The following is a 57193-nucleotide window of genomic DNA, read 5'->3' on the forward strand; positions in this document are numbered from 1 at the left end:
GGCGACCTCGGCTCGCATCTCCTCCGGCACCTCGTAGCACCGGCCGCACACAGCCGGGCCCAAACGGGCGACGATCCGCTCCGGACGGGCACCCAGTTTCGTCATGGCCTCCACCGTCGCGCCCGTCACCCCCGCCAGCACTCCGGGCCGCCCGGCATGCGCGGCGCCGGCGACGCCCGCGACCGGATCGGCCAGCAGCACCGGGGTGCAGTCGGCGGTGAGCACGGCGAGCGCGAGCCCGCGCCGCGCCGTGACCACCCCGTCCACCGCGGGTGCGTCGGCACCGAACGGAGCGTCCACGACGGCGACATCGCGCCCGTGGACCTGGTGCATCCACACCACCTCGTCGGGTGACAGCCCGAGCGCGTGCGCGCTGCGCTCCCGGTTGATCCGTACGGCCCCCGGGTCGTCGCCCACGGCCCCGCCCAGGTTCAGCTCCTCATACGGAGCGGCGCTCACCCCGCCCCACCTGTCGGTGAAGGCGAAGTGCGCGCCGCTGACCGTCTCTTGCCTCGCTATCACGTCGAAGGGCCCGGCATCACTTCAGGAAGTCCGGCACGTCCAGCTCCTCCGCCTGGCTGTCCGTGTAGGGGCGGGCCGGCGGCGGGACCTGCGGCGTGGTGGGCTGCGAGGGCACCTCGCCGACCGGCGAGGGCTCCGGGCGCAGCGGCTGGTCCTCCTCGCGGGGGGTGAGCGAACCCAGGCCGCCGAAGGAGGGCCGCTCGGGCTCCGGCTCGGCGGGCTCGTCCTTGTACGAGGAGGAAGCGGAGGGCGAGGTCGAACCGAGTGCCTTCTCGCCCTTCTTGGACGGCGGCTGCCCGCCGTCGAAGCCGGCGGCGATGACGGTGACCCGCACCTCGTCACCGAGTGCGTCGTCGATCACCGCGCCGAAGATGATGTTCGCCTCGGGGTGTGCGGCCTCGCTCACGAGCTGGGCGGCCTCGTTGATCTCGAACAGGCCGAGGTCCGAGCCGCCGGAGATGGACAACAGCACGCCGCGGGCCCCGTCGATGGACGCCTCCAGCAGCGGGGAGGAGATGGCCATCTCGGCCGCCGCCACCGCGCGGTCGTCGCCCCGGGCCGAGCCGATACCCATGAGCGCGGAGCCCGCCTCGGACATCACGGACTTGACGTCGGCGAAGTCGAGGTTGATGAGACCGGGGGTGGTGATGAGGTCGGTGATGCCCTGGACACCGGAGAGGAGCACCTGGTCCGCCGACTTGAACGCGTCGAGCACGCTCACCTGACGGTCCGAGATGGACAGCAGCCTGTCGTTCGGAATGACGATCAGGGTGTCGACCTCGTCGCGCAGGCCGGCGATGCCGTCCTCGGCCTGGTTGGCGCGGCGCCGCCCCTCGAAGGTGAACGGGCGGGTGACGACGCCGATCGTCAGGGCGCCGAGCGAGCGGGCGATGTTCGCCACGACCGGGGCGCCGCCGGTGCCGGTGCCGCCGCCCTCGCCTGCGGTCACGAAGACCATGTCGGCCCCCTTGAGGACCTCCTCGATCTCCTCGCGGTGATCCTCGGCGGCCTTGCGGCCGACATCCGGGTTCGCGCCGGCGCCGAGGCCGCGAGTCAGCTCGCGGCCCACATCGAGCTTGACGTCGGCGTCGCTCATCAACAGGGCTTGCGCGTCAGTGTTGATCGCGATGAACTCGACGCCCTTGAGACCGACCTCGATCATCCTGTTGATGGCATTCACGCCACCGCCGCCGATACCGACGACCTTGATGACTGCGAGGTAGTTCTGCGGTGCTGCCACGTCGAAGGCCTCTCGCCTCGAGTTACGTATCCCTGTGGGGCGGTTCGAACGCCGACCCGAACCCTAAGTCCGAAGTTTAGGGTTACCAGTGCCTGTCTTACTTGGACTCTTCGGAACGGACACTAAGTCGACAAGTGGTGGGTGTTCAACGAACACGCCGAACCTCCCGTTTTTCTTTTCACCCTATGTGATCAGGCCAAGCAGTAGCCATCCAGGGTGCTCACCAGCACGTATGCGCGTCAACTGACGCGGCCCGGCCAAATGGTGAGAGCACCCCAACGCCGGGCGCGGGGCCGCGGCGCGCGGCTGACCTCCGCCGGAAGTCAGCCGGAAGACGCGCGGTCAACTGTCCGACGCGGCCGGGGCGCTGGGGACGCTCACGTCGAAGTGCTCGGCGTCCTCGGCCGCTTTCATCAAGGCGGTGAGGCTCTTGGCCTTCGCCTTGCCTCGCTCCGCACTCCCCCATCGCACCTCGCGCTCCCCGGTCAGCTCCATCGTGATGTTGTCATAGGAACGGACCCGGACGGTGCGGGTGTCCCGGCGTACGGAATGCGGGAGCGCCGCCGTCGCGCGTACGGCTTCTCTGCGAAGCCGGGCCGGGGAGAAGTGTGCCGCCGCGTCCGGGCCGCCCTGTTCCAGCACCAGAAGCGGAACCGTCTTCGGGAGCTTCGCGACCGTGGCGAACCGCACGCCCTCCGAGTCCAGTTCGAGGTATTTTCCGGCGCTCTCCATGGCGAGTTGTGGGCGCCTTTCGGTCACATTGAGCGCGATTTCGTGCGGCCAGGAGCGTTCCGCCCGCACCTCGCGCACGCGCGGCAGCGCGGCGCGCACGCGGCGTTCCGCTTCCGCCGTGTCCACCGTCACAAGCGGAGCGCCCTCGGGGACGGCGGCGGCGCGCACGATCTCCCTCTTGTGCAGCACGCGGTTGCCCTCGACCCCGACCTGCTCCACCCGCAGCCAGGGTGAGCCGTACAGCGCCCAGGTGCCGAAGCCGCCGAGGAGGGCGGCCAGGACGAGGACGAGCAGCACGGCGAGCCGGCGCGGCAGCCGGGGGCGGCGCACCTCCTGGCCGTCGCCGGGCGGCGGGTCACCGGGCCCGCTGCGGGCGTTCGGGCGCCCGCCCCGGCCGGTGGTGCGCTGCGGTCCCGCGGCTCCGTCCATCTCGGCCGCCTCGGCCGCCTCGGCCCTGCCAGCAGCTTTGACGCCTCTTGCCACGGGACCACCCTGCTCTCTCTCCGCCGCCGCTGCGCGCCCGCGCCGGGTCAGCCCTGGCGGCGTGCGGCGATCGCCTCGTACACCATGCCGACCAGCAGCTCGTCGGCGTCCGGGCGGCCGAACTCGGCTGCCGCTCGCGACATGCCCATCAGCCGCTGCGGGTCGGCGAGGACCGGGAGCACGTTGCTCTGGATCCACTCCGGCGTCAGCTCCGCGTCATCGACGAGCAGTCCGCCGCCCGCCTTGACGACCGGCTGGGCGTTCAGCCGCTGTTCGCCGTTGCCGATGGGCAGCGGGACGTAGGCGGCGGGCAGCCCGACGGCCGACAGCTCCGCGACGGTCATCGCGCCCGCACGGCAGAGCATCATGTCGGCCGCGGCGTACGCGAGGTCCATCCGGTCCACATAAGGTACCGGCACATACGGTGGCATTCCGGGCATGTGGTCCACGTGGGGGAGTTCGTTCTTGGGACCGACGGCGTGCAGGATCTGGATCCCGGCGCGCTGGAGGTGCGGAACGGACTGCTGGACGACCTCGTTGAGCCGCCGCGCCCCCTGCGAGCCGCCCGAGACGAGCAGCGTCGGCAGGTTCGGGGAGAGCCCGAACGTGGCGCGCGCCTCGGGGCGTACGGCACCGCGGTTGAGCGTCGCGATGGCGCGGCGCAGCGGGATGCCGATGTAACGGGCGCCGCGCAGCTTGCTGTCGGGGGTGGAGACCGCCACGGTGTCCGCGTAGCGGGAGCCGATCTTGTTGGCGAGGCCGGGGCGGGCGTTGGCCTCGTGGATCACGATGGGCACCCCCACGCGCTTGGCCGCCAGGTAGGCGGGCAGCGCCACGTAGCCGCCGAAGCCGACCACGACGTCCGCCTTGGTGCGCTCCAGTACCTGCTCGGCCGCTTTGATGGTGCCGCGCAGCCGACCGGGCACGGTGATCAGCTCGGGTGTGGGCTTACGGGGCAGTGGGACTGCTGGGATCAGCTCCAGTTCGTAGCCGCGCTCCGGCACGAGTCGCGTCTCCAGTCCGCGCTCCGTACCGAGCGCCGTGATCCCCACGGTCGGGTCCTGCCTGCGCAGGGCGTCCGCGAGGGCGAGCGCGGGCTCGATATGGCCGGCGGTCCCCCCACCGGCGAGTACGACGTGCACGCTGATTCACCGCTCTCCGGACGGCGGCCGTGAAGCGCGCCGTCTCATCGTCTTCTCTCTCTTCCGGCGGGGGGTGCCCCCCGGGATTCGCAGCACCCCTGCCAGCCCTCCCCGTGACGTGCGCTGCCGCAGGGCGGGCTGCCGCACGGCCAGTGCAGCGCGCGCCGCCGGGTCGCTGCGCGCGAAGGCGATCAGCAGTCCGACAGCGAACATCGTCGGCAGCAGGGCGGATCCTCCGTAGGAGAACAGCGGGAGCGGGACCCCGGCGATCGGCAGCAGGCCGAGCACCGCACCTACGTTGATCACTGCCTGGGCAATGATCCAGGTGGTCACGCCTCCCGCGGCATACCTCACGAAGGGGTCCTCCGTGCGTCCGGCCACGCGGATACCCGCATAGCCTAGAGCCGCGAAGAGAGTGAGCACCGACAGAGTCCCCGCCAGACCGAGTTCCTCCCCGGTCACGGCGAAGATGAAGTCGGTATGCGGTTCGGGGAGTTGGCCCCATTTTTCCACACTCGCGCCGAGCCCGGAACCGAACCAGCCTCCCGAGGCCAGCGCGTAGATGCCGTGCACGGCCTGCCAGCACTGGTCGTCGGGGCCGGGGTCGGTGGCACCGATGCAGCCGAGGCGGGCCATCCGGTTCGGGTTGGATGTGACGAGAAACGCACCCACGGTCAACGCCACCGCGAGCACGCCGGTGAACAGCCGGGTGGGCGCGCCCGCCAGCCACAGCAGTCCGAAGAGGACGGCCGTGAGGATGATGGCGGTGCCCATGTCACCGCCCAGCATGATCAGCCCGAGCAGCAGGAGCGCCATGGGCACCAGCGGCACCAGCATGTGCTTCCACTGCGTGAGCATCCTCTTGTCGCTCTTGCGGGCGAGCAGGTCGGCGCCCCACAGGACGAGCGCGAGCTTGGCGAACTCGCTGGGCTGGAGCTGGAAGGGGCCGCCCAAGTAGATCCAGTTCCGGTTGCCGTTCACCTCCTGCCCCAGACCGGGGACCTGGACCAGGCACATCAGGAAGATGGAGACGATCAGCAGCGGATAGGCCAGCGCCCGGTGCAGCCGTACGGGCATCCGTGCGGCGGCGAACAGCAAGGCGGTACCCAAGACGGCGGCCACCAGCTGTTTGCGGAAGAAGTAGGTGGAGGCCAGGCCCGACTGGAGGGCCTGGATCTGCGAGGCGGAGAAGACCATCACCAGGCCGAGCACGGTGATGAGCAGACTGCCGCCGAGAATCAGGTAATAGGCCGTCAGCGGGCGGTCCCAGGTGCGCCGGGCGCGCTCGAAGAAGAGCCGCGGTCCGGAGGGGCCCCGAGGCGTACTGGGGCGCCGGGGCGGACGCACGGGCGCGGGCTGGGCGCCCGCGCGCCGTGCTGTGGGCGGTTTGGCGGAACGCGCCGTCATCCGTTTCCCCTCCGTCTCACCCGCGTCCTCGGTCGGCGGGGACTGCGGGGCTACTCCTCGCTGTGGCCTTCGGCGGACGCGAGTGCCCGGACCGCCTCGGCGAACGCGTCGCCCCGCGCGTTGTAGTTGACGAACATGTCCATCGAGGCGCACGCGGGGGCAAGCAGTACGGTATCTCCCGGACGCGCCAGGGATTTCGCCGCGCGGACGGCCTCCGCCATCGCCCCAGTGTCCGTGCGCTCCAGGTCGGTCACCGGCACATCGGGGGCGTGTCGCGCCAGCGCTTCCCTGATCAGGTGCCGGTCGGCGCCCATCAGTACGGCGCCGCGCAGCCGCGGGGCCGAGGCGGCGACCAGTTCGTCGAAGGCCGCGCCCTTGGCGAGGCCGCCCGCGATCCACACGATCGGGTCGTAGGCGGCGAGGGAGGCTTCGGCCGCGTGGGTGTTGGTGGCCTTGGAGTCGTCCACCCACGCGATGCCGCCGGTGTCGGCGACGTGGGTGATGCGGTGGGCGTCCGGGGTGAAGGCCCGCAGCCCGTCGCGTACGGCCGTGGCCGGGACGCCGAAGGCGCGGGCGAGGGCCGCCGCCGCCAGGGCGTTGGCGATGTTGTGCGGGGCCGCCGGGTGGATGTCGCCGGTCTCGGCCAGCTCCTGGGCCTGCTGGTGCCGGTTGGGCACGAAGGCGCGGTCCACCAGTACGCCCTCCACCACGCCGAGTTGGGAGGGGGCGGGGGCGCCGAGGGTGAAGCCGATGGCGCGGGCGCCCTCGGCGACGTCGGCCGCGCGTACCAGGTCCTCGGTGCGCGGACCGGCGCCCGCCTGGGACGGGGACTCGTCCGCGTTGTAGACGCAGGCGACCTGGTTGCCCTCGTAGATGCGGCCCTTGTCGGCGGCGTACGCCTCCATGGAGCCGTGCCAGTCGAGGTGGTCGGGGGCGAGGTTGAGCACGACCGCGGAGTGGGGGCGCAGGCTGGGGGCCCAGTGCAGCTGGTAGCTGGACAGCTCGACGGCGAGCACGTCGAGCCCGTCATAGGGCTCCTGCTCCAGGACGACATCGATGAGGGAGACGCCGATGTTGCCGACGGCCGCCGTGCGCAATCCGGCCGCGCGCAGGATGCTCGCGAGCATCTGGACGGTGGTGGTCTTGCCGTTGGTGCCGGTCACCGCGAGCCAGGGCGGGCTGTCGGGGCCGCGCAGCCGCCACGCCAGCTCGACATCGCCCCACACGGGCACGCCCGCACGCCCGGCCGCCTCGAACAGGGGGCTGCCGGGCTTGAAGCCGGGGGTGGTGACGACCAGCTCGGTGCCCTCGGGCAGGGTGCGGTCGTCGCCGAGGCGCACCGTGATCCCCAGGGCTTCCAGCTCGGCTGCCTGGCGGCGCGGGCCCTCGCCGTCACCGCCGTTGACGACCGTGACGCGGGCGCCGAGGCCGTGCAGCGCCCTGGCCGCCGGCATCCCGCTGACACCGAGCCCGGCGACGGTCACCCGGCGGCCGGCGAGACCCTTGGCCGCCTCGGCGGCGTTCCGGAAGTCGGTGGCGTCCGCGGGGCTCAATTGCTCGCCGCCCAGCCCGCGTAGAAGATGCCGACGCCGACGATGGCGCACATGCCCTGGATGATCCAGAAGCGGACCACGACGAGGACTTCGGACCACCCCTTGAGTTCGAAGTGGTGCTGGAGCGGCGCCATCTTGAAGACGCGCTTCCCGGTGAGCCGGAAGGAGCCCACCTGGATGACGACGGACATGGTGATCAGGACGAAGAGGCCGCCGAGGACGGCCAGCAGCAGCTCGGTGCGCGAGCAGATCGCCAGGCCCGCGAGGGCGCCGCCCAGGGCGAGGGAGCCGGTGTCGCCCATGAAGATCTTGGCGGGCGAGGTGTTCCACCACAGGAAGCCGAAACAGGCGCCCATCAGGGCCGCGGCGACCACGGCCAGGTCGAGTGGATCTCGTACCTCATAGCATCCCGGGCCCGCGGTGGCGATGTGGGCGCAGGATTCCTGGTACTCCCACACGCAGATGAAGACGTACGCGCCGAAGACCATCACCGAGGCTCCGGTGGCCAGTCCGTCCAGGCCGTCCGTCAGGTTCACGCCGTTGGACATCGCCAGGATCATGAACAGCGCCCAGACCACGAAGATGACCGGGGGCAGTGCCCAGCCGAAGTCCTGGGTGAAGGAGAGCTTGGAGGAGGCAGGGGTCAGCTTGCGGGCGTCCTCGAAGCTGAGCGCGAGCACCGCGAAGGCGACGCCGACGATGAGCTGGCCCGACATCTTCGCCTTCGCGCGCAGGCCGAGGCTGCGCTGCTTGACGATCTTGATGTAGTCGTCCAGGAAGCCGACCAGGCCCATACCGGCGAACAGGAAGAGCACCAGCACACCGGAGAAGGAGGGCGGCTCACCGGTGACCAGCTTGGTGAGCGCATAGGCGATCAGGGTCGCCAGGATGAAGGCGATACCGCCCATGGTGGGGGTGCCGCGCTTGCTGTGGTGGTTCTGCGGGCCGTCGTCGCGGATGAACTGGCCGTAGCCCCTGGACGCCAGCAGCTTGATCAGCAGCGGGGTCCCGATCAGGGACAGGAACAGTCCGATGACCCCGGAGATAAGGATCTGCCTCATCGGGCGGCGCCCCCGTCGCCGGAGTTCGCGCTCTCGTCCAGGAGAGCGACCGCCACCTTCTCCAGCCCGACCAAACGGGAAGCCTTCACCAGTACGACATCCCCCGCGCGCAGTTCCCCGCGCAACAGGTCGACGGCCGCCTCAGCGTCGGACACGTGCACCGACTCCTCACCCCACGAACCCTCGTTCTTGGCGCCCATGTCGAGCCAGGCGGCCTCCCGGCCACCGACTGCCACGAGCTTGCTGACGTTGAGCCGGACGGCGAGCCGCCCGATCGCGTCGTGCTCGGCGAAAGCGTCGTCGCCCAGCTCGGCCATCTCGCCCAGCACCGCCCAGGTACGGCCCCCCCTGGCCTTCGCCGTCTCTCCCATCGAGGAGAGCGCGCGCAGTGCGGCCCGTACGGAGTCGGGATTGGCGTTGTAGGCGTCGTTGACGACCGTGACACCGTCGGCGCGCTCGGTGACCTCCATCCGCCAACGCGACAGGCTGCCGGCTGAGGAGAGCGCCTCGGCGATGTCCCCGGCGGGCATGCCGAGTTGGTGGGCGACGGCCGCCGCGGCGAGCGCGTTCGACACGTGGTGCTCACCGTACAGCCGCATGGTCACGTCACCGCACCCGGTGGGGGTGTGGAGGCGGAATGCGGGGGTACCGCGCTCCGAGAGCCGCACGTTTTCGGCTCGTACGTCCGCTTCGGGATCTTCGCCGAAGCGGAGGACGGTCGCGTCGGTGCGCGCGGCCATGGCGCGGACGAACGGGTCGTCGGCGTTCAGTACCGCGACCCCGCCGGACCCGTCGTCCCGCGCCGCGGGCAGGGTCTCCACCATCTCGCCCTTGGCCTTGGCGATCTGCTCCCGGCCGCCGAACTCTCCCAGGTGCGCGGTGCCCACGTTCAGCACCACGCCGATCCGGGGCGGGGTCAGCTCGGTGAGGTAGCGGATGTGACCGATGCCCCGGGCGCCCATCTCCAGCACGAGGTGCCGGGTGCTCTCGTCCGCGCGCAGCGCGGTCAGGGGCAGCCCGATCTCGTTGTTGAGGGAGCCCGGCGTGAAGACCGTCGGCCCCAGCCGCTCCAGGAGCTGCGCTGTCAGGTCCTTGGTGCTCGTCTTGCCGCTGGAGCCGGTCAGCGCGATGACCTGGGTACCGAGCGCGCGGACGGAGTGGCGGGCGAGGGCACCGAGGGCGCGGGTCACGTCGTCCACGACGATCGCGGGGACGCCGACGGGCCGGGTGGCGAGTACGGCGACCGCGCCGGCGGCGACGGCGGCCTCGGCGAAGTCGTGGCCATCGACGCGTTCACCGTCGAAGGCCGCGAAGAGCGCGCCGGGGCCCGCCTCCCGGGAGTCGATCACCACGGGTCCGGTGATCCGCGCTTCCGGGTCCGTTATGTCGTGTTGCCGTCCGCCGGTGATGGCGGCGATCTCTGCGAGGGAGAGAGGGATCATCGGTTCTGGTTGTCTGCCTGGTCTGGTGTCTCGGCTGTCCCGGCCTTCTCGGCCGCGGCGGAGGTGCGGTCGTGCGGTGCGGAGGGCACGGAGTGGGCGGTGGGGGCGGACGGTGCGGCGAAGGCCCCGTCCGCCGTGCGCTCCTGGATGGCCCTGCGCAGCACGTCCTTGTCGTCGAAGGGGCGGACCACGCCCGCGATGTTCTGGCCCTGCTCGTGGCCCTTGCCGAGCACCAGGAGGGAGTCGCCCGGCCGGGCGCGGGCCACGGCCGCGGCGATGGCGGCGGCCCTGTCCTCCTCGACCAGCACGGTGCCGCGCTCGTAGGCGGGGACCTCGGCGGCCCCGGCGAGCATGGTGGCGAGGATCGCGAGGGGGTCCTCGGAGCGGGGGTTGTCGGAGGTGAGGACCGCCGTGTCGGAGAGGCGGGCGAGGGCCGCGCCCATGGCCAGGCGCTTGTGCGGGTCACGGTCGCCGCCGCAGCCCAGCACCGCGTGGACCTGGCCCTCGGTGACCTTGCGGATGGCGTAGAGGACGGACTCGACGGCGTCGGGCTTGTGCGCGTAGTCCACGATCGCGAGATAGTCCTGGCCCGCGTCCACCCGCTCCAGGCGCCCGGGGACGCCGGGTACGGCGCCGATGCCCTCGGCGGCGGTGTACGGGTCGATCCCGGCGGCCACCAGCGCGGTCAGCGCGGCGAGCGCGTTGGCGACGTTGAACGGACCGGCCAGGGGCGCGCTCGCCGGCACGGTCTGCCCCTGGGGGCCGACGGCGGTGAACGTCGAGCCGAGCGGGCCGATCTCCACATCCTGCGCCCGCCAGTCGGCGTCGGGGTGGCCCTCGGCGGAGAAGGAGGTGGCCGGGCGGCCCTCCTCCGTCAGCTCGCCCAGCAGCCGGAAGCCGTACTCGTCGTCGAAGTTGACCACGGCGGCGCGGGAGCGTGCCGGGGTGAACAGCTGCCGCTTGGCCTGGAAGTAGTCCTCCATGTCCGGGTGGAAGTCGAGGTGTTCGGGGCTGAGGTTGTTGAACACCGCGATGTCGAAGACGCAGCCGTCCACCCGGCCGAGGACCAGCGCGTGGCTGGAGACCTCCATGGCGACCGAGCGGACGCCGCGCTCGCGCATCACCGCGAACAGCGCCTGGAGGTCGGTGGCTTCGGGGGTGGTGCGCTCGGACTTGATGCGCTCGTCACCGATCCGGGACTCGACGGTGCCGATCAGCCCGGTCAGCGCCTTGCCCGCGTTCGCGGCATCCTTCTCGGCCGCTTTCCGCAGCCCGCCGTCGATGAGGTAGGCGGTGGTCGTCTTGCCGGACGTGCCGGTGATGCCGATCTGGAGCAGATCGCGGCCCGGCTCCCCGTAGATCGCCACGGCGAGTTCGCCCATCCGGCCGCGCGGGTCGGGCACCGTCAGCACCGGAAGGCCGGTGGCGGCGGCGCGCTCGGTGCCGCCCGGGTCGGTGAGGACGGCGACGGCGCCCAGGCTCTGGGCCTGCGCCACGAAGTCCGCGCCGTGCAGCCGGGCTCCGGGCAGCGCCGCGTAGATGTCGCCGGGGCGTACCGCGCGGGAGTCGTGGGTGATGCCGGTGGCGGACGCCTCGGCGGCGGCGCCGCTCAGCACGGCGCCGGGGTCGTCGGCATCCAGCCGTCGGGCCAGCTCCGCGAGCGGGACGGGCGCGACCCGCGCGGGGCGGGGCGGCCCAGGGAAGGACTCGGGGGAGGTCTGATCAGCTTGTGGCACGGCGGTGAGCGTACCGGGCGGGGCGCCCGTGCCGCGAAGCGAGGGGCGCGGCCGGCCCTGGCCGGGCTGCGGGTTGCACTCGTTCTCAGTGATCGTTCTCACGTGGCGCACGGGTCAGCCGTTCCGCTTGTGTCCCGCGAGAACCGGGAGCCGTGCGGGGCCGGCCCCGGTCGGCGGGATCTGGAGGGTCTTGAGGGCGAACTTCATGACCTTCTTGTAGACGGGTCCGCACACGTCGCTGCCGAAGTAGCTGCCCTTCTTCGGGTTCTGCACCGCGCAGTAGACGGTGAGCCGGGGCTTGTCGGCGGGCGCGAACCCGGCGAAGGAGGAGGTGTAGCCGTGGTAGCGGCCGGTCTTCGGGTCCACCCGGTTGGCCGTACCCGTCTTGCCCGCGACGCGGTAGCCGGGGATCTTGGCGGTGGTGCCGGTGCCCTCCATGTCGTCCACGACCGACTCCAGCATGCGCGAGAGGGTCCTGGCGGTCCGCTCGCTCACCACCCGGCGCCGGTCGGGCTGCTTCGCCGCCTTGTAGCGGCCGTCGGGGCCGGTGGTGCCGCGCACGAGGCTGGGGGCGATCCGCTCGCCGCCGTTGGCGATGGTGGAGTAGATGGAGGCGGCCTGTACGGCGTTGAGGGACAGGCCCTGGCCGAAGGGGATCGTGTACTGCTGGGCGTCGTTCCACTTCCCGGGCTTCTCCAGCAGGCCGTCGGTCTCGCCGGGGAAGCCGAGCCCGGTGGGGCGGCCGATGCCGAAGTTGTGCAGATAGCTGTAGAGCACCTTGTTGGCCTCGCTCTGGGTGCGGCCGAGCTGCTCGGTGGCGAGGATGGTGCCGATGTTGCTGGACTTGGCCAGCACGCCGTTGAGCGTGAGGTGCCAGGTCTCGTGATCTACGTCGTCGGCGAAGGCGCGGTCGGCGCGCTTGAGCCGGTTCGGCACGGTCACGGCGGTGGTGGGGGTGGCCTTCTTCTCCTCCAGGACGGCGGCCATGGACATGAGCTTGCTGGTGGAGCCGGGCTCGTAGGCGTCCTGGAGGGCCGCGTTGCCGAAGGATTCCGTCTTCGCGCGGGAGATGTCGTTGGGGTCGTAGGCGGGCGCGTTCGCCATGCCCAGCAGCTGCCCGGTCCTGGTGTCCTGGACGATGAGGTAGCCGCTGTCGGCGTGGGACTTCTCGACCTGGTCGGCGATCGCCCGCTGGGCCGACCACTGGATGTCCCGGTCGAGGGTCAGCTCTATGTCGGAGCCCGGCCTGGCCGCCTGTTCGCGCACACCCGCCGTGGGGACCTGACGGCCCCCGGACTGGGCGTAGGTGATCTTGCCGTCCTCGCCCGCGAGGTCCTTGTCGAGCAGGGCCTCGACGCCGGCGCCGCCCTTGCCCTCGGAGTTGACGAAGCCGAGGACGGAGGAGGCCAGTTCCTTGTTGGGGTAGACGCGCTTGGCGTGCTTCTCCTGGTAGACACCGGCGAGCACGTTGGACGCCCCGCCCCCGGACGCGCCGGTGGCCTTTTCCGCCAGCCGGGCCTTGAGCTTCTTGATCTGACGCCAGGTCTTGGGGGTCTGCTGGCGGGCGAGCAGCACATAGCGGGTCTCGCGCCGGGAGAGTTTTTCGGCCACTTCGGAGCGCTTCTGCCCGATGAGCGGCGCGAGGATCTTCGCCGCCCGCTCCGGAGCGTCGTCGGTCTTGGTCTGCTTCGGGGTGAAGAGGTAGGGGTCGGCCGTGATGTCGTAGGCATCGACCGTGGTCGCCAGCGCCGATCCGTCGCGCGCCTCGATGGTGCCGCGCTCCGCTGCCAGCGGGACGGTCATATAGCGGTTGACGGCGGCCTTCTCGGCGTACGCGTCCGCGTCCACGGCTTGTACCTGGAGCAGCCGCACCGTGAAGGCCAGCATCACCAGCGTCAGCCCGACCGCGACCAGCCGCAGCCGGGGGCGCGGGCTGGCCAGCCGCAGCGCGGCACCGCCGCCCTGCGGGGGCCTGCCGCCACGGCCGCCGCCGCGGGAGGCGCGGGGCGCGCGCGCCGGCGCGGATCTGGCGGGGCGGGGCACCCGGCGCGGGTCGCGGGAGCGCCCGGCGGGCTGCCGTCCGCCCCGGGGGCTCTTGCCCGCGCTGTCGCCGGTGCTCTTCCCGGTGCTTTGACGGGCGGCGCCGCGGCCCGGGTCGCGGGGACGCTCACTCACGGGCCCACCTGCTCGCTGTCGGGCTTGCCGCGGACGGTGCCGTCGGGGTTGAGGAAGACGGGGTTGCCACCGGGCACCAGGCCCAGCCGGCGGGCACGTTTCTCCAGCTCGGCCGGGGACGAGTAGCCATCGACCTGCTGCTGGAGCTCCTGTTGCCGGTCCGTCAGCTCCTCGGTCCGCTTCTCCAGCCGGCTCAGCTTGAAGGACCCGTTGTTGAGCGAGGCGTTCAGCAGCAGCAGGGCCAGCAGGCCGGTGCCGAGCAGCAGGACCACCAGCAGGACGAAGGGGGTGCGCGCGGCGGTCGAGTTCCCGGCGGGAACCAGCCTGGCCAGGCGCGCGAGGCGCTGCTGTGCGGCCATACGGATCAGCTCGCCTCCCTGATGCGCTGGACCGCGCGCAGCCGGGCGGGCGCGGCCCGGCGGTTCTCGGCGACCTCCTCGTCGGAGGGCAGTTCGGCGCCGCGCGTCAGCAGCCGCAGCCGGGGCTGGTACTGCTCGGGGACGACGGGCAGTCCCGGGGGCGCCGAATTGGTGGAGCCGGTCGCGAACACCTGTTTGACCAGCCGGTCCTCCAGCGAGTGGTAGGAGAGGACGGCCATCCTGCCGCCGACGGCGATCGCCTCCAGCGCGGCGGGCAGCGCCCGCTCCAAGGCGGCCAGCTCGCCGTTGACCTCGATGCGCAGCGCCTGGAAGGTGCGCTTGGCGGGGTTGCCGCCGGTGCGCTTGGCGGCCTGCGGCAGCGCGTCGCGGATCAGCTCGACCAGCCGTGCGCTGTTGCTGAACGGCTCCTTGGCGCGCTCCTTGACGACCATCTCGACGATCCGCTTGGCCTGCTTCTCCTCGCCGTAGGCGCGCAGGATGCGCACCAGGTCACCGGGTGCGTAGGTGTTGAGGACCTCGGCCGCGCTCAGGCCCGTGGTCTGGTCCATGCGCATGTCCAGCGGGGCGTCCTGCGCGTAGGCGAAGCCCCGTTCGGCCTCGTCGAGCTGGAGGGAGGAGACGCCGAGGTCGAAGAGGACGCCTTGGACGCGGGGCACGGCCAGGCGCTCCAGCACCTCGGGGAGTTCGTCGTAGACCGCGTGGACGAGCGTGGCGCGGTCGCCGTAGGGGGCCAGGCGCTCCCCCGCCAGCTCCAGCGCGGCCGGGTCGCGGTCCAGGCCGATGAGCCGCGCCGCGGGAAAGGTGGACAGCAGGGCCTCACTGTGGCCGCCGAGGCCGAGGGTGCAGTCGACAACGGTGGCGCCGGGCTCGGCGAGGGCGGGTGCGAGCAGGTCCAGGGTGCGCCGGAGCATGACCGGGCTGTGGAGTTCGCCGATGGGCCGCTCGTTGGTGGTCATGTGCCCTCTCAGATCTGGCGGGCACTGGTGCACATGCTCCTTGGTCCCCGCCCGCTCGAAGGGGAGTGGCCCGCCGCCGCCGGGATGCGGCGCCGGGGGGCCGGGAGCGGGAGGAGGCCGAGCCGCACGTGCGCGCCCGCGCACGCGAGGGGAATCGGGGGTCCTCGGGGAGAGTTGCGCCTCCCACTTCGCGTCACTTTAGTCCACTCGTCCCCTCGGTCAACTACGGGAGGAGGCGCGTCACGGCACGCGTCACGGCGGGGGCCGGTATCCGGGTCACGAGGGGTGTGTCCGCCGGATGGGGGATGCCCGTGTAGTCCTTGTGGGTTACCTCACATCGGCTCGGTCTGACCGTTTTCACCGATCTCTGAACAGGCTCTCTACCTCGTGGGCGTCTACCGTCGTACACATGTCGATATCCGCACCTCAGCCGAAGCCCGCCCAGCCCGGGAACGGCTCCCGTCCGGACCAGGACGACTCCGCCACCGCCGTCATCGATCAGCTCGTCGCCGCGAACGAGCGCTACGCCGAGGAATTCACCGACCCGGGCATGGACGCCCGCCCTGTCCGGCACGTCGCCATCGTCGCGTGCATGGACGCGCGCTTGGACCTGCACGAGGCACTCGGCCTGGAGCTGGGTGACTGTCACACCATCCGCAACGCCGGAGGCGTCGTCACCGACGACATCATCCGCTCCCTCACCATCAGCCAGCGCGCCCTCGGCACCCGTTCGGTGGTGCTCATCCACCACACCGGCTGCGGGCTGCTCAACCTCACCGAGGAATTCCGGCACGAGCTGGAACTGGAGGTGGGCCAGCGGCCGTCCTGGGCCGTCGAGTCCTTCAAGGATCTGGACCAGGATGTGCGCCAGTCGATGGCGCGCGTACGCACCTCGCCCTTCCTCCCGCACCGGGACGATGTGCGCGGCTTCGTCTTCGATGTGACGACGGGTCTGCTGCGGGAAGTCGATCCGGCGTAGGGCAGGCGCTCCGCCGCTCCCTGCCGCTTCCCGTCCGCGCGGCGGGGAGCGGCGGAGCGGCGTAACGTCCCCGTGCGAGCGTCCTCGTGCCGTCAGGCCCGTGGGACGCGGGCCGGCAGGGCCGGGTGTGCCCCGGGGAGAGTGACGAACGGCCCTGTCGCCGTGAAGAATGCGCGGCAGCACACACAGCACAACTCGCGGAAGCGGAACAGCGACAGCGGGTACGTACAGCGGGGATGGGGCCGAGGAGGGCCGGTGACGACCTATGACGAGCGGGCGAACCTTAGCGAGCTGAGCACCACAGCGGGTGAGGTACGCCGCTCCATCGAGTCGGTGATCGAGGGGAAACCCGAGGCTGTCCGGCTCTCGCTCACCGTCCTTCTGGCGGAGGGCCATCTGCTGATCGAGGACGTGCCCGGCGTCGGCAAGACCATGCTCGCCAAGGCGCTGGCCCGCTCCATCGACTGCTCGGTGCGGCGCATCCAGTTCACTCCCGACCTGCTGCCCTCCGACATCACCGGGGTCAGCGTCTACGACCAGCAGCGCAAGGACTTCGAGTTCAAGCCCGGCGCCGTCTTCGCGCAGATCGTGATCGGCGACGAGATCAACCGCGCCTCGCCCAAGACGCAGTCGGCGCTGCTGGAATCCATGGAGGAGCGGCAGGTCTCCATCGACGGGCAGACCCACGAGCTGCCCGGCCCCTTCATGGTCGTCGCCACCCAGAATCCGGTGGAGATGGAGGGCACCTACCCGCTGCCCGAGGCGCAGCGGGACCGCTTCATGGCGCGGATCTCCATCGGATACCCCAGCCCGGCCGCCGAGCTGGAAATGCTCGGCGTCCACGGCGGCGCCTCCCCGCTGGAGGACCTCCAGCCGGTGGCGCACGCCCACGACATCGTCAAGCTGATCGACACGGTGCGCGGGGTGCATGTCTCCGACGCCGTACGCCGGTACGCCGTCGAACTGGTCACCGCCACCCGCTCCCACCCCGACCTGCGGCTGGGCGCCTCGCCGCGCGCGACGCTGCATCTGCTGCGCGCCTCGAAGGCTTCGGCGGCACTGGTCGGCCGGGAGTTCGCGCTGCCGGACGATGTGCAGGCGCTGGCCGTGCCGGTGCTGGCGCACCGTCTGCTGCCCACCGCGCAGGCCCAGTTGAACCGCCGGACCGCCGAGCAGGTCGTCGCGGAGATCGTGCAGCGCGTGCCGGTGCCGGCCATGGGCCCGCCCCCGGCGGCGCCGGGCAGGCCGGGTGTGCCGGGCGGCTCGTACGCACAGCCGCACCAGCCGGGCCGGCCGTCCCCTCAGCCCGGGCAGCCGGGGCAGCCGGGGCAGCCGCAGACCGGACAGCCCCGGGGCTACTGATGGCCTTCGGACCGGCTCCCGGCGCACCGCCCGCACCGGACGCGGGCCAGGGCGGCGGCCCGGCCGCCGGGGCCGGCCACCACCCCGCCCCCACCGCTCCCCCCGCCCCCTCCAGGCCCCCCGGCCACAACGGCCCGGCCGCGGATGCCGGAACGGAGAGCCGAGGCTCGCTGCGCACCGCGTTCGGCGGGCTGACCACGCGCGGCAGGTCCTTCCTGGCCGCCGGGCTGGCCGCCACGCTCTGCGCCTACGCGCTGGGCCAGCAGGAACTGCTGCGGGTCGGCATGCTGCTGGCGGTCCTGCCGCTGGTGTGCGTCCTGGTGCTGCACCGCACCCGCCACCGGGTCGCGGGCTCCCGGCGGCTGTCGCCCTCGCGGGTTCCGGCCCGCTCGGAGGCCCGCGTACACCTGCGGGTGGACAACGTCTCGCGGCTGCCCACCGGGCTGCTCATGCTCCAGGACCGCGTGCCCTACGTGCTGGGGCCCCGCCCCCGCTTCGTGCTGGACAGGATCGAGCCCGGGGGTCGCCGCGAGGTCTCCTACCGGGTGCGCTCGGACCTGCGCGGGCTCTACCCGCTCGGGCCGCTCCAGCTCCGGCTGACGGACCCGTTCGGGATGTGCGAGCTGACGCGCTCCTTCAGCACGTTCGACACGCTCACCGTCGTACCGCCCGTCGAGCCGCTGCCGCCCACCCGGCTGTCGGGCGAGACCAGCGGCTACGGGGAGGGCCGGCAGCGGTCGCTGGCGCTGGCCGGTGACGACGATGTGATCCCGCGCGGTTACCGGCACGGCGACGATCTGCGCCGCGTCCACTGGCGTTCGACCGCGCGCTACGGCGAGCTGATGGTGCGCCGCGAGGAGCAGCCCCAACAGGCCCGCTGCACCGTCTTGTTGGACACCCGCCAGGCCGGATACACCGGCTCCGGGCCCGACTCCCCGTTCGAGTGGGCGGTCGCCGGGGCCGCCTCGGTCTGTCTGCACCTGCTGGAGCGCGGCTATTCCGTACGGCTGGTGACCGACACCGGCGCCATGGTGCCGGGCGCCGAGAACGGCGGCTTCGTCGCCGACTCCTCCGACATGGCCGGACTGCTCCTCGACACGCTCGCCGTCGTCGGACACTCCGCCGAACCCCACCTCGCCGGCGCCTTCCACGCGCTGCGCGGCGGCACGGCGGGCACCGAGGGGCTGCTGGTGGCGTTCCTCGGCACGCTCGATGAGGAACAGGCGCTCACGGTGGGCCGTATGCGGCAGCGCTCACACCGCGCCGTGGCCTTCCACGCCGTCCCGGCACCCGCCGCCCCGGTGCACGCTCCCTTCCCGGCGGCCCCGGCGGCCGAGAGCCAGGGCATGGCAACGTCCGCCGGACAGCCGGGAGAGCACGGGCAACCGGGGCAGCACGGGTATCCGGGGGAGCCGGTGCCTCCGGAGCCGCCGGAGCAGGAGGCCGCGCTGCGCAGCCTGCGCGAGGCCGGATGGACCGCGCTGCCGGGCGGCCCCGGCGTGCCGCTCGCCACGCTGTGGCGCGCGGCGGACGACACCTTGCGGGGCGGGGAGCGATGAACGGAAGCGGCGGCGTCACGACGAGCGGCAGCGGCGACGGCAGCAGCCGCAGCGGAAACGGCGAACGATGAGCGGCAGCGGCGGCAGCAGAGGCGGGGCGCGATGAGCGGCGGGGACGGGGAGCGATGAGCGGACGAGGACGGCTCGCCTTCTGCGCGGCGCTGGCGACGGTCGCCGCGGCCTGCGCGCTGCTGCCGCTGGTGAACCCGGCCACCTGGCTGCTCCAGGCCGCCCTCCTGGTGGGGGCGCAGTCCGGGGTGGGCGCCGCCGCACGCCGCGTACCGCTCCCCCGGCCAGTGACGGTACTGCTCCAGTTCCTCGCCTCGCTGCTGCTGCTCACCGCCGTCTTCGCCCGGGACGTCGCGCCGGCGGCCTTCCTCCCGACGCCGGAGGTCTTCCAGCACTTCGGGACGCTGCTGGCGCAGGGCGCCCAGGATGTGAGCCGGTTCGCCATACCGGCGCCGGTCACCGACGGGATCCGGCTGTTGCTGGTCGGCGGAGTGCTGGTCATCGGGCTGCTGGTCGATGTGCTCGCGGTCACCTTCCGCAGCGCGGCACCGGCCGGGCTGCCGCTGCTGGCCCTGTACTCGGTCGCCGCCGGGCTCTCCCAGGGCGGCGCCCGCTGGCTGTGGTTCCTGTGCGCCGCGGGCGGCTATCTGCTGCTCCTGCTGGCGGAGGGGCGCGAGCGGCTGTCCCAGTGGGGGCGCGTATTCGCCGACCGGTCCCGCCCCGGCTCCGCCCCGCACCAGCCCGGCGCGGTCGGCGGCACCGCCATCGCCCCCGTGCGCACGGGGCGGCGCATCGGCGCGCTGGCGCTGGGGATCTCCCTGGTGGTGCCCGCTGCGCTGCCCTCCCTCAGCGGCGGCCTGCTGGATGCGGCGGGCGGCAACGGGGGGCGCCGGGCCGAGGGCGGGGGCACGGTCTCGGCCGTCAACCCGCTCGTGGCGCTCCAGGACAGCCTCAACCAGCCGGAGAACCGCACGGCCCTCACCTACGAGACGAACGTCGAGGACACCCAAGAGCTGTACATGCGCATCGTCGCGCTGGACAAGTTCGACGGCTCCGCGTGGAAGCCCTCCGAGCGGCGCATCGTGGCGCCCCCCGATCCGATGCCCACCCCGGCGGGGCTGGCACCCGGCGTGCGGACGACGAAGATCCGCAGCGCCATCCAGGCGAGCGACTGGTACTCGCAGGACTGGCTGCCCATGCCCTACCCCGCCGACAAGGTGCGCATCAAAGGAAAGTGGCGCTTCGAGCCGGAGGGCCGCACCCTGGTCGGCTACCAGGGCCAGACCACGCGCGGCGCCCGCTACGACGTGGACAGCCTGCTCGTCCGGCCCACCGCCGACCAGCTCCGCAACGCCCCCGCGCCCCCGCCCGGCCTCAAGCGGGAGTACACCAAGGTCCCCGCCTCGCTGCCGGACGTGGTGAACGCGACAGCCCGCAAGGTCACCAGCGGCGCCGAGAACGACTACGAGCGCGCCGTACTGCTCCAGGACTGGTTCGCGGAAAAGGGCGGCTTCACCTACGACACCCAGGTACAGGCGGGCAGCGGCACGGCCGCGATCGCAAAGTTCCTGGAGACGAAGGAGGGGTTTTGCATCCACTTCTCCTTCGCCATGGCCTCGATGGCCCGCACCCTGGGCATCCCGGCGCGCGTCGCGGTCGGCTTCACCCCCGGGACCGCGCGCGGCGACGGCACGATGGAAGTCGGGCTCCAGGACGCGCACGCCTGGCCCGAGCTGTACTTCGAAGGCGTGGGCTGGACCCGTTTCGAGCCCACCCCCACGCGGGGCACCACCCCCTCGTACGCCCAGCCCGACTCCCCCGACACCGACGAGAACCCCGCCGAGCGCCTCCCCGACCGGGGCCGGACAGCCTCCCCCACCCCGAGCACCTCCCCCTCGGCCACCTGCTCCGCCGAGGACAAGCGCGCCGACCCCGACTGCGGCGCCCCGGCCCCGGGCGCCGGCTCCGGAAAGGGCGGCGACGGGCCACCCGTGGGAACGATCGCGGCCATCGCGGCGGCGGCACTGGTGGTGCTGGGGGTGCCCCTGCTGCCGCTGCTGCTGCGGGTACGCACACGGTCCCGCCGACTGCGCCCCCGCGCCCCTGACAGCCCCGACGGCTCCGAAGCGGCGGTGACCGGCGTACTGGACGCCTGGCACGAGCTGATCGACACCGGCTGGGACTACGGCGTCGTCCCCGAACCCTCCGCGACCCCGCGCACGGCCGCCGAACGGCTGGCCCGCATCGGCCGGCTGAGCCCCGAGGCGGCCGAGGCGGCGCGGGGGCTCGCCCTCGCGGTCGAGCAGGTGCTGTACGCGGCGGAGCCGCGGGTTTCACCGGGCGCCGACCTCGCCGACGCGGTCCGCCGCGTACGGAGCGGGCTGCGGGAGGCCGCACCACGGGGGATCCGCCTGCGCGCGCTCGTGCTGCCGCCGTCCACGGCCCGGTACCTGGGGGTGGCGTCCCGCCGGCTCGGTGCGGTGCGGGCCCGGTGGCCCGGCGTCCGCAAACCCCGCCTCGCGAAGTAGCCCCTCGCTGTCACCTTCCCGCTGCGGCGGCGGGAAGGTGAGACGGCGCTGAGACCGGGCGGTGCCGAGCACCGTCCCGGCGGAGAAGGGGGCGGCGGGGCGCAGGGAATGTGGCGGGAGAGGAAAAGGGCCGCACATGGGTGTGGCCCCCGGTGGGGGCCACGTGGTGGAGAGAGGGATCAGCGCGCGAGGTACGTACGTACGGGTCAGTGCTGGCCCTCATCGCGGCGGCGCTGCCACCGCTCCTCGATGCGGTTCATCATCGACCGGCGTCCCCTGGACTGCTGCCGTCCACCGGACTGCCTCCTGGCACCGCCCGAGGCACCGGTCCCGGCACCGCCCTGGGCCGCCTGGCCCTCGCCCTGCTGCTCGCCCGCTTTCGGGGCCTTCCGCCAGCCGGTCACCGCGAGCACAGCGCATCCGAGCATCACGAGGAAGCCGACGACGCTGACCCAGATCTGCTTGGCGACCATTCCGGCCATGAGGAGCGCGATACCCACCAGAAAGCCCGCGACCGCTTGATAGACCCGCCTGCGGGTGTACCGTCGCAGCTCACTTCCTTCGAGCGCTGTCGCGAACTTGGGATCTTCGGCGTACAGCGCTCGCTCCATCTGCTCGAGCATGCGCTGCTCGTGCTCAGAGAGCGGCACGGAGTCCTCCTACTCGTCGGTCGCGGGGGCGACCGGATGCGACTCTTCAAGGATAGGCAGGGAATCGCCCCCGTGAAACCCGCCCTCTACGCCAATTCCTCCTACCAAGCCCGACATGCCGGGCGGTGGCGCCGAGCGACGTGTTCCGTACATTCCCTCGCCACCTTTCCGCCATGCCGGACGGTGTCCCTCGATCATACGGCGCGTAGCTGATGATCGGGCGGGCCGAGAGCAGCCGGAACTGCCCCGGGGAGTGGCGGTCAGGCCGTCCGGCCCCCGGCGGCCGGGGGCCGGACCTCGGCTAGGACATGGAGCTGACCGGCGACGGACTGGAAGTCGGGCAGCTCGGCGGCGGCGGCCTCCAGCCTGGTGAGGGCCTCCTGGGCGTCCGTCCCGGTGTCCACGAGGGCGCCGGGAACGAGGTCGGCGAAGATCCGTACGCCGTGGACGGAGACGACCTCCAGGCCGGTGGCGATGACCAGGGCCGTGAGCTGTTCAGGGGTGAAGCGGCGGGGCATCGGATCGCCTTCGCCCCACCGGCCGTCGGCCGAGGTGAGGGCCTGGCGGGCCTCGGTGAAGTGCCCGGCAAGCGCCCGCGCGAGCACGGCTCCACCGAGCCCGGAGGCCAGGACGCTGAGCGTGCCGCCGTCGGGGCGCAGGGCCGCGACTGCGTTGCGCAGACCGTCGGCCGGGTCGTCGACGTACTCCAGGACGCCGTGGCACAAGACGGCGTCGAAGGCGCCGCGCTCGGCGACGTCGAAGAGGCCGTGGGCGTCACCCTGCACGCCGCGCACCCGGTCGGCCACGCCGGCCTCGGCCGCGCGCCGCTCCAGCGCGAACAGCGCGTTGGGGCTGGGATCGACGACGGTGACGCGGTGACCGAGGCGGGCCACGGGCACGGCGAAGTTGCCGGTGCCGCCGCCGGTGTCGAGGACGTCCAGCTCGGCGCGGTCCGACAGCTTGACGCGCCGATCGAGGGCACCTCGCAGGACGTCCCAGACCACGGCTGTACGGAGGGTTGCGCTGGGGCGGGACATGCGGCTGCTCCTCGGCTCTGTGACGGGCACTCCCACCCTATTGCCTCGGGCCCCGCCCGGGCCGCCCGGTGGGCGCGGGCCACCCGCGCCACACGCCCCGCCCGGGCTCCCGCGCACGCACGCTCGGACGGACCGGGCGCGGTCCGGACGGGGCCCGGGCCGCGCGCTCATCCCGCGCGGCGCCCCGGGGGCGGGTGCCGGGTGTGCTGCTCGTCGCCGGGGGCGACGCGGGGCCGTGGGAGTGCGGGCTGGGTGATGAGCATGCGCTCGGCCAAGCGCAGGAACATCCCCGCGTCCCGGACGAGGTCGTCGGCAGCGCGCCAGTCGGCGGCCCCTTTGATGCCCGCTTCCGCGCGGGCCCTGCGCTGGGCCCCGGAGGCGAACAGCGCGCTCCATTCGGCCAGTTCGGGCGCGACCTCGGGCAGCACGTCCCAGGCGCTGCGGATGCCGGGGCGACGAGGGCGGCGGGGGCCACGGGGAGGAGTGCCGCGCCCGCGGGCGGGTGCCGTCCCCGCTGCCCCCGCCGCCCCCGGCCCGGCGCGGACGGCGAGGACGGCGGCGGCGGTGCGCAGGGCCGCGAGGTGGGCGGTGGCGTAGCGCTCGTTGGCGGTCTCCATGGCCTGTGCCTCGTCCAGACCGTGCTGGGCCTGGGCGAGGAGGTCGAGGGCCGCGGGCGGCGCGGTGGCTCTGCGGAGCACGGGGTGGATGTCGTGCACCTGGTCGGTACGGCTGGCGGACGGCTGGGTCGGCTGCGGGGGCGCCGGGTGCGCTCCCCGAGAAGGTCGCATCACGTGAATCAACCTCCCGTCGGCGGTTGCCGGTTCAGAAGAACCGGCTGTACGCGCACATCGTGATGCATGCCACTGACAATCGGCTCTGACCTGCACAAACCCCGCGCCGGCGGGCACCCGGCGGGGGCCGCTTGACCCGGGTGGCGCGGCGTGCTGCATACTTTGGACTGACCGGTCAGTCCAAAGAGAGAGGGAGGGGACGTGCCACAGGCGTGGGGAGCCGCCGTCTCGGCGGAGAACTTCGGACTTCAGGGGCCGCGCGGACCCGTGTTCGGCGGCATCACCTTCGCCGCCGAACCCGGCTCGCTCATCGCGCTGGCGGGGCCCTCCGGCTCCGGGCGCACCTGCCTGCTGCTCTCGCTCACCGGCCGGATGAAGGCGAGCGAGGGCCGGGCGAAGGTCGCCGGACACCCGCTGCCCAAGCGTCTGTCGGCCGTACGCCGCATCAGCGCCCTGGGCCCCGTCCCCGGCGTCAACGACCTGGATCCCGCGCTGACCGTCACCGAGCAGCTGCGCGAACGCGTCCTGCTCCAGCGCCGGTTCGGCAGCCCGGTACGCACCTTGCTGCGCCCGCGCGCCGAACGCGCCGCCGCGAGCCGGGCCCGCCTGGAGGCCGCGCTGGAGGCGGCGGGCCTCGACCTGGACACCCTGCCCAGAGGCGGGCGCACGCCGGTACGGGAGCTGGAGCGCCCGGCCGCGCTGCGGCTCTCGCTGGCGCTCGCGCTGCTGGGCGAGCCGCGCCTGCTGGCCGTGGACGACCTGGACCTGAAGCTGTCGGACGAGGAGAGCGCCGCGGCCTGGAGACGGCTGCGCGCACTCGCGGACGCCGGGACGACCGTGCTGGCGGTGTGCAGCGAGCCGCCGCCCGAGGACCTGGGCGCCGTGCTGGTCCGTACGCACGCCACCAGGAGCGACGAGGGCGACGGCAACACCGACAGCGGCCAGGAGCACGAGGACCGGTCCGCCCGAGACGGGGACGGGGACGGCCGGGACGACGCGAACGGAAAGGGAGGGGCGGCCGATGCGCTCGCCGAGGCTAGCCGCGCTTGAGCTGAAGCGGTTCGGCAGGGGGCGGCTGCCGCGCGCGGCGATGGCCGCGATGCTGCTGCTGCCGCTGCTGTACGGGGCGCTGTACCTGTGGTCCTTCTGGGACCCCTACGACCGCCTCGACAAGATCCCGGTCGCGCTGGTGAACGACGACCAGGGCGCCACCGTCAAGGGCGAGAAGGTGGCCGCCGGGGACTCCATCGTGCGGGGGCTGCACGACAGCGACTCCTTCGACTGGCACGAGACGAGCGCCGCCGACGCGCGCGAGGGCGTCGAGGACGGGCGCTACTACCTGTCGCTGACCGTGCCCGGCGACTTCAGCGAGCGGGTCTCCTCCAGCTCCGGCGACTCCCCCGAGACGGGCGCGCTGAAGGTGCGGGCCAACGACGCCAACAACTACATCGTCGGGCAGATATCCCGCAGCGTCTTCTCCGAGGTGCGGGCCGCCGCCTCCAGCAAGGTCTCGCGGGGCTTCTACGACAACATCTACCTCAACTTCTCGACACTGCACGGCAAAACGGCCGAGGCCGCCAAGGGCGCCGACGACTTGGGCGACGGCATCGGCAAGGCCGAGAAGGGCGCGGGCAAGCTGAAGAGCGGCCTCGGCGACGCGGAGGAGGGCAGCGGCAGCCTCAAGACCGGCACCGCACAGCTCTACAAGGGCGCCGGCTCCCTCAAGAAGGGCTCGGGGAAGGTCGCCAAGGGCACCCAGAAGCTGGCCGACAAGGTCAACGGCGCCGCCGACGACGTCCGGCCCTTCCTCAGGGAGCACAGCGGCGAGATCGGCAAGGCCGCACGCGGTGTCGCCCGCACGAGCAAGACCCTCAAGGAGAACCTGAACAAGCTGCCCGGCGCCGCCCAGCGGGCGCAGACCGACTCCCGGGAGGCGGCCAACGCCCTCTCGACGGTGTACGAGGCACGCTGCGGCAAGGGCGCCCCGTCGGGCGGCAAGGGCACACCGTCCCCGGCAGGCCCGTCCGGCACCTCGCCCCAGGGCGCCGCTCCCTCGGCCTCGCCCGGAGCACCGTCGGCCACGTCCGGGACGCCGTCCGCCGAGCCCGGCGCCGACGGCTCCTGTACGGAGCTGAAGAAGGCGGCCGACGCGGCCGAGCGGTCCGCCGCGGTGGCCAAGGACGTGAACGGCTTCGTCAAGAACGGCAAGAACCTCGACGAGTTGGGCGGCCACCTCGACGACCTCGACAAGAAGGCGACCCTCCTCGCGAAGCGCGCCCCGCACCTCCAGCAGGACATGGACCAGGCGGTGCGCCAGATCAACACCCTCAACACGGGCGCCCACCAGGTCGCCAAGGGCGCGGGCACCCTCCACACCGGGCTGGGCACCGCCAAGGGCGGGGCCGCCGAACTCGACACCGGCCTGGGCGAGCTCACCGACGGCGCCGGCTCGCTGAAGGGCGGCATGGTCAAGCTCGCCGACGGCTCCGGCAAGCTGGCCGGCGGACTGCACGACGGGGCCGCACAGATCCCCGACTACGGCAAGAAGGAGCGCTCCGACCGCACCGGGGTGATGGCCGACCCGGTGGGCCTCCACTCCGGAAAGGCCCACACCGCGCCCAACTACGGCACCGGATTCGCCCCGTACTTCATTCCGCTCTCGCTCTGGGTCGGCGCGATGATCGCGTACATGCTGCTCCAGCCGCTCAACAGGCGGGCGCTGGCGGCCGGTGCGCCCTCCTGGCGGATCGCGCTGGCGGGCTGGCTTCCGGTGGCCGCGATCGGGGTCGCCCAGGTGGCCGCGCTGATGAGCGTGCTGCACTGGGGGCTGGGCCTGGAGATGGCGCGCGGCGCGGGCACGGTGGGCTTCCTGCTGCTGGTCACGGCGTGCTTCACCAGCATCGTGCAGTTCCTCAACGCCCGCTTCGGGCCCGCCGGGCGGATCCTCGTACTGGCCATGCTGATGCTCCAGCTGACCTCGGCCGGCGGCACGTACCCGATCCAGACCAGCCCCGGGTTCTTCAACGCACTGCACCCGTTCCTGCCGATGAGCTACGTCGTCGAAGGGCTGCGGCACCTGATCACCGGAGGGGAACTGTGGCCGGTGTGGCGGGCGTGCGCGGTGCTGGCCGCGTTCACGGTGGGCGCCCTGGCCCTGACGGCGGTCACCGCGCGCCGCAAGCAGGTGTGGACGCTGGACCGGCTGCGCCCGGAGATCTCGCTGTGAACCCCGGCCCCGCCGCGAGGGGAGAATGAGCGCATGACGAGTGCCCGTACCCCTTCACGCAGCCGCGGCGCCACCCGGGACAAGCTGTTCCAGGCGGCCGTCACCCTCATCGCCGAGCAAGGGTTCTCCTCCACCACGGTGGAGGAGATCGCCGAGCGCGCGGGGGTCGCGAAGGGCACGGTGTACTACAACTTCACCAGCAAGACCGAGCTGTTCGAGGAGCTGCTGCGGCACGGCGTCGAACTGCTCACCGCCGACCTGCGCGATGCCGCCGGCCAGGTTGCCGGGGGCGGCGGCACCCGGGTGGACGCGCTGGATGCCATGATCCGCGCCGGGCTGCGGTTCATCGATCACTACCCGGCCTTCACCCAGCTGTACGTCGCCGAGCTGTGGCGCACCAACCGCGCCTGGAACGACACGCTGATGGTGGTGCGCAAGCAGGCCGTGGCCGTGGTGGAGGACGTGCTGCGCGCGGGCGTGGCCGAGGGCGAGCTGAGCGAGGACATCGATATCCAGCTCACAGCGGCGGCGCTGGTGGGGATGGTGCTGGTGGCGGCCCTGGACTGGAAGGCGTTCCAGCCCGAACGCTCGCTGGAGGACGTGCACGGCGCGCTGTCCTTGCTGCTCCAGGGGCGGGTAGGGGGGCGGGGCCGGTCCCGGTGACCCACGGCGGGCGCGCGGCGGCGTGGGGTTCCCCGCGCGTCCGGCCGCGAAGCGGCCAGGTCTTCCAGGACCGGCTGACCGGTTCCCCCTGATCCCCCTGTTTCCCCCGGTGGTGCCGTGGACCCCGGACGCAACGCCCGGGCCCCCGGCTCCACTTCCCCCGTTCCCCCTCTTCCCCCTCTTCCGGAAAGGCCGTCCGCACCGCTCCGCAGCCCCGTGCCGGCGGTATCGGCGCCACGCCCCTTCCGTGCCGAGAACTCTGCCGTCCGCCCAGGTCGGAGCCCATCCGCGCGGCTACTCATCCGGGGGCCTGAGTAGCTGTACCTAGCGGTAGGTTCCCGTACGGAGCACCATCACGCCCACCGCCCGGCCGGTGCCCATGGGCCGGGCGCCGGTCGCTAGAGTCGCTGTTCATGGCACGTATCGCGGTGATCGGCGCGGGAATGGGCGCGATGGCGGCGGCGGCCCGGCTGGCTGTGGCCGGGCACGAGGTCGTCGTCCACGAGCGCACGGACACATACGGCGGCGCCCTGCGGCGCTACGAGCGCGAGGGCTTCGCCTTCGACACCGGGCCGGGGCTGCTGCGGCTGCCCGCCGTCCACCGGGACCTGTTCGTCAAGACCGGCCGCGAACGGCTGGAGGACCTCGTGGAGTTGACGGAGGTCCCGGTCACCGCGCACCACATCTTCCCCGGCGGGGAATTCCCCGCCGGCGCGTTCCCCGGCGGCGGCTGCGTGACACTGCCGAACGCCTCGCGCGGCAAGGTCATCGACGCGCTCGACGAGGCGCTCGGCGCGGGCGCGGGCGAGCGGTGGGCCCAGGTGCTGACCCGGGGGCGGGAGGCGTGGGAGGCCGTACGCCGGCCGCTGCTGGAGGAGCCGCTGCGCGAGGAGCCCGGCTCGCGCGGGGCTCTCTCGCGTGCCGGTGCCTACCCGGCGGTGCGCAAGAAGGGCCTGCTGCGGCGCCGTCCGCCGACGCTCGCCGAGGTGGCGGCCGACGAGCTGCGCGACCCTCGGCTGGCGGCCGTGCTGGGCGCCTGCTCCTGGGCGTACGGGCTCGACCCGGCCGAGGCCCCGGCGGAGGCCGCCGTGCTGGCCTACATCGAGGACGCCTTCGGCACCTGGTACGTGCGCGGCGGCATGCGCGCGCTGGCCGACGCGCTGTACGAGCGGTGCCTGCGGCGCCGGGTCGCCTTCCGCTTCGGCAGCGGCGTGGCCGGGGTGCGCGAGAAGGACGGCCGGGCGGCCGGTCTGGAACTGGAGGACGGTGAGCTCGTCGAGGCGGACGCGGTGGTCGCGGGCGGCGGGCCGGTGGCCCGCCAGGACGCGGCGGCGGCGAGCACTCCGGGGGCGGCCCGGCTCACCGTGCTGCTGGCCCTGCGCGGCGAGCGCCCCGAAGGCACCCCGCACCGCACCGTCGTGCACAGCCCGCAGGGCCTCGGCCGGCCGCTGACCGTGCTGCGGCCCGACGATCCCGCACTGCGGCCGGCGGGCGGGTACGAGTCGGCGGTGCTGTCGCTTCCGGTGCCGGTGGGCTCGGTGCGCTCCGAGGAGGAGGCCGGGCGGCTGGCCGGACAGCTGCTGGCCCTGACCGACGAGGCCGGGCTCGGTCTCGTCGGGCGGCTGCTGTGGCACGAGGTGCGCACGCCCGCCGACAACGAGGCGGAGACCGGCGCGCCCGGCGGGCTCGTCCCCCCGCCCGCGCTGCCCGGCGCCGGGGGCGCGTTCCTGCGCCCCGCCAACCGGACGGCTCTGGAGGGCCTTTACGCGGTGGGCGGCTGGTCACATCCCGGCGGCGGGCTGCCTGCCGCGGGGATGACCGGCGCCATGGCCGCCGGGCTCTTCCAGGACCCGGACTGGCGCGGCTCCAGCTGAGATCTGAGGTCGCGGCGCCCTCGCCCCGCGGAGGCCCGGGAGGTGCTGACGGGACGTCCCGTCAGCCCCTCCCGGGCCGTCAGTACGTACCGTGGCGGTCGTTGTAGTAGCCCTGCGGGTACTGCTGGTACGTCTCGTCCGGGTAGCCGTAGGAGCCGGGCGGCTGCTGGTCGGCGTCGGGCGGCGGCGCGTCGGTGTCGCGCTGCTGGGGGACCCACACGCCGCCGGGCGGGGTGTCGGGGAGGTCGGTGTAGTACGGGGGCTGCGGGGCGAGTTGGTCCTGCCCCGGGTATCCGTAGCCGCCGTAGCCCTCGCCGGGGCCGGCGGAGTTATCGCCGCCGCCGTAACCGCTGTTGGGGTCGCCGCCGCTGTTGTAGTCGCCGCCGTCGTAGCCGGCGCTGCCGAGGCCGCCGGTTCCGAGGCCGCTGTCGGCGTAGTCGCCGCTGCCGTAGTCGCCGTATCCGTAGTCGTAGGACGGCTGTTGCTGCTGCGCCCCGGCGGGCGGCGGCGCGGGCTCGCCCTGGTGGTCGTAGCCGAGGTAGGGGTCGGCGTACGGTGCGTACTGCTGGGTCTCGGCCTGGGCGTACTGCTGCGCGGCCTCGGCCGCGTAGGGAGTCGGGCCCTGGGAGGAGTCCTGGTAGGCGGACGGGTCCTGGTAGGAGGACGAGTCCTGCTGCGGGTCCTGGTACGGGGCCTGGGTCTCGGCGGAGTCGGCGTAGGCGTACGCCTGGGTCTCCTCGACGGCGGACATGCCGTAGACCTGGGTCTCCTCGACGGCGGACATGCCGTAGACCTGGGTCTCCTCGACGGCGGAGGCGCCATAGCCCTGGGGCTCGGGGGTGTACTGGCCCTCCGCCTGGTATCCGGCGCTGCCGTGGTCGTCGGACGGGTCGGGGACCGGGGCGGCGCCGGGGTCGTGGGCCTGGAGGTCGGAGACCTCCAGGGAAGGGTCGGCCTTCGGGGCTGCCCCGGACGGGCGCCGCCGCCGGCTGGAGCCCGGCCGTCCGCCGAGCGCCCAGCCGGTGGAGAACCCGCGCCGGTAGGAGAGCGTCACATAGGTCTGGCCCGTGGCGAAGGCGGCGATACCGATGCCGATCACGATCACCGAGGGGATCACCGCGCCCACCACGACGCCCAGGAAGCCGACGAAGGCCAGCAGCCGGTAGCGGAGCCGGGCCTTGTACTGGAGCAGCACTTCGCCCAGCAGCCATAGCGCAACAATGCCGAACGCGATATAGAGGACCGTCCAGCCCATCTACGCCCCTCTTCCCGCTGCTCGCCGCCTTCGGGCCGGCAGTGTGGCTCAGTGCCTCTCGCGGAGGCCCAGGTTCTGGTGGATTTCCAGCGTCGCCGTGGAGTGGTTGAGCGTAATGAAGTGGAGCCCGGGGACGCCCTCGGCCATCAGCCTCGCACACAACTCCGTGGCGTATTCAATCCCGACCGAGCGTACCGCCGCGGGATCGTCCTGGACCGCCTGGAGTCGCGCTGCCATCTCCCGCGGCAGGGTCGCGTTGCTGAGCTGCGCGAACCGCTCGATCTGCCGCACGTTGGTGACGGGCATGATCTCCGGGATGATGGGCGTTTGGCAACCGGCGGCCACCGCCCTGTCCCGCAGCCGCAGATAGTCCTCGGCCTGGAAGAACATCTGGGTGATCGCGTAATCCGCGCCGGCCTTGCACTTGTTCACGAAGTGCCGGATGTCCGATTCCCAGTCCACCGAGCGGGGGTGCATCTCGGGGAAGGCGGCGACCCCGACGCAGAAGTCCCCCGACTCCTTGACCAGCTCGACGAGTTCGGAGGCGTAGCTGATCCCCTCCGGGTGCTTGACCCACTCCCCCAGCGGGTCGCCGGGCGGATCGCCGCGGATGGCGAGAACGTTGCGGATCCCCGCGTCGGCGTACTGCCCGATGACGTTGCGCAGCTCGGCCCGCGAGTGGTTCACGGCGGTGAGGTGCGCCACGGGAGTCAGCGTGGTCTCGGTGGCGATGCGCTCGGTGTTGCGTACGGTGCCCTCACGAGAGGAGCCGCCCGCGCCATAGGTCACCGACACGAATGTCGGCGAGACCGCTTCGATCCGGCGCAGCGCGTCCCACAGGGTCCGCTCTCCCTTTTCGGTCTTCGGCGCGAAGAACTCGAAGGAGAAGGACTGCTCTCCGCTCGCGAGCAGCTCGCGCACGGTCGGCGGACGGTCTGTCCTGGGAGCTGAGATACCGATGGCCATATCTGAAGGCTAGCGGCCTGGCCTGCAAGGTGGCTCAACACAGGGATATTAAGGGCGGATCTGTCCGTTTCCTGGATGGCCGATGTCCACCCCGTGGACAGCGCGGCCACGCCGTGTTACGGGAGAGCCTTCCCGGGTCCCCTGCGCGCCTTTTCCGGGCCGTTTCAGCTTCGTCCGGGCCGTCCCGGACTTCACCGGATCCCCTCCGGACGTGCCCCGGGCCCGCCCGTCCTACCCGGTCTCCCCCGCCGCCTCGCGCAACCGCTTCGCCAGCCCGGCCGCCGCGGCGCCCGGGTCGTCGGCCCCGGTGAGGGCGCGGACCACGACCACCCTGCGGGCGCCCGCGTCCAGCACCTCGTCCAGATTGCCCGCGTCGATCCCGCCGATCGCGAACCAGGGGCGGGCGGACGGATCACCCTGGGTGCGTGACGCGGTGTGACGGACCAGATCCAGCCCCGGTGCGGGGCGGCCCGGCTTGGTGGGCGTCGGCCAGCACGGGCCGGTGCAGAAGTAGTCGACGCCGGGCTCGCGCAGCGCCGCGTCCGCCTCGGCCGCCGCGTGCGTGGAGCGGCCGACGAGCACGTCCGCGCCCAGCAGGGCGCGGGCCGCGGGCACGGGCAGGTCGCCCTGGCCCAGGTGCAGGACATCGGAGGCGGCGGCGTGTGCCACATCGGCGCGGTCGTTGACCGCCAGGAGCGCGCCGTGTCTGCGGCACGCCTCGGCGAGGACGGCGAGGTGCTCCAGTTCCTCGGCCGCCTCCATGCCCTTGTCCCGCAGCTGGACGATGTCCACACCGCCGGCCAGTACGGCGTCGAGGAACTCGGGCAGGTCGCCCTGCTCCTTGCGTGCGTCGGTGCACAGGTACAGCCGCGCGGCGGCGAGCCGCTCACGGGCGGTGCCGGGCGGACCGGACGTGCCGCTGGACATGATGTGTGCTCCCCCAGGCGGGGGTGCGTGGGCCGCGCGGCCCACGCACCCGGTGGATGTGCGGTGTGGTGGTGCTTGTGCTGCTGCTCGTGTGCGGGGGCGGCGGGGCCCGACGGCCCCGCCGCCCGGCGGGCCGGGGCGCGGGCGCTCAGACGGCGAGGGCCTGGGCCCGGCGCTTCACTTCCGTGCCCCGGTTCTCCCGCAGGGCCATGACGGGCGAGCCCGGCAGGGTCTCGTCCTCGGTGAACAGCCACTCCAGCATCTCTTCGTCGCTGAACCCGTCGTCCTTCAGGAGCGTGATGGTGCCGGCCAGGCCCTTCACGATCCTGCCCTCACCGATGAAGGCGGCAGGCACCTGGAGCACCCTGTTCCCCGAGTCGGCTGTGCGCCGCACCGCGAGGAGCTGGCCTTCCTTCACGAGCTGCCGGACTCGGGTCACTTCCACGCCGAGCTTCTCGGCCGCGTCGGGAAGCGTGAGCCAGGCGGGGACGAGAGCATCGATCTTTGCGTCAATCTCGGTCACGGGTTCCAGAGTGCCATCCCGCGCCGACAGCCACTAGCGCGCCGCCCTCTTCAGGGCGATGGAGGAGTCCGTCACCAGGGCCTTGTCCACCCGCGTGCCCTGCTGGACCAGCTTGCGCGCCTGCGCCAGATCGCGCGGCCTGCCCACCGCCAGCAGGGCGACGGGGCGGTCCTCGCGCAGCCAGCACACCGACCAGGCGGTGTCCTCGGGGTTGCCGCGCCACACCAGCTCATCGCCTGGGCCGTGGTGTCCGACGTACTGCACGAAGCGGCCGAACTGCTCGGACCAGAAGTAGGGCACCGGATCGTAGGCGACGCTCTCGGCCGCGCCGTCGGCGTGGCCCTCGGCCACCAGGTTCGCGGCGACCGTGCGCGGCCCCTGGAGCGCGTTGTCCCAGTGGTGGACCAGCAGGCGCCGGCCGTAGCGCGCTGAGGGGAAGGAGGCGCAGTCGCCCACGGCGTACACGCCCGGCACGGAGGTGCGCAGGTGGGTGTCGGCGAGCACGGCTCCGCCGTCGTCCAGCGTGATGCCCGAGCCCGCCATCCAGCCGGTGGCGGGCCTGGCGCCGATGCCGACCACGACCGCGTCGGCGGGCAGCCGCGTCCCGTCGGCCAGGACGGCCTCGCCCCGTCCGACGGAGGCCACCCGGGCGCCGGTGCGCAGCGTCACGCCCGCCTCCTCGTACCAGGCGCGCATCGGCGCGGACACCTCGGCGGGCAGCGCGCCGGGCAGCGGCCCGTCCGCCGCCTCCACGACGGTGACGGCACAGCCGCGCTCGCGCGCCGCCGTGGCGAACTCGGCGCCGATCCAGCCGGCCCCGACCACGACGATCTCGCCGCGCGCCGCCAGTACGGGCCGCAGCCGGCGCGCGTCGTCCAGGGTGCGCAGCAGGTGCACGCCGGGGGCGCCCTCGCTACCGGGGAGCGTCAGGGGCTCGGCCCCGGTGGCCAGCACGAGACGGTCGTAGTGGACGGGGCCCGCGTCGGTCTCCAGCAGCCGCTCGGCGGGGCGCAGTCCGGTGACGGTCCTGCCCAGCTCCAGTTCGATGCCCAGCGCCTCGAAGTCGATCTCCAGGAGCGGGATCTCGGCCTCCTCGCCCTTGCCGAGCAGGACGGCCTTGGACAGCGGCGGCCTGTCGTACGGGAGGTGCGGCTCGGCACCCACGATCCGCACCGGCCCCGGCCAGCCGTGCTCGCGCAGCTGTACGGCGGTCTGCACACCCGCGATCCCGGCGCCGACGATCACGGCCCGCTGCTCCCGGCTGTCGCCCGCCCCGTCCGGTCGTCCCTGACTTCCACTCATCCTGGCCTGCTGCTCTTGGCTTTCGCTCACCTCGTCCACCTCGTCACTGTATGCCGCTGCGCTCACGGGCCACTCGGCCGAAGGCGGGCTTGCGCCAGGGCCCTTACCGAAGCCGGCAGGGCTCCCGGCAGGCCCGTTCGCGGAACCCGTAACTCCCCTTAACGGGGCGCGGAGCACGGCAGTAGGCTGGGCCCGCACATCCGGCAATACGCGGGAGCCCGGCGCACCGGGCTGAGAGGGAGGCTGCGGCGGCCTCCGACCGTCCGAACCTGATCCGGGTCATTCCGGCGAAGGGAGCAGCGGCATCCCCATGCGTGCCACGACCTCGCGTGCCACGACATCGCACGCACCGGCCTCACGTGCACCGGCGTCCCGGAACGCGGCGTCACCGGACACAGCATCCGGCACCCGCGCCGGGCCGGGCGGCGGCCCGGCCGATGTGGCGGTCCTCGGCGGCGGCGTCATCGGGCTCGTCACCGCCTGGCGCACGGCCCGGCGCGGGCTGCGGGTCACCGTCGTCGATCCCGAACCCGGGGGCGGGGCCGCGCGGGTGGCCGCCGGCATGCTCGCCGCCGTCACCGAGCTGCACTACGGCGAGGAGACGCTGCTGGCCCTGAACCTGGCCTCCGCCGCCCGCTACCCGGACTTCGTGGCCGAACTGGAGGAGGCCGCCGGGCTGCCGACCGGATACCGCGCATGCGGCACCCTCGCCGTCGCGCTGGACGCCGACGACCGCGCCCACCTGCGCGAACTGCACGCCCTCCAGCAGCGGTGCGGCCTGGACGCCCAGTGGCTGACCGGGCGCGAATGCCGCCGCCTGGAGCCGCTGCTCTCCCCCGCCGTGCGCGGCGGCGCCCGCGTGGACGGCGACCACCAGATCGACCCGCGCCGGCTCGTCTCGGCGCTGCTGCTCGCCTGTGAGCGGGCGGGAGTCGCCTTCCGGCGCGCGCGAGCCGTACGGCTGCTCACCTCGGGAGACCGGGCGACCGGAGTCGAACTGGAGGACGGCACCGAACTCCCGGCCGGGCAGACCGTCCTCGCGCTGGGCTCGCGCAGCGGACAGCTGGCGGGCGTGCCCCCCGAGGTGCTGCCACCGGTACGCCCCGTCAAAGGACAGGTCCTGCGCCTCCGGATGCCGGGCAGGCACGCCGGGCCGGCCGGCGCGGGCGGTTCGTCCGGTCCGGCCGGTCCACACCCCGCCCCGCCCCCGTTTCTGGACCGTACGGTCCGGGCCGTGGTCCGCGGCGGGGCGCTCTACCTGGTGCCGCGCGAGGACGGCGAGCTGGTCGTCGGCGCCACCAGCGAGGAACTGGGCTGGGACACCACCGTGACCGCGGGCGGCGTCTACGAGCTGCTGCGGGACGCGCACGAACTGGTGCCCGGCATCACCGAACTGCCGCTGGCCGAGACCTGCGCCGGACTGCGGCCCGCCTCCCCCGACAACGCGCCGCTCCTCGGCCCCACCGCACTGCCCGGCCTCCATCTGGCCACCGGCCACTACCGCAACGGCGTGCTGCTCACCCCCGTCACCGGCGACATCATGGCCGAGCTGCTGACCTCCGGTCAGCTGCCCGAACAGGCGCGCCCCTTCACCCCGCAGCGCTTCTCACACCCACAGGAGCAGCCCGTATGACCTCCTCAGCAGCGACAGCGCACATGACCGTCACCGTCAACGGCCGGGCCCGCGCCCTCCCGGCCGGCCTCACCCTCGACCAGCTCGTGGCCACCTTCACCACGGCGCCCTCAGGCGTCGCGGCAGCCGTCAACGAAGACGTCGTCCCCCGCGGACAGTGGGCCGCGACCCGCCTCGGCGAAGGCGACCGCGTGGAAGTTCTCACCGCAGTCCAGGGAGGCTGAACAACGATGGCCGACGATCCGCTGACCATTGGCGACACCACTTTCACCGCCCGGCTGATCATGGGCACCGGCGGCGCCCCCAGCCTGGAGATCCTGGAGCGGGCCCTGCTCGCCTCCGGCACCGAACTGACCACCGTCGCCATGCGCCGCCTCGATCCGGACGTACACGGCTCCGTCCTCACGCTGCTGAACAAACACGGCATCCGGGTTCTGCCGAACACCGCCGGCTGCTACACCGCCGGCGAAGCGGTGCTCACCGCCCGGCTGGCCCGCGAAGCGCTGGGCACGGACTGGGTGAAGCTGGAGGTCATCGCAGACGAACGCACCCTGCTGCCGGACCCCGTCGAACTGCTGGACGCCGCCGAAACCCTGGTGGACGACGGCTTCACGGTGCTGCCCTACACCAACGACGACCCGATCCTCGCGCGCAAGCTGGAGGATGTGGGCTGCGCCGCGATCATGCCGCTGGGCTCGCCCATCGGTTCAGGGCTCGGCATCCGCAACCCGCACAACTTCCAGCTGATCACCGAACGGGCCGGCGTCCCGGTCGTACTGGACGCCGGCGCCGGCACCGCCTCGGACGCGGCCCTGGCCATGGAACTGGGGTGCTCGGCCGTGATGCTGGCGTCCGCGGTGACGCGGGCCCAGGAGCCGGTGCTCATGGCCGAGGGCATGCGGCGGGCGGTGCAGGCGGGACGGCTGGCGTTCCGCGCCGGACGCATTCCGCGGCGCCACTTCGCCGAGCCCTCCTCTCCTGCGGAGGGGCGCGCTTCGCTGGACCCTGAGCGACCTGCTTTTGGCTGCTGAGCCGGCGCTGTGCCCGCGCTCGTAGACCCTCTCCCAGTCGGTTTGCACTTCGGGTGCGGCGCCGTCGTGGGGGGCTCCGCCCCCCTAGAAGCCCCCGTCTCCCTACATTTGCACGCCCCATGTTCCCTGAACGCCACATCTGAACCATTGGCGCCCGCTCATCGAGCAAGAGGGCTCAAAGGACCGGAAAGCTACAGGTGCGGGAAACGCATGGGGGTACCCCCGGCCGGAGGCTGGGGGAGCCGGAGCGCCCTCGTACACTCTGCGCAATGGACACCACCCTCAAGGACCCCCTGGTCGGTCAGGTTCTCGATGGCCGGTACCGCATCGACGCGCGGGTGGCCGTCGGCGGTATGGCGACGGTCTACCGCGCGCTGGACACCCGCCTGGACCGCGTGCTGGCCCTGAAGGTGATGCACACGTCGTTGTCCACGGACGAGACGTTCGTGACGCGTTTCATCCGGGAGGCCAAGTCCGCCGCGCGGCTGGCGCACCAGAACGTGGTGGGGGTGTTCGACCAGGGCACGGACGGTACGTACGTGTACCTGGCGATGGAGTACGTGTCCGGGTGCACCCTGCGCGACGTGCTGCGGGACCGGGGAGCGCTCCAGCCGCGCGCCGCGCTGGACATCCTGGAGCCGGTGCTGGCGGCGCTGGGTGCCGCCCACCGGGCGGGCCTCGTGCACCGGGACGTGAAGCCGGAGAACGTCCTCATAGGGGACGACGGCCGGGTGAAGGTCGCCGACTTCGGGCTCGTGCGGGCCGTGGACAGTCAGACGTCGGCGACGACCGACTCGATTCTGGGCACTGTCTCCTATCTGGCGCCGGAGCAGATCGAGGAGGGCATGGCGGATACGCGGACGGATCTGTACGCGTGCGGCGTGATGCTCTACGAGATGCTGACCGGCGCCAAGCCGCATTCGGGCGGGACGCCCGCTCAGGTGCTCTACCAGCACCTCAACAGGGACATGCCGCTGCCCTCGGGTGCGGTCCCCGGCATGGCGGCGGCGCTGGACGGGCTGGTCGCCCGTGCCGCGGCCCGTTCTCCGGAGGACCGGCCCGATGACGCGGTGGCGCTGCTCTCGGAGGCCCGCGCCCTCCGCGCGGGGCTGACCGAGGCGCAGCTGGACGCCGTACCGCCGCTGGCCAAGGAGCGGGGCGCGCAGGCGGCCACGGGCGGCGTGCGTGAGGCGGCGGGGGCGGATGCCGGGGACGGCGCCGAGACGTATGTGATCCCGCGGCCCGCACCGGACGCGGACGCGGCGGCGCGGGATCGCACCACACGGCTGGCCGCCGGGCCCCTGGTGCCGCCGGTCGTGCCGGAGGGGTCGGACAGCGAGGTCATGGGATCGGTCGGCGGGCCCGGCCGGCGGCGCAGACCGCGCCTTGGGGTGCTGGTCGCGGCGGGCGCGGTGCTGGCGGTGCTGCTCGGTACGGGCATCTGGTACATCAATTCGGGCCAGTTCATCAAGACGCCGCCCGTGCTGGACAAGACCCAGTCCAAGGCCACGAAGGTGCTGGAGGACGCGGGGCTCGATGTGCGGGTCGAGCGCGACTACAGCGAGCGGATCGAGCGCGGCCACGTCATCGGCACCGACCCGGAGCCGGGCGAGCGCGTCCGGCGCAGCGGTGGCGTCACGCTGACCGTCTCGCGGGGGCCGAAGGTCGTGAAGGTTCCTGATCTCCAGGGGATGCCGCTGTCCGACGCCCGGCGCAAGCTGAAGGACGCGGGGCTGGAGCCGGGTGTGGTCGAGCGGCGTTTCGACGAGGAGACCGCGCGGGGCTCGGTCGTCTCCACCGAGCCGTCGGCCGGTGACAAGCGCCGTCCGGGTGCCGCTGTGGCCCTCACGGTGTCCAAGGGTGAGCCGGTCGATGTCCCCGATGTGGTCGGGGACGAGGAGGCGGAGGCGGCCGATGAGCTGCGCTCGGAGGGGCTGAAGGTGCGTATCGCGGCCAAGCGGGTCTTCTCCGAGGAGGACAAGGGCTCTGTCGCCCGTCAGTCCCCGGCTGAGGCTGCGCGGGCCGCCAAGGGCGACACGGTCACGCTGACCCTCTCCAAGGGGCCGGAGATGGTCGAGGTGCCCGATGTGGAGGACAGCGGCGAGGACGAGGCCCGCAAGCAGCTGGAGCAGGCGGGGTTCTCCGTCACGGTGCGGCGGGTCTTCTTCGGGGACACGGTCTTCAACCAGTCGCCCGACAGCGGCGAGGAGGCCCCCAAGGGCTCCGAGGTCACCATCTGGCTGCGCTGATGCCTCACCGGCCCTCAGCTCGCCCGTAGCAGGATCGCTCAAACCCCGGTCACCGTCGGCTCTTCGCCGACGGTGACCTGCGTTTTCGGGCTCCGGAAAACGGCATGTCCGACAAGGGCGAACAGTGGCGATACCTGCGAACAAAGCGCGCAGAGCCGGTGACTGTTCGTACCGAAACCCTCCGCGGCATGTGAGCCCGAGCATAGGACGCACGTCACCTACGAAAGTGTTTAGTGAGGGCGCACGGGCCTGTCCTCCCGGAAAACGGGGGAAGGTGATACCGCTTTTACGAGCCCGGGTAGTACGTCACATTATTGATTTCCCAAATCGGACCCTCTAACAATTGCCGACGTCGCACGGCGCCGTGAAACAGAACTCGGCGTTTCCACCGGCTTCCCCGCCTCTGCGACGCCAGCGATGGAAAGGTCCGCTCTCCTTATGCCCAGCATCTCCGGCTTCACGCTCAGTCCCAAGGCCAAGAAGATTTCCACGGTCGGCATCGGCACCGCGGGCGCGGCGGCTCTCGCGCTGACGGTCCTCCCCGGCACCGCGGCGCACGGCGACTCCAGCCAGGCTTCGGCCAAGAAGATCGCGACGCAGGATGCCGCGTTCAGCTCCACGTCCTCCTCGGTTCTGCCCAAGCAGGGCAAGGACCTGACCGGCCAGAGCAGCTCCAGCCTTCTGCAGCTTCCCGAGGACGGCAAGAAGGTCGAGGGGTCCGACGACGCCACCACGACCACGGCGCAGGCGGCGCAGGCGAAGAAGGCCGCCGAGGCGAAGGCCGCGGCAGCGAAGGCCGCAGCCGCCAAGAAGGCGGAGGCGAAGGCCGCCAAGGAGCGCGCCGCCAAGCAGGCCGCGAGCCGGTCCGCCAAGCGCGCCGCCCAGCCGACCTACCCGAACAACCTGGACGGCTGGATCCGCGAGGCCCGCGCGATCATGGCCAAGCACGGCATCCCCGGCTCCTACGAGGGAATCAAGCGCAACATCATCCGCGAGTCGGGCGGCAACCCGAAGGCGCAGAACAACTGGGACATCAACGCCCGGAACGGCGTGCCGTCCAAGGGTCTGCTCCAGACCATCCAGCCGACCTTCGACGCGTACCACGTGGCGGGCACGTCCAAGGACATGACCGACCCTGTCGCGAACATCGTCGCCGCCTGCAACTACGCGGCCGACAGGTACGGTTCGATGGACAATGTGAACTCGGCATACTGAGTTCGGCATACTGAGCGGTGTGACCACGAACGAGAAGCAGCGCACCCGCAATCCCATTGGCGGCCATGTTCCCGTAGCCGGGGGCTTGGCCGCCAATGGCATTTCTTATGCCGCAGACATCGGCGCCGAAGCAGTTCAGGTCTTCGTCGCCAATCCGCGCGGCTGGGCCACGTCCCCCGGAAATGCGAAGCAGGACGAGCAATTCCGGGAAGCGTGTGCGGAGCGCGAGATTCCGGCGTATGTCCATGCGCCTTATCTCATCAATTTCGGCTCGCACAGCGAGGAGACGGCCACCAAGTCCGTCTCCTCGATGAGACATTCGCTGCGCCGCGGCCGGGACATCGGCGCGCGGGGAGTCGTCGTCCATACCGGAGCGGCGACCGGCGGCCGGGCGCGCGAGACCGCGCTCGCCCAGGCGCGGGAGCTGATGCTCCCGCTGCTGGAGGAGCTGACCCACGACGAGGACCCCTGGCTGCTGTTGGAGCCGACGGCCGGGCAGGGCGCCTCGCTGTGCTCCCAAGTGGCGGAGCTGGGCCCCTACTTCGACGTACTGGAGCACCATCCGCGCCTCGGGGTCTGCCTCGACACCTGCCATGTCTTCGCCGCCGGACACGACCTGGCAGCCCCCGGCGGAGTACCGCGCACACTGGACGAGCTGGAGTCGGTCATAGGTCCGGGGCGGCTGCGGCTGATCCACGCCAATGACTCCAAGGACGTGGTCGGCGCGCACAAGGACCGGCACGCGACCATCGGCTCCGGCCATATCGGCGCCGACCCCTTCCGGGACCTGTTCCGCCACCCCCTGACCGCCGGGGTCCCGCTGGTGATCGAAACACCCGGAGGCAAGGAGGGGCACGCGGCGGACGTGGAGCAGCTCAAGAAGCTCCGGGACGCCTGAGAGGGAACACTGGACGACGCCTGAGAGGGAACACGGGTCCCGGAATACCCCGAGGGGGTATACGGTTGACCGGGACGACGGCAAGATCCGCTCTCTTCCGGCGAGGTGTCGACGATGACGCAGCACTCCCACGGCCCGCACGACGGCCATGGCCCGGCGACCTGGGCCATGGCCGCCCGCGCCACGCTGCACTGTCTGACCGGCTGCGCCCTGGGTGAGGTCCTGGGCATGGTGATCGGCACCGCGCTGGCCTGGTCCAACGCGCCCACGGTGGTCCTGGCGACCGCCCTGGCCTTCGTCTTCGGCTACAGCCTCACCATGTCGGCCGTGCTGCGCGCCGGCCTCGGCTTCAAGGAAGCCATCAAGGTGGCGCTCGCCGCCGACACGGTTTCGATCCTGGTCATGGAGCTGATCGACAACGGTGTCGAGCTGGTGATCCCCGGCGCTATGAACGCCCAGCTGTCGCAGTGGCTCTTCTGGGGCTCGCTGGCCCTCGCACTCGCGCTCGCGTTCGTGGTCACCACCCCGGTCAACCGCTGGCTGATCGGCAAGGGCAAGGGCCACGCGGTGATGCACCAGTACCACTGACGCCACCGAGACCACGGATGTCACCAGGACCACCGAGTCACCAGGGACCACGGATATCCGCGCCCCCCCTGACGCACCCCCGGCATCATCCGCCCGCTACAGCTCGGGGCCGTCCCCCGGCTCCTCCTGGTAGGAGTAGCGCTGCTCCTGCCAGGGGTCGCCGATGTTGTGATAGCCGCGCTCCTCCCAGAAGCCGCGGCGGTCGGCCGTCATGTACTCGATGCCCCTGACCCACTTGGGGCCCTTCCAGGCGTACAAATCGGGCACCACCAGCCGGACGGGAAAGCCGTGCTCGGCCGTGAGCAGCTCACCGGCCCGGTGGGTGGCGAAGACCGCGTTCTCAGCCGCGAAGTCGGACAGCCGCAGATTGGAGCTGAAGCCGTACTCGGCCCACACCATCACATGGGTCACCTCGGGCGCCGGGGGCGCCAGACCGAGGACCGTGCGGGCACGTACGCCGCCCCACTCGGCGCCCAGCATGCTGAACTTCGCGACGCAGTGGAGGTCGGCCAGCACTGTCTCGTACGGCAGGGCCGAGAACTGCTCGTGGTCCCAGCAGTGCTTGTCGCCGTCCGCCGTGGCGCCGAAGACCCGGAAATCCCACCGTTCGGGCTTGAACTTCGGGACGGGCCCGTAGTGCGTGACCGGCCAGCCGCGCTGGAGCCGCTGCCCGGGGGGAAGCTCCGGTACCTCCCCTTCGCGGCTTTGCGGCTGACCCATGGTCTCCATGGTGACAGACACCGGAGGCCGCCCTTGACCGCCCCCTGAGCCCCGCGTCCCGCGTGCCGCCCCGGAACGCGGCGCCGCAGCTCACGCCCGCAAATTCGGGCAAATTCGGTAAGCCTGTACTTACTGGACCTGGTCGCGGGCGCGGTGCGAGGATGCGCCCTGCGCACGCGCCTCTCCGCTCCGTCGCGCAACGACCCATGTGTTCACGCCCCCTGGAAGGAGCCCGCCACCATGCAGGGCGATCCCGAGGTCATCGAGTTCCTCAACGAGCAGCTCACCGCCGAGCTGACCGCGATCAACCAGTACTTCCTGCACGCGAAGATGCAGGAACACCTGGGCTACACGAAGCTCGCCGCATACACCCGCTCCGAGTCCTTCGACGAGATGCGGCACGCGGAGCGGCTGACCGACCGCATCCTGTTCCTGGAGGGCCTGCCGAACTACCAGCGGCTCTTCCATGTACGGGTCGGGCAGACGGTCACCGAGATGTTCAAGGCGGACCGGCAGGTCGAGGTCGAGGCGATCGACCGGCTGCGGCGTGGCATCGAACTGATGCGGGCCAAGGGCGACATCACCTCGGCGAACATCTTCGAGGACATCCTGGCGGACGAGGAGCACCACATCGACTACCTCGACACCCAGCTCGAACTGGTCGAGAAGCTGGGCGAGGCCCTCTACATCGCCCAGCAGATCGAGCAGAAGGCGCCCGACGAGACCTGAGCCCGGGGCGGGACCCGCACCGGGGCCGGGTTCGTGCCGCGGGCGGGGCCGGATTCGCGGCCGGGATCCGCGCGGCAGGGCGCGGAAACCGTCGCGTTACGCAGCTACCCGGGCGGCGGAGGCAGCCGGCGTCTCCACGGGTTCGGGCTTCAGTCCGGGCAACCCGGACGGCTCGGGCGGCTCCGCCCCGGCATCCGGCGCGGGGGCCGCCGTCAGCGCCGGCTCGCCGCGCTCCAGGGATTCTCGCCGGGGGCACTGGCCGCGCCCGAGGAGCCCTTGGATACGGCGGACACAGGAGCCGCAGTCCGTTCCGGCCTTGCTCGCGGAGGCGATCTGACGCGGCGTGCAAGCACCCTCCGCCGCGTGCTCACGCACCTGCTCCTCGGTGATGCCGAAGCATGAGCAGACGTACACGCGGTCACCTCCGCTCCGGTCGGGTGCAGCTTCCTGTGAGGTTAACCTAACCTTACCCGTCCGAATGTGTCCACATACGTGCCTGGGGCCCGCGTCACACTTGGCGACGCGGGCCCCGGTTCTGCCTCATGCGACCTCACGCAGCCTCACCCGGCCGCACGCACCCTCAAGGGGTCACTGGTCGCGGTACATCTCCGCGACGAGGAACGCCAGGTCGAGCGACTGGCTGCGGTTCAGGCGCGGGTCGCAGGCCGTCTCGTAGCGCTGGTGCAGGTCGTCGACGAAGATCTCGTCGCCGCCGCCCACGCACTCGGTCACATCGTCGCCGGTCAGCTCCATGTGGATGCCGCCGGGGTGGGTGCCCAGGCCCTTGTGGACCTCGAAGAAGCCCTTGACCTCGTCCAGCACGTCGTCGAAGCGGCGGGTCTTGTGGCCGCTGGCCGCCTCGAAGGTGTTGCCGTGCATCGGGTCGCAGACCCAGGCGACCTGCGCGCCGGAGGCGGTGACCTTCTCCACCAGCTCCGGCAGCCGGTCGCGGACCTTGTCGGCGCCCATCCGCGTGATGAACGTCAACCGGCCCGGCTCGCGATCCGGGTCGAGCCGCTCGATGAGCGCGAGCGCCTCCTCGGCGGTCGTCGTCGGGCCCAGCTTGACGCCGACGGGGTTGCGGACCCGGGAGGCGAACTCGATGTGCGCGCCGTCCAGTTGGCGGGTGCGCTCGCCGATCCAGATCATGTGCCCGGAGACGTCGTAGAGGTTGCCGCTGCGCGAATCGACGCGGGTGAGCGCCGACTCGTAGTCCAGCAGCAGCGCCTCGTGCGAGGAGTAGAACTCGACGGTGCGCAGCTCCTCGGGGTCGGTGCCGCAGGCCCGCATGAACTTCATGGCCTGGTCGATCTCGCGGGCCAGCGCCTCGTAGCGCTGCCCGGAGGGGCTGCTCTTGACGAAGTCCTGGTTCCAGGCGTGGACCTGGCGCAGGTCGGCGTAGCCGCCGGTGGTGAAGGCGCGCACCAGGTTCAGCGTGGAGGCCGAGGCGTGGTACATCCGCTTCAGCCGCTCGGGGTCGGGCCGGCGGGATGCCTCGGTGAACTCGAAGCCGTTGACCGAGTCGCCCCGGTAGACCGGCAGGGTCACCCCGTCGCGGGTCTCGGTCGGCTTGGAGCGGGGCTTGCTGTACTGGCCCGCGATCCGGCCGACCTTGACGACGGGCACGGAGCCCGCGTAGGTCAGCACGGCGCCCATCTGGAGGAGCGTCTTCAGCTTGTTGCGGATGTGCTCCGCGCTGACCTGGTCGAACGCCTCCGCGCAGTCGCCGCCCTGGAGCAGGAACGCCTCACCGCGCGCGACCGAGGCCAGCCGGGCACGCAGCTGGTCGCACTCGCCCGCGAAGACGAGCGGAGGATAGGACTCCAGCTCCGTGAGGGCGTCGCGCAGAGCCTGCTGGTCCGGCCAGTCGGGCTGCTGTGCTGCGGGCAGATCTCGCCAGGTGTGGGCATCGGCTTCGAGGCGGGCGTTCAGAGTCACGCGTCCAAGGTTACGGCGTCGCCGCGGCTCGCCCACCCCCTGCCCGGAATGCGAGACCGGTGGACGGACGTGGACGGACGGGGCTTCGGAGTGAAGGCGGTGCCGATGGACCTCGGGGAGGTCACCGCGGACGCGGAAGGCGCGGAAGGCGCGGGGGACGCGGAAGGCGCGGGGGACGCGGGGGACGCGGGGGACGCGGCGAGAGCAGATGCCGCGGCGGAGCCCGGAGACACGACAGGTGCGGAAGACGCGGGAGACGCGGAAGGCGCGGGAGACGCGGAAGGCGCGGGAGACGCGGGGGCCGGCCTGGGCGTCGCATCCGCTAGGGTGGCGCGCATGCACGCGCTTTCGACCATGAACTGGTGGTGGCCCGCTTCCCTGGCGGCCCACCCCGACGCGCGTATGCACTGAGCACGCTCAGACCACCGCGACAGGCCGCCCGAGGGGCGGCCTTTTTCGTGTGTGCGGCCGTTCCTCTCCGCCCTCTCCCCTCCTGTACCGAGACGGAAGGAACCGCCCCCGTGTCCCGAGCCCTGCCCCGGCCCGCCACCGCCCATCCAGCCGACCATCCGCCCCGCCCTGCCCGTCCCGCCCGCGACGGGACCCCGCCCGCCTCCCGGCCCTCGCCCCGCGCGCTGATCGAGGCGCTGGCCCGCGAGGACGCACCGCCCTTCGCGCTGCTGCACAGGTGCGGGCCCGGCCGGGACCCGGCGACCGTCGAACTGCTGACCGGCACCGTGCGCGAGGTGGAGCGGCTCGCCGACATCCCGCTCGGCCAGGACGAGGGCGCCGTGGCGGCGGGGGCGCTCGCGCTGGTGCCGTTCCGGCAGATCCGGGAGCGCGGCTTCGATGTGCGCGACGACGGCACGCCGCTGTCGGTGCTGCTGCCCCAGGAGCGGCACGAACTGCCGCTGGACGCCGCGCTGGAGGCGCTGCCCGGCCACCGGGTGCGCGTCGAAGAGGGCGCGTTCGAGGTGACCGACGCCGCGTACGAGGAGATCGTGCGCCGGGTCGTGCGGGACGAGATCGGCGCGGGCGAGGGCGCCAACTTCGTCATCCGGCGCGACTACCGGGGCCGCATCCCCGGCTTCTCGCGCGCCGACGCGCTCGCGCTCTTCGGCCGCCTGCTGCGCGGGGAACAGGGCGCCTACTGGACATTCGTCGTCCACACGGGCGCCCGCGTCCTGGTGGGCGCCAGCCCCGAGGCACACGTACGGATGACGGGGTTCAGCGGAAGCGAAGCGTCCTCCTCCATCGGCGGTGACGGGCGGCGGGCGGGCGCCACCGTCGTGATGAACCCCATCAGCGGCACCTACCGCTACCCGCCGCAGGGCCCGGACGTGGAGGGACTGCTGGACTTCCTGGCCGACCGCAAGGAGAGCGAGGAGCTGTCCATGGTGGTCGACGAGGAGCTGAAGATGATGTGCACCGTCGGCGACGAGGGCGGGGTGGTGGTCGGCCCCCGGCTCAAGGAGATGGCCCACCTGGCGCACACCGAATACGAACTGCGCGGGCGCAGCACCCTGGATGTGCGCGAGGTGCTGCGCGAGACGATGTTCGCGGCGACTGTGACCGGCTCGCCCGTGGAGAACGCCTGCCGGGTGATCGAGCGCTACGAGCCGGGCGGGCGTGGCTACTACGCGGGGGCGCTGGCGCTGCTCGGGCACGACTCGCCCGGGCCCATCGCCCCGCCTCCGGCCGGGCGGGACCCCCAGGAAGGCGCACCCGGCGGCGCCCAGACCCTCGACTCCCCCATTCTCATCCGCACCGCCGACATCGACGCGGCCAGCGGCCGGCTGCGCGTCCCCGTGGGGGCCACCCTCGTACGGGCGTCCGACCCCGCGAGCGAGGTCGCCGAGACCCACGCGAAGGCCGCCGGTGTGCTGACCGCGCTGGGCGTACGGGAGGCACCGGCACGGCCCGCGGGCGGCCCGCGCCCGAAGCTGGGCGACGACCCCCGGGTGCGGGCCGCGCTGGAGCGACGGCGAGCGGGCCTGGCCCCCTTCTGGCTGCGGATGCGGGTGGACCCGCGTCCCGTGCACCCGGCGGCGGACGCGACCCGGCAGGCCCAGGCTGACTCACAGGCGGGAGCGCAGGCGCGGGCCGGTGCCGAGCTTGCGGCCGGGGGGCGGCCCGGACGCGAGGTGCTGGTCGTGGACGGCGAGGACACCTTCACCTCGATGCTGGCTCATCTGCTGCGCTCGACCGGCTACGCCGTGCGCGTGCGGCGCTACGACGAACCGGGCCTGTGCCAGGCCGCGGCGGCCCACCCGGGGCCCGTCGTACTGGGCCCGGGGCCGGGCGACCCGCGCCGGAGCACCGACCCGAAGATGCGGCTTTTGCGCGGGCTGGCCGCCACGCTGGTGCGCGCCCGGCGGCAGCCGCTGCTGGGTGTCTGCCTCGGTCACGAGCTGCTCGCCGCCGAACTGGGGCTCGACCTGGTGCGCAAGGCGAAGCCGTACCAGGGCGCGCAGGAGCGGATCGACCTGTTCGGGCGGCCCGAGACGGTCGGCTTCTACAACTCTTACACCGCGCGCTGCGACGAGGAAGCCGTGGACGAACTCGTCCTGCACGGCGTGGAGTTGAGCCGGGATCCGGCGACCGGCGAGATCCACGCGCTGCGCGGGCCCGGCTTCGCGGGAGTGCAGTTCCACCCCGAGTCGGTGCTGACGCTGGACGGTGTGAAGGTCATCGAGCGGCTGCTGGCCACGCTCAGCGACGCGGCGCCGGCCCTCCAGGGTCCGGCCCTCCCGGCGGGCCCGGCCGCCCCGCTCAGGTCGAGTCCGGGCTGACGAGGACATTCGCGTTCGTGCGGCCGGCCAGGTAGTCCTCGATGTTGCCGACGGTGGTGTCGAGGATCTGGCCGACCGCGTCCCGCGTGAAGTACGCCTGGTGAGAGGTGACCAGGACGTTGCTGAAGGTCATCAGGCGGGCGAGCACGTCGTCCTGGACCACGTCGAGGGACCGGTCCATGAAGAAGAGCCCGGCCTCCGCCTCGTACACGTCCAGGGCCACCCCGCTGAAGCGCCCGAGGCGCAGCTCCTCGACCAGCGCCTCGGAGTCGACGAGGCCGCCGCGGCTGGAGTTGACCAGCAGCGCGTCGTCCTTCATCTCCCGCAGTTCCGCGCGCCCGATGAGGTGGTGGGTCTCGGGCAGCAGCGGCACATGCAGGCTGATCAGGTCGGCGTCTCGCAGCAGCCGCCGCAGTCCGACGTACTCCATGCCCAATGCGGCGCAGGCCGGATTCGGCGTGACGTCCCAGCCCAGCAGGCGCATGCCGAAGCCGTGGGCGATGCGGGTGAACGCCTCGCCGATCCTGCCGGTGCCCAGGACACCGACGGTGCGGCCGTGCACGTCGCGGCCCATCAGCCCGTCGAGCCGGAAGTCGAAGTCGCGGGTGCGCCGGGTCGCGCGCGCCACGTGACGGTTGACGGCCAGCGCCAGCGCCCAGGCGAATTCCGCGACGGCGTGCGGCGAGTAGGCGGCGACCCGGGCCACGGTCATGCCCAGCCCGGCCGCCGTGTCCAGGGCGATGTTGTTGAAGCCGGTGGCGCGCTGGGCGATCATCCGCGTGCCGCCCGCCGCGAGGATCTTCAGCACCTCGGCGTCGAGGTCGGCGTTGACACTGACGGAGACGACCTCGTGACCGGACGCGAGGGGCGCGGTGTCGCGGTTCATGAACACCTCCAGACAGCGCACCGAGAGCTGGCGCTCCCTGAATGCCTCCTCCAGCAGGGGCTGCTCGTCCGACACGACACCGAAGGCGAGGATCTCCACGGACTTCTCCCGGGGCTTCGCGAGGGACACACGGGATGCCGGGCCGCACGGGGACAAGACCCACGCCCTTCGCCGTGTTTGTGTGCCTATTGACCGCTTTACGCAGTCGAATATACGGGTCAGCCGCCCAGCACGCGCAGCGAGCCCCACAGCGCCACGACGGCCAGCCCCAGCGCGGGCGGCACCGTCAGCAGCCCGAGCCGGGTGAACTCGCGCAACCCGACGGAATGGTTGTGCTGGTGGAGGGTGCGCCGCCACAGCAAGGTGGCCAGGGAACCGGCGTAGGTGGCGTTCGGGCCGATGTTCACCCCGAGGAGGACGGCCAGCACCGCACCCGCGCCGCCCGGCTCCACCAGGGGCAGCAGCACCAGCACGGCGGGCAGGTTGTTGATCACGTTCGCGAGGACGGCGGCCAGCGCGGCGAGCCCCAACAGCGCGGGCAGGCCCGTCCCGCCCGGCACCAGCGCCCCCAGCCAGTCGGCGAGCCCGTTGTCCACGACCGCCCGGACCACCACGGCCAGCGCGAGCACGAACGCCAGGAACGGCACCCCGGCCGAGCCGAGGAGGGCGCGCGGCGAGGTGTGACCGCGCACCAGCGCCCGTACGCCCAGGACGAGCGCCCCGGCCGTCGCGGCCCAGACCGGCTCCAGCCCGGCCACGGAGGTGAGGACGAAGCCCGCGAGCGTGGCCACGACGGTGACCAGCGCGAACCACGGGATCCCGACCGGCTCCTCGGCGCCGCCGAGAGCCCCCGCCTCCGCCCCCGCCTGCACCTCGGCCTGCGGGAGGACGCCGTCGTCGCGGTCGGGGTCCAGGAGGTCGGCGGCGAAGAAGCGGCGGAAGACGACGTACTCGACGGCGATCGCCGCCAGCCACGGCAGCGCCATCAGCCCCGCGAACCGGCTGAAGCTCAGTCCGCTGGCGGCCAGCGCGAGGAGGTTGGTGAGATTGGAGACCGGCAGCAGCAAAGAGGCGCTGTTCGACAGGTGGGTGCAGGCGTAGACGTGTGGCTTCGCCCGCACTCCGAGCCGGGCGGCCGTCGCGAAGACGACGGGGGTGAGCAGGACGACCGTGGTGTCCAGGCTGAGGACCGCGGTAGTGACGGAGGCGAGGACGAAGACGGCGCCCAGCAGCCGCCGGGGCCGCTCGCGGGTGCGGCGGGCGGCGATACGGGCCATCCACAGGCCGCACGCGTGGAAGAGCCCCTCATCGGCGCAGAGCCGGGCGAGCACCAGTACCGCCGCCAGAAAACCGAGGACCGGACCGAGCAAGGCGGCCTCGTCCGCCACATGATCGAGGCCGACAGCGCCAGTGGCGATCACCAGCGCGGCGGCGGGCACGGCGACGACGGCCTCCGGCCACCGGGGCGGGCGGGCCACCGCCCAGACGAGGACGGCGAGCAGGAGTGCGACGGAGAGGGCCTCGGCCTGGATGCTGTTCATGGGCCCCCCGAGTATCACCCCCGTGGATCACCGATCGCCGGAGGGGCCGTGAACAGCCCCTCCGGCGATCGGCGGGAGGACGGGGAGAGAAGGGAAAGAGGGGAGCGGGGAGGGAGAAAGAGGGCGTCCCGGGCCGACCCGGTCCGGGAAGGGGTGGGCCCGGTATCTGCCCTGCCCCTGCCCCGGCCGGGCCGCGCGGCTCAGCCGAAGAAGACGCCCGCCTCTTCATAGAGCGCGGGATCGACCGTCTTGAGCTTCTCGGTGGCCTTGGCGAGCGGTACGCGGACGATGTCGGTGCCCCGCAGGGCGACCATGGAACCCCACGCCTCCTCCCGTACCGCGTCGATGGCGTGCAGCCCGAAGCGGGTGGCCAGCCAGCGGTCGAAGGCGGTGGGGGTCCCGCCGCGCTGGACGTGCCCGAGCACTGTCGTACGGGCTTCCTTGCCGGTGCGGGACTCGATCTCCTTCGCCAGCCATTCGCCGACGCCGGAGAGCCGCACATGTCCGAAGGAGTCGGTCGAGCCGTCCTTGAGGACCATCTCGCCGTCCTTGGGCATCGCGCCCTCGGCGACGACGACGATCGGGGCATAGCTGGCCTTGAAGCGGGAGGTGACCCAGCCGCACACCGCATCGATGTCGAAGCGCTGCTCGGGGATGAGGACGCAGTTGGCGCCGCCGGCCAGCCCCGAGTGCAGCGCGATCCAGCCCGCGTGCCGGCCCATCACCTCCACCACCAGCACCCGCATATGGGACTCGGCGGTGGTGTGCAGCCGGTCGATGGCCTCGGTGGCGACGGTGACGGCCGTGTTGAATCCGAAGGTGTAGTCGGTGGCCGAAAGGTCGTTGTCGATTGTCTTGGGGACACCGACGCACCGGATGCCGTGCTCGTCGGTCAGCCGCGCCGCGACGCCGAGCGTGTCCTCGCCGCCGATGGCGATCAGCGCGTCCACGTCCTGCTTGGCGAGGTTGTCCTTGATCCGGCGGACACCGTCCTCCTCCTTGAAGGGGTTGGTGCGCGAGGAGCCGAGAATGGTGCCGCCGCGCGGCAGCATGCCGCGCACCGCCGAGATGTCGAGCCGGGTGGTGTCACCCTCCAACGGGCCCCGCCAGCCGTCGCGGAAGCCTGTGAAGTCATAGCCGTAACGCTGAACCCCCTTGCGGACCACAGCCCGCATGACCGCATTGAGACCGGGGCAGTCGCCGCCGCCGGTCAGCACTCCGACCCGCATGGGATCTCCCTTCTCCGCGTGGACGCGCCTGGATGCGACGCCGTGCGGTGACGCACGGCGCAACATCCGCCACGCTAACGGTGATCCACGTCACACGGGATGTGTCGGGAGGCGGATTCCCTTGCGATATCGAGGAATTGGGAGCAGCGCGGTCACCCGTACGAGGGACACGCGTGCCCCGTAGGGGGTGGCCGGCGAGCCGGCGTCATTCGCCGTCCAGCCCCCGCTCGATGGCGTAGCGCACCAGCTCGACACGGTTGTGCAACTGGAGCTTGCCCAGGGTGTTCTGGACGTGGTTCTGCACGGTGCGGTGGGAGATGACCAGGCGCTCGGCGATCTGCTTGTAGCTCAGCCCCTTGGCCACCAGCCGCAGGACCTCGGTCTCGCGCTCGGTCAGCTTCGGGACGTCCGGGCCCTCCTGCGCGGCGGGCGCCGGATCGGCCGCCAGCCTGCGGTACTCGCCCAGGACGAGACCGGCCAGGCCGGGGGTGAAGACCGGATCGCCCAGCGCTGTGCGGCGCACCGCGTCCAGCAGTTCCCCCGGCCCGGCGGATTTCACGAGGTATCCGGTGGCTCCGGACTTCACCGCCTCCAGGACGTCGGCGTGCTCGCCGCTGGCCGAGAGCACCAGCACCCGCGGCGGGGCGCCGGGGCCGACCAGCTCGCGGCACACCTCCACGCCGGGCTTGCCCGGCAGGTTGAGGTCCAGCACCAGCACATCGGGGGAGGTGGCGCGGGCCCGGCGCACCGCCTGATGGCCGTCGCTCGCCGTGGCGACGACCTCGAACCCCGCCTCGGCCAGGTCGCGGGCCACCGCGTCGCGCCACATCGGATGGTCGTCCACGACCATCACCCGCACGCTCTGCGCCCCGACACCCTCCGCGGCGGCCCCGTCCGCCGACTCTGCCCGCGCGGCCGGTCCGCCCGCCATGGCCCCGCCTGCCGTATCCCCGTTCACCGGCTCGCCGTTCGCCTCACTGGTCATCCTTGGGCACCCTCAATTCGACTTCCGTCCCCTGTCCCGGGACCGACACCAGCTCCGCCGTGCCGCCCAGCTCCCGCAGGCGGCCCCGGATGGACAGCGCGACGCCCATCCGGCCCTCCGCCTCCGCGTCCGCCAGCCGCCCCGCCGGAATGCCGGGGCCGTCGTCCCGTACGGTCACGAGCACGGCATCCGGTTCGTCCTCCAGCAATATCCACGCGCGCGCCTCCTCGCCGTTCTCGCCCGAAGCGTGCTTGCGCACATTGTCCAGCGCCGCGCTGACAGCGGCCGTCAGCTCTGTCGCCACCCGCGCGGGCACCAGGACCGGCGCCCCGGGCTCGGCGAAGGAGACCCGGGCTGTGGCGTGCGAGGCGAGCAGCGCGCGAATGTCGCACGGGGCGGCACCGTCCTCGCTGTCGCACGTCGGGAGGGCGACGGAGGCGAGGCCCGGACCGGACTCCACGCCCTCGCCGGAATCCACGGCATCCGGCGCGCCGGAAGGGTCCACGGCATCCGGTGCGCCGGTATCAGGGGCGGCGTCCGCGCCCGCGCCGGGCGGCTTTTGCCCGGCATCCGGTGCGCCGTCCGCCACTGGGGCCGGGCGCTTCCGGGGCACCACCCCGCTGGAGACCAGGGCGCGCAGCGCGACTTCCTGCTCCCCCGCCATGCGGCCCAGTTCGGCCGCCTCACCACCGATGGCGCTGCCCCTGCGCTGCACCATGGCCAGGACCTGGAGGACGCTGTCGTGGATGTCGCGGGCGAGCCGCTCGCGCTCCCTGGTCGCCGCCTCTATCTGGAGGGCGCGAGCGAGGGTGCGTTCACTGGCGCGGGCGACCTCGATCACGTATCCGATGGCGATGCTGGCGACGCACACGAGCAGCACGTTGTGGAAGGTCGAGCGGGTGATCATGCCGCGCTCGATGATGTTGGCGATCCCCACCAGCACCGAGACACCCGCCGCCCAGCGCCAGCCGCCCTTGAGCGCGAACGCCAGCACGGGGCCCGCCACCCAGATGGACGGCAGGGTGGGGCCCACGTGGTCCTGGGCGTCGATGTACGGGGAGAGCAGGATCCCGGCGAGGCCGAAGGCGATGTCGATGACGAGGAAGGGCAGCGTGCAGCGGGCCGCGGAGCCGACGTTACGGAGCGTGGCGAACGTCCAGCCGGTGAGGGCCAGCAGGAAGACCAGGCCGGGGACCGGGGCGCTGTACTCGTCGTAGCTCCAGGCGAAGACGCCGAGCGCGTAGAGAGCTGCCAGGATCCGGTATCCGGTCAGCGCGTTCCACAGCGGCTGTTCCACGGACATCTTCTTCACGGCCATGTCTTCCCCCTGACCTCACCGTTCCGCTTCCGCCGGCCGGACGGCACCGGCCCGAGGACGCCGACCGCATGTGGCCGTTGTGGCGGTCCGGCCGCGCCGTGAGCGCCGCCGGTACCCGCCGTACGAAGAGCGCCGCTACGCGGCCCTGTTGCCGCCCTCGCCCCGGGGCGGAGTCGGCCGCTCCGCGCCCTCCGCGCCCTCTTCAGCTGCCTGCCCGGCCTTCTCGGCCCTGGCTGCCGTCTCGGCCCCGGCCGCATTCGAGGCGTTCTCGGCCCTCGCCGCCTTCTCGGCCTTTTCCGCCTCGGCGATCTGCCGCTTGGCCGCCGTCGCGTAGATATCGACGTACTCCTGGCCGGACAGCTTCAAGATGGCGTACATGACCTCGTCGGTGACCGCCCGCTGGATGAACCTGTCGTTGTCCATGCCGTAGTAGCGGCTGAAGTCGAGCGGGGCGCCGATCCGGATGCCGGGCCGCATCAGCTTGGGCACCACCTTGCCCGGAGGCTGGATCTTCTCCGTGTCGATCATCGCCACCGGGATCACCGGCGCCCCCGAACGCAGCGCCAGCCGCGCCAGGCCACCTGGTTTGCCCCGGTAGAGACGGCCGTCGGGCGAGCGGGTGCCCTCGGGATAGATGCCGAACAGCTCACCGCGCTCCAGCACTTCGAGGCCGCTCTTGATGGCGGCCTCGCCGGCGCCGCGCACACCGGAGCGGTCCACGGGCAGCTGGCCGACGCCTTTGAAGAACGCGGCCGTCAACTTGCCCTTGATGCCCGGTGAGGTGAAGTACTCCGCCTTCGCGATGAAGGTGACCTTGCGGTCGAGAACGGCGGGCAGGAAGAAGGAGTCGGAGAACGAGAGATGGTTGCTCGCGAGGATCGCGGGTCCGTCCGCGGGCACGTTCTCCAGACCCTCGACCCAGGGCCGGAACGCGAGCTTGAGCGTGCTGCCGACCGACAGCTTCATCGCGCCGTAGAACAACCTGGACCTCCTCCATGGGACGCTTCGACCCTATCTCGCCCCCGGAAGAGCCCACTCCCCGGAGTAGACACCTCCGTCTCGGGGGCCGTCTCGGGCCCGTCCCCGGGCTGCATCCCGGCCGTATCCGGGCAGGACGCCCCGGCCGCCACCAGGGCCGCCGCCCGTATGCCGGAAGCTCGCACCGGATGCCCGGCTCCGGATGCCGCACATCCGCTCCCTCCGGATGCCCGGCGGGCCCGTACCCGCGTATCCGGCGGGCCCGCACCCGGGCATCCGCCCCGTCCGGAACCGTGTTCCGGGCGGGGCGGCCACTTTCGCCCCGGCCCGCTCGGCACTGCCGGAGTCGTCGGCGAAGAATTAGGGTGGCAGCACTCCCGCCGTGTCACCCGTGAGCCCCTGGAGGCCCCACTGTGCCGCCCTTCCTCCCCGGAGCCGAGCCCTTCCACCGCGACGGATCCTCGACCGGTGTGCTGCTGTGTCACGGCTTCACGGGCTCGCCCCACTCCCTGCGGCCCTGGGCCGAGTATCTGGCGGAGCGCGGGCTGACCGTCTCGCTCCCGCTGCTGCCGGGACACGGCACCCGCTGGGAGGATCTGGCCGTCACCGGCTGGGAGGACTGGTACGCCTCGGTGGACCGGGAGCTGCGGCTGCTGGGCGAGCGCTGCGAGCACGTGTTCGTCTGCGGCCTGTCCATGGGCGGCGCCCTCGCGCTGCGGCTGGCGGCACTGCACGGGCACGCGGTGCGCGGCGTCGTCCTCGTGAACCCGGCCGCGGCCCTGCCCCGGATGCAGGGATACGCGCTGCCAGCCGGGCGCTTCCTGCTCCGCTCGGTGCGGGGCATCACCGACGACATCGCCAAGGAGAACCGCACCGAGCTGGGCTACAGCCGGGTGCCGACCCGGGCCGCCTACGCGCTGCGCGACCTCTTCCGCGTCGTCCACAAGGATCTGCCGAAGGTGACGCAGCCGCTGCTGCTCCTGCGCAGCAGGACGGACCATGTGGTGCCCGCCTCGGACTCCGCGCTGATCCTGAGCCGTGTCTCGTCCACCGATGTGACCGAGACAGTGCTGGAGCGCAGCTTCCATGTGGCCACCCTGGATCACGACGCCGAACACATCTTCGCCGACTCCCTCGGCTTCATCGACCGGCTCACGGCACGCGAGCCGCTCTCCGCGAAGGACAGCCAGTGACGGAGCGTGACCCCGGCCCGGACCGCGACCCGGACGAGGGCGAGGCCCGCCACGGCCCGGCGCTGCCTCCCGAGGAGGAGGCCGCGTGGGCGGCGATCGTCGCCGCGTACGGGCCGGAGCCCGCGGACGAGGCCCCGGAGGCGGGGGAAAGCCCCGTCGAGGCCACCCCGGACCGCGAGCCTCCGCCCGCCGACGAGCCGGACGGCGACATGCTCACCAAGCCCCGGCAGGCACCGGACACCGACCCGCCGACGCGCAGCTTCACCGTCTACGCGGCGGGCACAGGCCCCCGCGACTGGGACGCGGACGCCGCCGCCGCCGACGATGAGGACGAGGGGCACTTCGTGCCGCCCGAGCCGCCGCCACTGCCGCGGGCGGACACGACGACGAAGTTCGCCTGGCTCGCGGTGCTGGGCGGGCCGCTGCTCATGCTCGGCGCGATCCTGATCCAGGCCGACCTCACCTGGTGGATCATCACGCTCGGGGTGGGCGGATTCCTCGGCGGCTTCGCCACGCTCATCACGCGGATGCGCGACGAGCGCGACGATGACGACTGGGACGACCCGGGCCGGGGCGCCGTGGTCTGAGCCGGACCCCGGCGCGGGCCCGCGCCGGGGAGTTCCGAGTGACGGCGCGGCCCTCCCCGGGGCCGCGACGGCCGTTGGACAGAGGCGACAGCCACTGGGCGACGGCGACGGGCCGCGCCCGCCAACTCCCTTCCCTGTCCCGGAAGTCGTCGCGGGGCGGCGGACGGCGGGCTACAACAGCCGGTCGGGCGCCGGAGCCTGTG

At 72.5% G+C, this 57193-nt stretch carries 50 protein-coding genes and 1 riboswitch (2 of these 51 only partly in view); of the genes, 20 read left to right on the forward strand and 30 right to left on the reverse strand.

Annotated elements, in window-relative coordinates:
• The 12 genes from pgeF to rsmH all read right to left on the reverse strand — a co-directional run.
• Window positions 1–522: the 5' portion of a peptidoglycan editing factor PgeF gene (gene pgeF, locus ABD339_RS05545; protein WP_344562741.1), read on the reverse strand. The gene continues 210 nt to the left of window position 1, outside the view; 522 of the gene's 732 nt are visible here — the first part of the coding sequence; the start codon lies at window positions 520–522; the stop codon falls past the left edge of the window.
• A 16-nt stretch (window positions 523–538) separates the two neighbouring features.
• The gene (ftsZ, locus tag ABD339_RS05550; RefSeq protein ID WP_344562743.1) at window positions 539–1762 is read right to left on the reverse strand and encodes a cell division protein FtsZ; all 1224 of its coding nucleotides are present in this window, start codon (window positions 1760–1762) and stop codon (window positions 539–541) included.
• 342 nt (window positions 1763–2104) lie between these two features.
• Window positions 2105–2923, reverse strand: a complete 819-nt coding sequence (locus ABD339_RS05555; protein ID WP_425575904.1) for a cell division protein FtsQ/DivIB — start codon at window positions 2921–2923, stop codon at window positions 2105–2107.
• A 101-nt stretch (window positions 2924–3024) separates the two neighbouring features.
• Window positions 3025–4119, reverse strand: a complete 1095-nt coding sequence (gene murG, locus ABD339_RS05560; RefSeq protein ID WP_344562747.1) for an undecaprenyldiphospho-muramoylpentapeptide beta-N-acetylglucosaminyltransferase — start codon at window positions 4117–4119, stop codon at window positions 3025–3027.
• 6 nt (window positions 4120–4125) lie between these two features.
• Window positions 4126–5526, reverse strand: coding sequence for a putative lipid II flippase FtsW (ftsW, locus tag ABD339_RS05565; protein WP_344562749.1), 1401 nt, complete (start codon window positions 5524–5526; stop codon window positions 4126–4128).
• Window positions 5527–5576: 50 nt separating this feature from the next.
• Window positions 5577–6980 (reverse strand): UDP-N-acetylmuramoyl-L-alanine--D-glutamate ligase, encoded by a 1404-nt coding sequence (gene murD / locus ABD339_RS05570; protein WP_344563085.1) that lies wholly within the window; start codon window positions 6978–6980, stop codon window positions 5577–5579.
• 95 nt (window positions 6981–7075) lie between these two features.
• Window positions 7076–8140: a phospho-N-acetylmuramoyl-pentapeptide-transferase gene (gene mraY, locus ABD339_RS05575; protein ID WP_344562751.1), complete on the reverse strand. Its 1065-nt coding sequence runs from the start codon at window positions 8138–8140 to the stop codon at window positions 7076–7078.
• Window positions 8137–9582 (reverse strand): UDP-N-acetylmuramoyl-tripeptide--D-alanyl-D-alanine ligase, encoded by a 1446-nt coding sequence (locus ABD339_RS05580; RefSeq protein WP_344562753.1) that lies wholly within the window; start codon window positions 9580–9582, stop codon window positions 8137–8139. The genes mraY and ABD339_RS05580 overlap by 4 nt, the downstream gene beginning before the upstream one ends.
• Entirely contained in the window at window positions 9579–11420 is a 1842-nt protein-coding gene (locus ABD339_RS05585; RefSeq protein ID WP_425575892.1) for a UDP-N-acetylmuramoyl-L-alanyl-D-glutamate--2,6-diaminopimelate ligase, read from the reverse strand. Before ABD339_RS05585 ends, ABD339_RS05580 begins: the two co-directional genes overlap by 4 nt.
• Window positions 11421–11432: 12 nt before the next feature.
• Window positions 11433–13493 carry a peptidoglycan D,D-transpeptidase FtsI family protein gene (locus ABD339_RS05590; RefSeq protein ID WP_344562757.1) on the reverse strand — a complete coding sequence of 687 codons (2061 nt, stop codon included), beginning with the start codon at window positions 13491–13493 and terminating at the stop codon, window positions 11433–11435.
• Window positions 13490–13852 (reverse strand): cell division protein FtsL, encoded by a 363-nt coding sequence (gene ftsL, locus ABD339_RS05595; protein WP_344562758.1) that lies wholly within the window; start codon window positions 13850–13852, stop codon window positions 13490–13492. Before ftsL ends, ABD339_RS05590 begins: the two co-directional genes overlap by 4 nt.
• Before the next feature lie 5 nt (window positions 13853–13857).
• Window positions 13858–14829, reverse strand: a complete 972-nt coding sequence (rsmH, locus tag ABD339_RS05600; RefSeq protein ID WP_344562760.1) for a 16S rRNA (cytosine(1402)-N(4))-methyltransferase RsmH — start codon at window positions 14827–14829, stop codon at window positions 13858–13860.
• Window positions 14830–15238: 409 nt separating this feature from the next.
• Here rsmH and ABD339_RS05605 point away from each other — a divergent pair, with 409 nt between their 5' ends.
• The 4 genes from ABD339_RS05605 (at window position 15239) to ABD339_RS05620 (ending at window position 21266) form a co-directional block, all read left to right on the forward strand.
• The gene (locus ABD339_RS05605; protein ID WP_344562761.1) at window positions 15239–15808 is read left to right on the forward strand and encodes a beta-class carbonic anhydrase; all 570 of its coding nucleotides are present in this window, start codon (window positions 15239–15241) and stop codon (window positions 15806–15808) included.
• A 255-nt stretch (window positions 15809–16063) separates the two neighbouring features.
• Entirely contained in the window at window positions 16064–17170 is a 1107-nt protein-coding gene (locus ABD339_RS05610; protein ID WP_344562763.1) for an AAA family ATPase, read from the forward strand.
• Complete coding sequence (locus tag ABD339_RS05615) at window positions 17170–18729, forward strand: DUF58 domain-containing protein (RefSeq protein ID WP_344562764.1); 1560 nt, start codon at window positions 17170–17172, stop codon at window positions 18727–18729. Before ABD339_RS05610 ends, ABD339_RS05615 begins: the two co-directional genes overlap by 1 nt.
• Before the next feature lie 125 nt (window positions 18730–18854).
• Window positions 18855–21266 carry a transglutaminase TgpA family protein gene (locus tag ABD339_RS05620; RefSeq protein WP_344562765.1) on the forward strand — a complete coding sequence of 804 codons (2412 nt, stop codon included), beginning with the start codon at window positions 18855–18857 and terminating at the stop codon, window positions 21264–21266.
• Between the two features lie 206 nt (window positions 21267–21472).
• On the opposite strand, the gene ABD339_RS05625 is transcribed toward ABD339_RS05620, so the two are convergent.
• The 3 genes from ABD339_RS05625 to ABD339_RS05635 all read right to left on the reverse strand — a co-directional run bounded on the left by ABD339_RS05625 (window position 21473) and on the right by ABD339_RS05635 (window position 23741).
• Window positions 21473–21916, reverse strand: coding sequence for a DUF3040 domain-containing protein (locus ABD339_RS05625; protein WP_344562766.1), 444 nt, complete (start codon window positions 21914–21916; stop codon window positions 21473–21475).
• 260 nt (window positions 21917–22176) lie between these two features.
• Window positions 22177–22953: a methyltransferase gene (locus ABD339_RS05630; RefSeq protein ID WP_344562767.1), complete on the reverse strand. Its 777-nt coding sequence runs from the start codon at window positions 22951–22953 to the stop codon at window positions 22177–22179.
• A 167-nt stretch (window positions 22954–23120) separates the two neighbouring features.
• Entirely contained in the window at window positions 23121–23741 is a 621-nt protein-coding gene (locus ABD339_RS05635; protein WP_344562769.1) for an SAV_6107 family HEPN domain-containing protein, read from the reverse strand.
• Between the two features lie 204 nt (window positions 23742–23945).
• On the opposite strand from ABD339_RS05635, the gene ABD339_RS05640 reads away from it, so the two are divergent.
• From ABD339_RS05640 to ABD339_RS05655, 4 genes are all read left to right on the forward strand, one after another.
• Window positions 23946–24794, forward strand: coding sequence for an ATP-binding cassette domain-containing protein (locus ABD339_RS05640; protein ID WP_344562771.1), 849 nt, complete (start codon window positions 23946–23948; stop codon window positions 24792–24794).
• Window positions 24766–26970, forward strand: coding sequence for a YhgE/Pip family protein (locus tag ABD339_RS05645; RefSeq protein WP_344562773.1), 2205 nt, complete (start codon window positions 24766–24768; stop codon window positions 26968–26970). Before ABD339_RS05640 ends, ABD339_RS05645 begins: the two co-directional genes overlap by 29 nt.
• A gap of 33 nt (window positions 26971–27003) precedes the next feature.
• Window positions 27004–27633: a TetR/AcrR family transcriptional regulator gene (locus ABD339_RS05650; RefSeq protein WP_344562775.1), complete on the forward strand. Its 630-nt coding sequence runs from the start codon at window positions 27004–27006 to the stop codon at window positions 27631–27633.
• 413 nt (window positions 27634–28046) lie between these two features.
• Window positions 28047–29507 (forward strand): phytoene desaturase family protein, encoded by a 1461-nt coding sequence (locus tag ABD339_RS05655; protein ID WP_344562777.1) that lies wholly within the window; start codon window positions 28047–28049, stop codon window positions 29505–29507.
• A gap of 79 nt (window positions 29508–29586) precedes the next feature.
• Here ABD339_RS05655 and ABD339_RS05660 read toward each other — a convergent pair whose 3' ends face one another.
• The 5 genes from ABD339_RS05660 to ABD339_RS05680 all read right to left on the reverse strand — a co-directional run bounded on the left by ABD339_RS05660 (window position 29587) and on the right by ABD339_RS05680 (window position 34480).
• Entirely contained in the window at window positions 29587–30762 is a 1176-nt protein-coding gene (locus tag ABD339_RS05660; protein WP_344562779.1) for a hypothetical protein, read from the reverse strand.
• Between the two features lie 48 nt (window positions 30763–30810).
• Window positions 30811–31728: a methylenetetrahydrofolate reductase [NAD(P)H] gene (gene metF / locus ABD339_RS05665; protein ID WP_344562781.1), complete on the reverse strand. Its 918-nt coding sequence runs from the start codon at window positions 31726–31728 to the stop codon at window positions 30811–30813.
• Window positions 31729–31959: 231 nt separating this feature from the next.
• Window positions 31960–32655, reverse strand: a complete 696-nt coding sequence (thiE, locus tag ABD339_RS05670; RefSeq protein WP_344562783.1) for a thiamine phosphate synthase — start codon at window positions 32653–32655, stop codon at window positions 31960–31962.
• Between the two features lie 148 nt (window positions 32656–32803).
• Window positions 32804–33178: an Rv2175c family DNA-binding protein gene (locus ABD339_RS05675; RefSeq protein WP_344562785.1), complete on the reverse strand. Its 375-nt coding sequence runs from the start codon at window positions 33176–33178 to the stop codon at window positions 32804–32806.
• 33 nt (window positions 33179–33211) lie between these two features.
• Window positions 33212–34480, reverse strand: coding sequence for an NAD(P)/FAD-dependent oxidoreductase (locus ABD339_RS05680; RefSeq protein WP_344563087.1), 1269 nt, complete (start codon window positions 34478–34480; stop codon window positions 33212–33214).
• Window positions 34481–34680: 200 nt separating this feature from the next.
• Window positions 34681–34793: riboswitch (TPP riboswitch) on the forward strand.
• Between ABD339_RS05680 and thiO the strand changes: the two genes are divergently transcribed.
• From thiO to ABD339_RS05715, 7 genes are all read left to right on the forward strand, one after another.
• A complete protein-coding gene (gene thiO, locus ABD339_RS05685; protein WP_344562787.1) occupies window positions 34791–36113 on the forward strand; it encodes a glycine oxidase ThiO in 1323 nt (440 codons plus the stop codon). Its footprint overlaps the riboswitch before it by 3 nt.
• Window positions 36110–36337 carry a sulfur carrier protein ThiS gene (gene thiS / locus ABD339_RS05690; RefSeq protein WP_344562789.1) on the forward strand — a complete coding sequence of 76 codons (228 nt, stop codon included), beginning with the start codon at window positions 36110–36112 and terminating at the stop codon, window positions 36335–36337. Before thiO ends, thiS begins: the two co-directional genes overlap by 4 nt.
• A 6-nt stretch (window positions 36338–36343) precedes the next feature.
• A complete protein-coding gene (locus tag ABD339_RS05695; protein ID WP_344562791.1) occupies window positions 36344–37144 on the forward strand; it encodes a thiazole synthase in 801 nt (266 codons plus the stop codon).
• A gap of 269 nt (window positions 37145–37413) precedes the next feature.
• Entirely contained in the window at window positions 37414–39393 is a 1980-nt protein-coding gene (gene pknB / locus ABD339_RS05700; protein WP_344562795.1) for a Stk1 family PASTA domain-containing Ser/Thr kinase, read from the forward strand.
• Window positions 39394–39831: 438 nt separating this feature from the next.
• Window positions 39832–40608 carry a transglycosylase SLT domain-containing protein gene (locus ABD339_RS05705; protein WP_344562797.1) on the forward strand — a complete coding sequence of 259 codons (777 nt, stop codon included), beginning with the start codon at window positions 39832–39834 and terminating at the stop codon, window positions 40606–40608.
• A 19-nt stretch (window positions 40609–40627) separates the two neighbouring features.
• Window positions 40628–41506, forward strand: coding sequence for a deoxyribonuclease IV (locus ABD339_RS05710; protein ID WP_344562799.1), 879 nt, complete (start codon window positions 40628–40630; stop codon window positions 41504–41506).
• Window positions 41507–41620: 114 nt separating this feature from the next.
• Entirely contained in the window at window positions 41621–42094 is a 474-nt protein-coding gene (locus ABD339_RS05715) for a DUF4396 domain-containing protein (RefSeq protein WP_344562801.1), read from the forward strand.
• A 96-nt stretch (window positions 42095–42190) separates the two neighbouring features.
• Here the strand turns inward: ABD339_RS05715 and ABD339_RS05720 are convergent, their stop codons facing one another.
• Complete coding sequence (locus ABD339_RS05720; protein ID WP_344562803.1) at window positions 42191–42814, reverse strand: sulfite oxidase-like oxidoreductase; 624 nt, start codon at window positions 42812–42814, stop codon at window positions 42191–42193.
• A gap of 240 nt (window positions 42815–43054) precedes the next feature.
• Here ABD339_RS05720 and bfr point away from each other — a divergent pair, with 240 nt between their 5' ends.
• Window positions 43055–43543 (forward strand): bacterioferritin, encoded by a 489-nt coding sequence (gene bfr / locus ABD339_RS05725; protein WP_344562805.1) that lies wholly within the window; start codon window positions 43055–43057, stop codon window positions 43541–43543.
• 96 nt (window positions 43544–43639) lie between these two features.
• Here bfr and ABD339_RS05730 read toward each other — a convergent pair whose 3' ends face one another.
• Both ABD339_RS05730 and ABD339_RS05735 read right to left on the reverse strand, forming a co-directional pair.
• Window positions 43640–43957: a (2Fe-2S)-binding protein gene (locus ABD339_RS05730; RefSeq protein WP_344562807.1), complete on the reverse strand. Its 318-nt coding sequence runs from the start codon at window positions 43955–43957 to the stop codon at window positions 43640–43642.
• 174 nt (window positions 43958–44131) lie between these two features.
• The gene (locus ABD339_RS05735; RefSeq protein WP_425575893.1) at window positions 44132–45481 is read right to left on the reverse strand and encodes a class II 3-deoxy-7-phosphoheptulonate synthase; all 1350 of its coding nucleotides are present in this window, start codon (window positions 45479–45481) and stop codon (window positions 44132–44134) included.
• A gap of 105 nt (window positions 45482–45586) precedes the next feature.
• On the opposite strand from ABD339_RS05735, the gene ABD339_RS05740 reads away from it, so the two are divergent.
• Together ABD339_RS05740 and ABD339_RS05745 are read left to right on the forward strand one after the other, a co-directional pair.
• Complete coding sequence (locus ABD339_RS05740) at window positions 45587–45892, forward strand: hypothetical protein (protein WP_344562809.1); 306 nt, start codon at window positions 45587–45589, stop codon at window positions 45890–45892.
• A 224-nt stretch (window positions 45893–46116) separates the two neighbouring features.
• Window positions 46117–48273, forward strand: a complete 2157-nt coding sequence (locus ABD339_RS05745; protein ID WP_344563091.1) for an anthranilate synthase family protein — start codon at window positions 46117–46119, stop codon at window positions 48271–48273.
• On the opposite strand, the gene ABD339_RS05750 is transcribed toward ABD339_RS05745, so the two are convergent.
• From ABD339_RS05750 to ABD339_RS05775, 6 genes are all read right to left on the reverse strand, one after another.
• A complete protein-coding gene (locus ABD339_RS05750) occupies window positions 48254–49258 on the reverse strand; it encodes a 2-hydroxyacid dehydrogenase (protein ID WP_344563093.1) in 1005 nt (334 codons plus the stop codon). The genes ABD339_RS05745 and ABD339_RS05750 overlap by 20 nt on opposite strands.
• Window positions 49259–49377: 119 nt before the next feature.
• Window positions 49378–50700 (reverse strand): SLC13 family permease, encoded by a 1323-nt coding sequence (locus tag ABD339_RS05755; RefSeq protein WP_344562811.1) that lies wholly within the window; start codon window positions 50698–50700, stop codon window positions 49378–49380.
• Window positions 50701–50900: 200 nt separating this feature from the next.
• Complete coding sequence (locus ABD339_RS05760) at window positions 50901–51929, reverse strand: 6-phosphofructokinase (RefSeq protein ID WP_344562812.1); 1029 nt, start codon at window positions 51927–51929, stop codon at window positions 50901–50903.
• A 205-nt stretch (window positions 51930–52134) separates the two neighbouring features.
• Complete coding sequence (locus ABD339_RS05765) at window positions 52135–52779, reverse strand: response regulator (RefSeq protein WP_344563095.1); 645 nt, start codon at window positions 52777–52779, stop codon at window positions 52135–52137.
• Between the two features lie 124 nt (window positions 52780–52903).
• Window positions 52904–54232 (reverse strand): MacS family sensor histidine kinase, encoded by a 1329-nt coding sequence (gene macS / locus ABD339_RS05770; protein ID WP_425575894.1) that lies wholly within the window; start codon window positions 54230–54232, stop codon window positions 52904–52906.
• 135 nt (window positions 54233–54367) lie between these two features.
• Complete coding sequence (locus tag ABD339_RS05775; protein ID WP_344562813.1) at window positions 54368–55213, reverse strand: lysophospholipid acyltransferase family protein; 846 nt, start codon at window positions 55211–55213, stop codon at window positions 54368–54370.
• Window positions 55214–55623: 410 nt separating this feature from the next.
• On the opposite strand from ABD339_RS05775, the gene ABD339_RS05780 reads away from it, so the two are divergent.
• Complete coding sequence (locus ABD339_RS05780; protein WP_344562814.1) at window positions 55624–56403, forward strand: alpha/beta hydrolase; 780 nt, start codon at window positions 55624–55626, stop codon at window positions 56401–56403.
• Window positions 56400–56990, forward strand: a complete 591-nt coding sequence (locus ABD339_RS05785; RefSeq protein ID WP_344562816.1) for a hypothetical protein — start codon at window positions 56400–56402, stop codon at window positions 56988–56990. The genes ABD339_RS05780 and ABD339_RS05785 overlap by 4 nt, the downstream gene beginning before the upstream one ends.
• A gap of 171 nt (window positions 56991–57161) precedes the next feature.
• On the opposite strand, the gene ABD339_RS05790 is transcribed toward ABD339_RS05785, so the two are convergent.
• On the reverse strand, window positions 57162–57193 hold the 3' portion of the coding sequence (locus ABD339_RS05790; protein WP_344562818.1) for an endonuclease/exonuclease/phosphatase family protein. Its footprint extends 775 nt past the window's final position; only the last 32 of its 807 coding nucleotides appear in the window; its start codon lies beyond the right edge, outside the window; it ends in the stop codon at window positions 57162–57164.

The organism is Streptomyces axinellae (assembly GCF_039532135.1).
Lineage (GTDB): Bacteria > Actinomycetota > Actinomycetes > Streptomycetales > Streptomycetaceae > Streptomyces > Streptomyces axinellae.

What these genes read in the sequence shown, in the direction of transcription:
- ABD339_RS05620 (WP_344562765.1), top strand. Translation starts at nt 18,855, where the DNA reads ATGAGCGGACGAGGACGGCTCGCCTTCTGCGCGGCGCTGGCGACGGTC.
- bfr (WP_344562805.1), top strand. Translation starts at nt 43,055, where the DNA reads ATGCAGGGCGATCCCGAGGTCATCGAGTTCCTCAACGAGCAGCTCACC.
- ABD339_RS05650 (WP_344562775.1), top strand. Translation starts at nt 27,004, where the DNA reads ATGACGAGTGCCCGTACCCCTTCACGCAGCCGCGGCGCCACCCGGGAC.
- macS (WP_425575894.1), bottom strand. Translation starts at nt 54,232, where the DNA reads ATGGCCGTGAAGAAGATGTCCGTGGAACAGCCGCTGTGGAACGCGCTG.
- ABD339_RS05580 (WP_344562753.1), bottom strand. Translation starts at nt 9,582, where the DNA reads ATGATCCCTCTCTCCCTCGCAGAGATCGCCGCCATCACCGGCGGACGG.
- ABD339_RS05705 (WP_344562797.1), top strand. Translation starts at nt 39,832, where the DNA reads ATGCCCAGCATCTCCGGCTTCACGCTCAGTCCCAAGGCCAAGAAGATT.
- ABD339_RS05740 (WP_344562809.1), top strand. Translation starts at nt 45,587, where the DNA reads ATGGACCTCGGGGAGGTCACCGCGGACGCGGAAGGCGCGGAAGGCGCG.
- ABD339_RS05630 (WP_344562767.1), bottom strand. Translation starts at nt 22,953, where the DNA reads ATGTCCCGCCCCAGCGCAACCCTCCGTACAGCCGTGGTCTGGGACGTC.
- pknB (WP_344562795.1), top strand. Translation starts at nt 37,414, where the DNA reads ATGGACACCACCCTCAAGGACCCCCTGGTCGGTCAGGTTCTCGATGGC.
- ABD339_RS05680 (WP_344563087.1), bottom strand. Translation starts at nt 34,480, where the DNA reads ATGAGTGGAAGTCAGGGACGACCGGACGGGGCGGGCGACAGCCGGGAG.
- ABD339_RS05715 (WP_344562801.1), top strand. Translation starts at nt 41,621, where the DNA reads ATGACGCAGCACTCCCACGGCCCGCACGACGGCCATGGCCCGGCGACC.
- ABD339_RS05555 (WP_425575904.1), bottom strand. Translation starts at nt 2,923, where the DNA reads ATGGACGGAGCCGCGGGACCGCAGCGCACCACCGGCCGGGGCGGGCGC.
- thiE (WP_344562783.1), bottom strand. Translation starts at nt 32,655, where the DNA reads ATGTCCAGCGGCACGTCCGGTCCGCCCGGCACCGCCCGTGAGCGGCTC.
- murD (WP_344563085.1), bottom strand. Translation starts at nt 6,980, where the DNA reads ATGCCGGCGGCCAGGGCGCTGCACGGCCTCGGCGCCCGCGTCACGGTC.
- ftsL (WP_344562758.1), bottom strand. Translation starts at nt 13,852, where the DNA reads ATGGCCGCACAGCAGCGCCTCGCGCGCCTGGCCAGGCTGGTTCCCGCC.
- rsmH (WP_344562760.1), bottom strand. Translation starts at nt 14,829, where the DNA reads ATGACCACCAACGAGCGGCCCATCGGCGAACTCCACAGCCCGGTCATG.
- metF (WP_344562781.1), bottom strand. Translation starts at nt 31,728, where the DNA reads ATGGCCATCGGTATCTCAGCTCCCAGGACAGACCGTCCGCCGACCGTG.
- ABD339_RS05755 (WP_344562811.1), bottom strand. Translation starts at nt 50,700, where the DNA reads ATGAACAGCATCCAGGCCGAGGCCCTCTCCGTCGCACTCCTGCTCGCC.
- mraY (WP_344562751.1), bottom strand. Translation starts at nt 8,140, where the DNA reads ATGAGGCAGATCCTTATCTCCGGGGTCATCGGACTGTTCCTGTCCCTG.
- ABD339_RS05720 (WP_344562803.1), bottom strand. Translation starts at nt 42,814, where the DNA reads ATGGGTCAGCCGCAAAGCCGCGAAGGGGAGGTACCGGAGCTTCCCCCC.
- ABD339_RS05695 (WP_344562791.1), top strand. Translation starts at nt 36,344, where the DNA reads ATGGCCGACGATCCGCTGACCATTGGCGACACCACTTTCACCGCCCGG.
- ABD339_RS05760 (WP_344562812.1), bottom strand. Translation starts at nt 51,929, where the DNA reads ATGCGGGTCGGAGTGCTGACCGGCGGCGGCGACTGCCCCGGTCTCAAT.
- ABD339_RS05655 (WP_344562777.1), top strand. Translation starts at nt 28,047, where the DNA reads ATGGCACGTATCGCGGTGATCGGCGCGGGAATGGGCGCGATGGCGGCG.
- thiS (WP_344562789.1), top strand. Translation starts at nt 36,110, where the DNA reads ATGACCTCCTCAGCAGCGACAGCGCACATGACCGTCACCGTCAACGGC.
- ftsW (WP_344562749.1), bottom strand. Translation starts at nt 5,526, where the DNA reads ATGACGGCGCGTTCCGCCAAACCGCCCACAGCACGGCGCGCGGGCGCC.
- ABD339_RS05635 (WP_344562769.1), bottom strand. Translation starts at nt 23,741, where the DNA reads ATGCGACCTTCTCGGGGAGCGCACCCGGCGCCCCCGCAGCCGACCCAG.
- ABD339_RS05645 (WP_344562773.1), top strand. Translation starts at nt 24,766, where the DNA reads ATGCGCTCGCCGAGGCTAGCCGCGCTTGAGCTGAAGCGGTTCGGCAGG.
- ABD339_RS05660 (WP_344562779.1), bottom strand. Translation starts at nt 30,762, where the DNA reads ATGGGCTGGACGGTCCTCTATATCGCGTTCGGCATTGTTGCGCTATGG.
- ABD339_RS05605 (WP_344562761.1), top strand. Translation starts at nt 15,239, where the DNA reads ATGTCGATATCCGCACCTCAGCCGAAGCCCGCCCAGCCCGGGAACGGC.
- ABD339_RS05765 (WP_344563095.1), bottom strand. Translation starts at nt 52,779, where the DNA reads ATGGTCGTGGACGACCATCCGATGTGGCGCGACGCGGTGGCCCGCGAC.
- thiO (WP_344562787.1), top strand. Translation starts at nt 34,791, where the DNA reads ATGCGTGCCACGACCTCGCGTGCCACGACATCGCACGCACCGGCCTCA.
- ABD339_RS05615 (WP_344562764.1), top strand. Translation starts at nt 17,170, where the DNA reads ATGGCCTTCGGACCGGCTCCCGGCGCACCGCCCGCACCGGACGCGGGC.